At 47.9% G+C, this 57,671-nt stretch carries 56 protein-coding genes, 1 pseudogene and 2 other annotated features (1 of these 59 running past the window's edge); of the genes and pseudogenes, 52 read left to right on the top strand and 5 right to left on the bottom strand.

All coding sequences use genetic code 11. From position 1 onward, the window contains the following. From A4U59_RS11380 to pheA, 27 genes are all read left to right on the top strand, one after another. Window positions 1-181, top strand: the 3' end of a protein-coding gene (locus tag A4U59_RS11380; protein WP_070120825.1) for a VanW family protein. The gene continues 1,166 nt to the left of window position 1, outside the view; the window shows 181 of its 1,347 coding nt (coding positions 1,167-1,347); its start codon lies beyond the left edge, outside the window; its stop codon occupies window positions 179-181. A 14-nt stretch (window positions 182-195) separates the two neighbouring features. Beyond that, window positions 196-1,857, top strand: a complete 1,662-nt coding sequence (locus tag A4U59_RS11375) for a GspE/PulE family protein (protein ID WP_070120824.1) — start codon at window positions 196-198, stop codon at window positions 1,855-1,857. A 9-nt stretch (window positions 1,858-1,866) separates the two neighbouring features. Then, the gene (locus A4U59_RS11370; protein ID WP_070120823.1) at window positions 1,867-2,904 is read left to right on the top strand and encodes a type IV pilus twitching motility protein PilT; all 1,038 of its coding nucleotides are present in this window, start codon (window positions 1,867-1,869) and stop codon (window positions 2,902-2,904) included. Between the two features lies 1 nt (window position 2,905). Further along, complete coding sequence (locus A4U59_RS11365; protein ID WP_070120822.1) at window positions 2,906-4,114, top strand: type II secretion system F family protein; 1,209 nt, start codon at window positions 2,906-2,908, stop codon at window positions 4,112-4,114. 48 nt (window positions 4,115-4,162) lie between these two features. Beyond that, window positions 4,163-4,549: a type II secretion system protein gene (locus tag A4U59_RS11360; protein ID WP_070120821.1), complete on the top strand. Its 387-nt coding sequence runs from the start codon at window positions 4,163-4,165 to the stop codon at window positions 4,547-4,549. A gap of 14 nt (window positions 4,550-4,563) precedes the next feature. After that, complete coding sequence (locus A4U59_RS11355; protein WP_070120820.1) at window positions 4,564-5,316, top strand: prepilin peptidase; 753 nt, start codon at window positions 4,564-4,566, stop codon at window positions 5,314-5,316. A gap of 21 nt (window positions 5,317-5,337) precedes the next feature. Further along, on the top strand, window positions 5,338-6,336 hold the full coding sequence (gene pilM, locus A4U59_RS11350; protein ID WP_070120819.1) for a type IV pilus biogenesis protein PilM: 999 nt from the start codon (window positions 5,338-5,340) through the stop codon (window positions 6,334-6,336). Then, entirely contained in the window at window positions 6,336-6,923 is a 588-nt protein-coding gene (locus A4U59_RS11345; RefSeq protein ID WP_070120818.1) for a hypothetical protein, read from the top strand. Before pilM ends, A4U59_RS11345 begins: the two co-directional genes overlap by 1 nt. Continuing rightward, window positions 6,920-7,861: a LysM peptidoglycan-binding domain-containing protein gene (locus A4U59_RS22225; RefSeq protein ID WP_070120817.1), complete on the top strand. Its 942-nt coding sequence runs from the start codon at window positions 6,920-6,922 to the stop codon at window positions 7,859-7,861. Before A4U59_RS11345 ends, A4U59_RS22225 begins: the two co-directional genes overlap by 4 nt. 116 nt (window positions 7,862-7,977) lie before the next feature. Beyond that, the gene (locus A4U59_RS11335) at window positions 7,978-8,952 is read left to right on the top strand and encodes a hypothetical protein (RefSeq protein WP_070120816.1); all 975 of its coding nucleotides are present in this window, start codon (window positions 7,978-7,980) and stop codon (window positions 8,950-8,952) included. Between the two features lie 233 nt (window positions 8,953-9,185). Then, window positions 9,186-9,755, top strand: coding sequence for a Maf family protein (locus tag A4U59_RS11330; RefSeq protein WP_070120815.1), 570 nt, complete (start codon window positions 9,186-9,188; stop codon window positions 9,753-9,755). A gap of 81 nt (window positions 9,756-9,836) precedes the next feature. After that, on the top strand, window positions 9,837-10,508 hold the full coding sequence (radC, locus tag A4U59_RS11325) for a RadC family protein (RefSeq protein ID WP_070120853.1): 672 nt from the start codon (window positions 9,837-9,839) through the stop codon (window positions 10,506-10,508). Window positions 10,509-10,582: 74 nt separating this feature from the next. After that, complete coding sequence (locus A4U59_RS11320) at window positions 10,583-11,626, top strand: rod shape-determining protein (protein WP_070120814.1); 1,044 nt, start codon at window positions 10,583-10,585, stop codon at window positions 11,624-11,626. 12 nt (window positions 11,627-11,638) lie between these two features. Beyond that, window positions 11,639-12,520, top strand: a complete 882-nt coding sequence (gene mreC / locus A4U59_RS11315) for a rod shape-determining protein MreC (RefSeq protein ID WP_070120813.1) — start codon at window positions 11,639-11,641, stop codon at window positions 12,518-12,520. After that, window positions 12,517-13,038, top strand: a complete 522-nt coding sequence (gene mreD / locus A4U59_RS11310; protein WP_070120812.1) for a rod shape-determining protein MreD — start codon at window positions 12,517-12,519, stop codon at window positions 13,036-13,038. Before mreC ends, mreD begins: the two co-directional genes overlap by 4 nt. Before the next feature lie 70 nt (window positions 13,039-13,108). Next, a complete protein-coding gene (gene minC / locus A4U59_RS11305) occupies window positions 13,109-13,783 on the top strand; it encodes a septum site-determining protein MinC (protein WP_070120811.1) in 675 nt (224 codons plus the stop codon). Between the two features lie 15 nt (window positions 13,784-13,798). Beyond that, complete coding sequence (minD, locus tag A4U59_RS11300; RefSeq protein WP_070120810.1) at window positions 13,799-14,596, top strand: septum site-determining protein MinD; 798 nt, start codon at window positions 13,799-13,801, stop codon at window positions 14,594-14,596. An 819-nt stretch (window positions 14,597-15,415) separates the two neighbouring features. Continuing rightward, entirely contained in the window at window positions 15,416-16,228 is an 813-nt protein-coding gene (locus A4U59_RS11290; RefSeq protein WP_070120808.1) for a M23 family metallopeptidase, read from the top strand. Continuing rightward, a complete protein-coding gene (locus A4U59_RS11285) occupies window positions 16,221-17,069 on the top strand; it encodes a M50 family metallopeptidase (RefSeq protein WP_070120807.1) in 849 nt (282 codons plus the stop codon). Before A4U59_RS11290 ends, A4U59_RS11285 begins: the two co-directional genes overlap by 8 nt. Before the next feature lie 34 nt (window positions 17,070-17,103). Continuing rightward, window positions 17,104-18,579, top strand: a complete 1,476-nt coding sequence (locus A4U59_RS11280; protein WP_070120806.1) for an Rne/Rng family ribonuclease — start codon at window positions 17,104-17,106, stop codon at window positions 18,577-18,579. A 62-nt stretch (window positions 18,580-18,641) separates the two neighbouring features. After that, window positions 18,642-18,710, top strand: a sequence feature (ribosomal protein L21 leader region). A 12-nt stretch (window positions 18,711-18,722) separates the two neighbouring features. Continuing rightward, on the top strand, window positions 18,723-19,031 hold the full coding sequence (gene rplU, locus A4U59_RS11275) for a 50S ribosomal protein L21 (RefSeq protein WP_070120805.1): 309 nt from the start codon (window positions 18,723-18,725) through the stop codon (window positions 19,029-19,031). An 11-nt stretch (window positions 19,032-19,042) separates the two neighbouring features. After that, complete coding sequence (locus A4U59_RS11270; protein WP_070120804.1) at window positions 19,043-19,378, top strand: ribosomal-processing cysteine protease Prp; 336 nt, start codon at window positions 19,043-19,045, stop codon at window positions 19,376-19,378. 5 nt (window positions 19,379-19,383) lie between these two features. Beyond that, on the top strand, window positions 19,384-19,674 hold the full coding sequence (rpmA, locus tag A4U59_RS11265; protein ID WP_070120803.1) for a 50S ribosomal protein L27: 291 nt from the start codon (window positions 19,384-19,386) through the stop codon (window positions 19,672-19,674). A gap of 201 nt (window positions 19,675-19,875) precedes the next feature. Continuing rightward, window positions 19,876-20,418: a Spo0B C-terminal domain-containing protein gene (locus tag A4U59_RS11260; protein ID WP_070120802.1), complete on the top strand. Its 543-nt coding sequence runs from the start codon at window positions 19,876-19,878 to the stop codon at window positions 20,416-20,418. Between the two features lie 56 nt (window positions 20,419-20,474). Continuing rightward, entirely contained in the window at window positions 20,475-21,761 is a 1,287-nt protein-coding gene (gene obgE, locus A4U59_RS11255) for a GTPase ObgE (RefSeq protein ID WP_070120801.1), read from the top strand. A 361-nt stretch (window positions 21,762-22,122) separates the two neighbouring features. Then, on the top strand, window positions 22,123-22,572 hold the full coding sequence (locus A4U59_RS11245) for an ACT domain-containing protein (RefSeq protein ID WP_070120799.1): 450 nt from the start codon (window positions 22,123-22,125) through the stop codon (window positions 22,570-22,572). After that, a complete protein-coding gene (gene pheA, locus A4U59_RS11240) occupies window positions 22,572-23,456 on the top strand; it encodes a prephenate dehydratase (protein ID WP_245680541.1) in 885 nt (294 codons plus the stop codon). The genes A4U59_RS11245 and pheA overlap by 1 nt, the downstream gene beginning before the upstream one ends. 33 nt (window positions 23,457-23,489) lie before the next feature. On the opposite strand, the gene A4U59_RS11235 is transcribed toward pheA, so the two are convergent. Both A4U59_RS11235 and A4U59_RS11230 read right to left on the bottom strand, forming a co-directional pair. After that, window positions 23,490-24,029 (bottom strand): transcription repressor NadR, encoded by a 540-nt coding sequence (locus tag A4U59_RS11235; RefSeq protein WP_070120798.1) that lies wholly within the window; start codon window positions 24,027-24,029, stop codon window positions 23,490-23,492. 20 nt (window positions 24,030-24,049) lie between these two features. Next, window positions 24,050-25,216, bottom strand: coding sequence for an IscS subfamily cysteine desulfurase (locus A4U59_RS11230; RefSeq protein WP_245680540.1), 1,167 nt, complete (start codon window positions 25,214-25,216; stop codon window positions 24,050-24,052). Window positions 25,217-25,520: 304 nt separating this feature from the next. On the opposite strand from A4U59_RS11230, the gene nadB reads away from it, so the two are divergent. The 14 genes from nadB to yajC all read left to right on the top strand — a co-directional run bounded on the left by nadB (window position 25,521) and on the right by yajC (window position 38,827). After that, entirely contained in the window at window positions 25,521-27,086 is a 1,566-nt protein-coding gene (nadB, locus tag A4U59_RS11225; RefSeq protein ID WP_070120796.1) for an L-aspartate oxidase, read from the top strand. Beyond that, window positions 27,083-27,913 (top strand): carboxylating nicotinate-nucleotide diphosphorylase, encoded by an 831-nt coding sequence (nadC, locus tag A4U59_RS11220; protein ID WP_070120795.1) that lies wholly within the window; start codon window positions 27,083-27,085, stop codon window positions 27,911-27,913. Before nadB ends, nadC begins: the two co-directional genes overlap by 4 nt. 34 nt (window positions 27,914-27,947) lie before the next feature. Continuing rightward, window positions 27,948-29,057, top strand: coding sequence for a quinolinate synthase NadA (gene nadA, locus A4U59_RS11215; protein ID WP_070120794.1), 1,110 nt, complete (start codon window positions 27,948-27,950; stop codon window positions 29,055-29,057). A gap of 97 nt (window positions 29,058-29,154) precedes the next feature. Further along, the gene (safA, locus tag A4U59_RS22220) at window positions 29,155-30,315 is read left to right on the top strand and encodes a SafA/ExsA family spore coat assembly protein (RefSeq protein ID WP_070120793.1); all 1,161 of its coding nucleotides are present in this window, start codon (window positions 29,155-29,157) and stop codon (window positions 30,313-30,315) included. Further along, window positions 30,293-31,285, top strand: coding sequence for a phosphotransferase (locus tag A4U59_RS11205; RefSeq protein ID WP_157888171.1), 993 nt, complete (start codon window positions 30,293-30,295; stop codon window positions 31,283-31,285). Before safA ends, A4U59_RS11205 begins: the two co-directional genes overlap by 23 nt. 91 nt (window positions 31,286-31,376) lie before the next feature. Continuing rightward, a complete protein-coding gene (locus tag A4U59_RS11200) occupies window positions 31,377-32,021 on the top strand; it encodes a YhcN/YlaJ family sporulation lipoprotein (protein WP_070120791.1) in 645 nt (214 codons plus the stop codon). Window positions 32,022-32,486: 465 nt separating this feature from the next. Then, window positions 32,487-33,230: a YebC/PmpR family DNA-binding transcriptional regulator gene (locus A4U59_RS11195; protein WP_070120790.1), complete on the top strand. Its 744-nt coding sequence runs from the start codon at window positions 32,487-32,489 to the stop codon at window positions 33,228-33,230. Window positions 33,231-33,359: 129 nt separating this feature from the next. Then, window positions 33,360-33,932 (top strand): intercompartmental signaling factor BofC, encoded by a 573-nt coding sequence (locus tag A4U59_RS11190; protein ID WP_070120789.1) that lies wholly within the window; start codon window positions 33,360-33,362, stop codon window positions 33,930-33,932. A gap of 460 nt (window positions 33,933-34,392) precedes the next feature. Then, window positions 34,393-35,004, top strand: a complete 612-nt coding sequence (gene ruvA, locus A4U59_RS11185; RefSeq protein ID WP_070120788.1) for a Holliday junction branch migration protein RuvA — start codon at window positions 34,393-34,395, stop codon at window positions 35,002-35,004. 53 nt (window positions 35,005-35,057) lie between these two features. Then, window positions 35,058-36,017: a Holliday junction branch migration DNA helicase RuvB gene (ruvB, locus tag A4U59_RS11180; RefSeq protein WP_070120851.1), complete on the top strand. Its 960-nt coding sequence runs from the start codon at window positions 35,058-35,060 to the stop codon at window positions 36,015-36,017. After that, window positions 36,017-36,229 (top strand): DUF2905 domain-containing protein, encoded by a 213-nt coding sequence (locus tag A4U59_RS11175; protein WP_070120787.1) that lies wholly within the window; start codon window positions 36,017-36,019, stop codon window positions 36,227-36,229. Before ruvB ends, A4U59_RS11175 begins: the two co-directional genes overlap by 1 nt. Before the next feature lie 95 nt (window positions 36,230-36,324). Beyond that, window positions 36,325-37,353 carry a tRNA preQ1(34) S-adenosylmethionine ribosyltransferase-isomerase QueA gene (queA, locus tag A4U59_RS11170; RefSeq protein ID WP_070120786.1) on the top strand — a complete coding sequence of 343 codons (1,029 nt, stop codon included), beginning with the start codon at window positions 36,325-36,327 and terminating at the stop codon, window positions 37,351-37,353. Window positions 37,354-37,383: 30 nt separating this feature from the next. After that, window positions 37,384-38,523, top strand: coding sequence for a tRNA guanosine(34) transglycosylase Tgt (tgt, locus tag A4U59_RS11165; RefSeq protein WP_070120785.1), 1,140 nt, complete (start codon window positions 37,384-37,386; stop codon window positions 38,521-38,523). A 43-nt stretch (window positions 38,524-38,566) separates the two neighbouring features. Further along, entirely contained in the window at window positions 38,567-38,827 is a 261-nt protein-coding gene (gene yajC, locus A4U59_RS11160) for a preprotein translocase subunit YajC (RefSeq protein ID WP_070120784.1), read from the top strand. 75 nt (window positions 38,828-38,902) lie between these two features. Here the strand turns inward: yajC and A4U59_RS11155 are convergent, their stop codons facing one another. Continuing rightward, window positions 38,903-39,283, bottom strand: coding sequence for a TIGR04086 family membrane protein (locus tag A4U59_RS11155; RefSeq protein WP_070120783.1), 381 nt, complete (start codon window positions 39,281-39,283; stop codon window positions 38,903-38,905). A gap of 120 nt (window positions 39,284-39,403) precedes the next feature. Here A4U59_RS11155 and A4U59_RS11150 point away from each other — a divergent pair, with 120 nt between their 5' ends. Together A4U59_RS11150 and A4U59_RS11145 are read left to right on the top strand one after the other, a co-directional pair. Further along, window positions 39,404-40,696: an ArsB/NhaD family transporter gene (locus A4U59_RS11150; protein ID WP_070120782.1), complete on the top strand. Its 1,293-nt coding sequence runs from the start codon at window positions 39,404-39,406 to the stop codon at window positions 40,694-40,696. Window positions 40,697-40,765: 69 nt separating this feature from the next. After that, window positions 40,766-41,443 carry a DUF421 domain-containing protein gene (locus A4U59_RS11145; RefSeq protein WP_070120781.1) on the top strand — a complete coding sequence of 226 codons (678 nt, stop codon included), beginning with the start codon at window positions 40,766-40,768 and terminating at the stop codon, window positions 41,441-41,443. Between the two features lie 753 nt (window positions 41,444-42,196). Here A4U59_RS11145 and spoVB read toward each other — a convergent pair. Beyond that, entirely contained in the window at window positions 42,197-43,765 is a 1,569-nt protein-coding gene (spoVB, locus tag A4U59_RS11140; RefSeq protein ID WP_070120780.1) for a stage V sporulation protein B, read from the bottom strand. A 125-nt stretch (window positions 43,766-43,890) separates the two neighbouring features. Between spoVB and A4U59_RS11135 the strand changes: the two genes are divergently transcribed. The 8 genes and pseudogenes from A4U59_RS11135 (at window position 43,891) to dtd (ending at window position 54,158) form a co-directional block, all read left to right on the top strand. Further along, window positions 43,891-44,379, top strand: coding sequence for a COG2426 family protein (locus A4U59_RS11135; RefSeq protein WP_245680539.1), 489 nt, complete (start codon window positions 43,891-43,893; stop codon window positions 44,377-44,379). 371 nt (window positions 44,380-44,750) lie between these two features. Then, entirely contained in the window at window positions 44,751-45,044 is a 294-nt protein-coding gene (locus A4U59_RS11130; RefSeq protein ID WP_070120779.1) for a post-transcriptional regulator, read from the top strand. 298 nt (window positions 45,045-45,342) lie between these two features. Further along, window positions 45,343-47,554, top strand: a pseudogene (secDF, locus tag A4U59_RS11125) (protein translocase subunit SecDF). A gap of 242 nt (window positions 47,555-47,796) precedes the next feature. Next, window positions 47,797-48,147 carry a LapA family protein gene (locus tag A4U59_RS11120; protein WP_425388897.1) on the top strand — a complete coding sequence of 117 codons (351 nt, stop codon included), beginning with the start codon at window positions 47,797-47,799 and terminating at the stop codon, window positions 48,145-48,147. Between the two features lie 63 nt (window positions 48,148-48,210). Beyond that, window positions 48,211-50,574 carry a single-stranded-DNA-specific exonuclease RecJ gene (recJ, locus tag A4U59_RS11115; protein WP_070120778.1) on the top strand — a complete coding sequence of 788 codons (2,364 nt, stop codon included), beginning with the start codon at window positions 48,211-48,213 and terminating at the stop codon, window positions 50,572-50,574. Beyond that, window positions 50,574-51,086, top strand: coding sequence for an adenine phosphoribosyltransferase (locus tag A4U59_RS11110; RefSeq protein ID WP_070120777.1), 513 nt, complete (start codon window positions 50,574-50,576; stop codon window positions 51,084-51,086). The genes recJ and A4U59_RS11110 overlap by 1 nt, the downstream gene beginning before the upstream one ends. Before the next feature lie 319 nt (window positions 51,087-51,405). Next, the gene (locus tag A4U59_RS11100) at window positions 51,406-53,598 is read left to right on the top strand and encodes a RelA/SpoT family protein (RefSeq protein WP_070120775.1); all 2,193 of its coding nucleotides are present in this window, start codon (window positions 51,406-51,408) and stop codon (window positions 53,596-53,598) included. Between the two features lie 119 nt (window positions 53,599-53,717). Beyond that, the gene (gene dtd, locus A4U59_RS11095; RefSeq protein WP_070120774.1) at window positions 53,718-54,158 is read left to right on the top strand and encodes a D-aminoacyl-tRNA deacylase; all 441 of its coding nucleotides are present in this window, start codon (window positions 53,718-53,720) and stop codon (window positions 54,156-54,158) included. A 948-nt stretch (window positions 54,159-55,106) separates the two neighbouring features. Here dtd and A4U59_RS11090 read toward each other — a convergent pair. Then, a complete protein-coding gene (locus tag A4U59_RS11090; protein WP_169823950.1) occupies window positions 55,107-56,858 on the bottom strand; it encodes an N-acetylmuramoyl-L-alanine amidase family protein in 1,752 nt (583 codons plus the stop codon). 173 nt (window positions 56,859-57,031) lie between these two features. Here A4U59_RS11090 and A4U59_RS11085 point away from each other — a divergent pair, with 173 nt between their 5' ends. Next, complete coding sequence (locus A4U59_RS11085) at window positions 57,032-57,208, top strand: RNA polymerase subunit sigma-70 (RefSeq protein ID WP_070120772.1); 177 nt, start codon at window positions 57,032-57,034, stop codon at window positions 57,206-57,208. 82 nt (window positions 57,209-57,290) lie between these two features. Further along, window positions 57,291-57,521 (top strand) — a binding site (T-box leader). Window positions 57,522-57,671: the final 150 nt, after the last annotated feature.

Here is a 57,671-nt window from a genome sequence, read left to right as displayed (position 1 = left end):
CAGCGCACCTCCAGAAACGGAAGAAACAGCTTCAGATTTGGAACCAGGAGGCATCAGCGATGATCCAGAGCCGGGGAATGAAACAGAAGCCGAAAACGGCCAGACCGGTCCGGCTGACTGGCCAGACAGAAACGGCGGTTCGATCTGGGACCAGCCTGGAGAAGTGATCAAAGGGAATTGAACGGGAGGGTCAGTATGAGCACAACAAGGAAACGCCTCGGGGACCTGCTCGTGGAAGCAGGCTTGATAACAGACGGACAGCTGTCCAATGCTCTGGCTGAAAAAAGCAAAGGCCAGAAACTGGGAGATGCGCTTCTGCAGCTCGGATACATAACGGAACAGCAATTGATCGAAGTACTCGAATTCCAGCTTGGAATCCCGCATGTCAGCCTGTACCGCTATCCTTTCGACACTCAGCTGATCAGCTTGATTCCGAAAGACTTCGCCAGCCGCAATCTTGTCATTCCCTTAAAGAAGGAAGGCGACAGGGTGTTTGTCGCCATGGCCGATCCGATGGACTTTTATGCAATTGATGATTTGCGCCTGTCCACCGGCTTCCAGATTGAGACGGCGATAGCCACCAAAGATGATATTTTGAAGGCCATCAACAAATATTATGGAATCGATGAGTCGATGGAAGAGCTGATGAAAGAAATGCCGGCCGGCGGGCTTGGAGAAGATGAGCGGATCACCGATGAAGATTCGCCGGTTGTGAGGCTTGTCAACCAGATTCTTAAAAGTGCGGTCCAGCAGCGAGCGAGCGACATCCACTTTGATCCGCACGAATCGAAGCTCGATGTCCGATTCCGCGTGGACGGCGTGTTAAGGGTAGAGAGATCGCTTCCAAAACATATGCAAAACGTCATGACGGCCCGCATCAAAATCATGGCGGATCTCGATATTACAGAAAGCCGTTTGCCGCAGGACGGCCGCCTTAAGACAAACCTTGATTTTCATCCGGTTGACATAAGGATCGCGACGCTTCCGACCATCTACGGTGAAAAAGTCGTCATGCGCATCCTCGATTTGAGCAGCGCGCTGAATGACTTGAACAAGATTGGCTTCAATAAGGTCAATTTAAAACGGTTCTACAAGCTGATCGAACAGCCGACAGGCATTGTGCTGATTACCGGCCCGACAGGATCCGGAAAGTCTTCTACGCTTTATGGGGCCCTCAATCATTTGAATCGTGAGGAAGTCAACATCATCACCATCGAAGACCCGGTAGAATACCAGATTGAAGGAATTAACCAGATCCAGGTCAATGCAGGAATCGGGATGACGTTTGCTCGGGGCTTGCGCTCGATTTTGCGGCAGGATCCGAATATTATCATGGTCGGTGAGATCCGGGATAAAGAGACGGCTGAAATTGCGGTGCGGGCCTCCCTTACCGGGCATCTTGTTTTAAGTACATTGCACACAAATGATGCAGTGACATCAATCACCCGCCTTACCGACATGGGGGTGGAACCCTTTCTTGTTGCAGCTTCACTTTCAGGCGTAGTCGCCCAGCGCCTTGTCAGGAAGGTATGCCGCGACTGCGGCGAAGTGCAGGAACCGACGAAAAGGGAGCTTGAAATTTTCTCGAAACGCGGAATTACAATCGAAAGGATCATGCGGGGAAGAGGCTGCGGAACGTGCAATATGACCGGCTATAAAGGCAGGGTCGCCATACATGAGCTCATGACAGTCGATGATGAGATGAGGCGGATGATCATGGATGGGGAATCAATGGGGAACATCCGTGACTATGCCACAAACCAGAAAATGATTTATTTGATTGATGACGGGCTCCTCAAAGTGAAAGAAGGCGTGACGACGACCGAAGAAGTGCTGCGCGTCACAAACAGCGAGTAGGTGAAGAGAATGAAACAGCGTTTGAACAATTTGCTTCGGGCAGCATACGAATTGCAAGCATCCGACTTGCACCTGACGATAGGTGTACCGCCGATCATGCGGATAAACGGCGTGCTGAAAAAATACGGCAAGGAATCGCTGCAGCCTGAAGATACTGAAGCGATGGCGCGGGCTGCCATTCCGGAACACCAGTGGGACGATTTCCAACAGGCGCGGGAATTTGACTTTTCCTACAGTATTGCGGGCGTTTCCCGGTTTCGGATAAATGCGTATTATCAGCGGTCCTGCATCAGCATGGCGGTAAGAATTGTGCCGACAGCCATTCCGGCGATTGAGGAACTCCACATGCCGCCGGTCCTGAAAGAGATGGTGTCAAAGCCGCAGGGGCTTCTTCTGGTAACAGGGCCGACAGGAAGCGGCAAATCGACGACACTGGCGGCGATGATCGATCATTTGAACCAGACAGCGAACAAGCACATCATCACGCTTGAAGACCCGATCGAATATTTGCACCGCCATGGGAGCTGCATTATCGACCAGCGGGAAATAGGCTTTGACACAAACAAGTTTGCAAACGGGCTTCGTGCTGCCCTGAGACAGGATCCTGACGTCATTCTCGTCGGTGAAATGAGGGACCTGGAGACGATTTCAACTGCCATTACGGCGGCGGAAACAGGTCATCTTGTCCTTGGCACATTACATACATCAGGAGCACCGGCAACGATTGACAGGATCATCGATGTATTCCCGCCGAATCAGCAGGCGCAAATAAGGGTTCAGCTTGCTTCCGTGCTTGTCGGCATCATCAGCCAGCGCCTGTTCGCGATAAGTGACGGTTCAGGGAGGCGGGCAGCGACTGAAATTTTGACGAATACACCAGCTGTAGCGAACTTGATCCGCAACGAAAAAATCCATCAAATCCAAAATGTCATGCAGACGAGCAGAACTGCGGGGATGCATACATTCGGCTCATCAGTCAAAGAACTGATGGACAGCGGCATGATCACCAGGGAAGCAGCTTTGCCTTTCGTAGAGGAGCTGGATTGACATGGGCTATTTCCGGTTCGAGGGGCGCGAGAAATCAGGAAAAAAAAGAAAAGGCAAAATCGAGGCAGATACCCGGCGTGAAGCTGTTTTGAAACTCCGGGAAAAAAATATCGCCGTCCTTGAAATCAGCCAGGTGCCGGAAACGATCTGGAATAAGGAAATAACGGTCGGGAGGCAGGTGAAACTCCGCGACTTTGTCATCTTCCTGCGCCAGTTTTCAACACTTCTGAAAGCTGGAGTTACGGTGGTGAATGCGACCAGGATCCTTTCCGAGCAGACAGAGAGCAAGACGCTTAAAAAAGCGCTCATACATATAGAGGATGAGCTTCGGGAAGGCAATCCGCTTTCTGCAGCCTGCAGCAAGCACCCTAAAGTCTTTCCGCCCCTGTTCTTTAACATGATGCGGGCTGGAGAAGCAGGCGGCAACATGGATGAAACGCTGGAACAGCTGGCTGATCACTTTGAAAAAATGCACCGTATCCGTCAGAAAGTCATTTCAGCGCTTACCTATCCGGCTGTCGTCGGAACTCTGGCCGTTGCCGTGGTCGTTTTCCTGCTCATTGCAATCGTCCCCGTTTTTGTGGATATGTTTGCTGGATTTGGCGCCGAGCTGCCGGCGATTACACAGGTGGTTCTGAATGCCAGTATGTTCATGCAGCGATTCTGGTGGCTTTTCGTTCTGTTATTTGTGCTCGCATATGCGGCAATCCATTTCATCAGGCGTGATAAAGAAATGAAGTATTACCTTGATTATGCCGTCCTTAAGATGCCGATTTTCGGCAAGATGCTGCAAAAGGCAGCCCTGGCCCGTATGGCAAGGACACTCAGCTCGCTCTTTGCCAGCTCGGTGCCGATCCTGCAGGCGCTGTCGATTGTGGAACGCGTAGTCGGGAATGAAGTGATCGCCCGCGTTCTCAATCGCGGACGTGAATCACTGGAATCCGGCCAATCGCTTGCTGCTCCGATGAAAGAGCACTGGGTATTCCCGCCGCTTGTCACGCAAATGATCGCAATCGGTGAAGAAACCGGATCACTGGATGCAATGCTCGCCAAAGTGGCTGACTTTTATGAAGCGGAAGTCGAAACGGCAACCGACCGGCTTAAAGCTGTTATAGAACCGTTGATGATTGTCATCCTCGCTGCCCTGGTTGGTATCATCGTGCTTGCCATCATCGTGCCGATGTTCGATATTTTCAATCAGATTGGGTAGTGGCGCTTTTATATAAATTACTACAAAACGAAGAGGGAGTGTTGCGAGATGTTGAAAAAATTGAGGAAGAATGAGAAAGGTTTTACACTCGTTGAACTGCTGGCTGTCATTGTGATTTTGGGGATTATTTCGGCGATTGCGGTTCCTAGTGTCGGGAAGATCATTGATAAGACGGAGAATGATGCAACAGTAGCAGACGCAATTCAAATTATAAATGCAGCTAAGTTGGCACACGCCTCAGATCCAACTGTAAACGAATGGGACTTTAATAAATTAGAAGATTACTTAGATAAAGCGAAAGATGACACTTTCACAGTAAAATACTCTGGTGGAGTATTTTCAATTTCTGATCATGAAGCTGTTTCTTTAATAAAAACACAATCAAATTCTGACGCTACTGAAACTGAGTTAATTGAAGCTGAGCCTGTAAAGTAAAATAGCTTAAAATAATGAATTTACTATTTTACACCTACATTTTTTTGATTGGCCTCATCCTCGGCTCCTTCTACAACGTTGTCGGCCTCCGCATCCCGGCAGGCCGTTCCATCATCAAGCCGAGGTCGGCATGCGGTGAATGCGGCACAACCCTGACAGCGGCAGACCTCATCCCGGTGGTGTCTTATCTTCGCCAGCATGGGAAATGCCGGCACTGCGGCACCCGGGTTTCACCGCTGTATCCGGCAACGGAGCTGCTTACCGCGGCACTGTTTGCCGCTGCACCGCTTTTTGTCGGCTGGACAGGTGAACTGTTTGTTGCACTGCCGCTTATTTCACTGGTTATCATCGTATTTGTTTCGGATTTCACATATATGATTATTCCTAATAAGGTTTTGCTGTTTTTTGGAGGCCTGTTCATTCTTTTGCGGATGTTCTTTCCGCTTGAGCCCTGGTATGCCCCCTTTACAGGCGGGGCAGCCGGATTCGCACTTTTATATGCGGTTGCCGTCCTTTCAAAAGGGGGCATGGGCGGCGGTGATGTAAAGCTTTTCGGGGTGCTCGGCCTTGTGCTGGGTGTGAAGGGAGTTATGCTCGCATTCTTTTTCTCTACTTTTTATGGCGCGCTGTTTGGCATCCTCGGCCTGCTGGCGGGCAAGCTTGAACGGAAAAAGCCGATTCCGTTTGGCCCATTTATTGGATTGGGAACGTTGACCGCCTATTTTTTCGGCGAAAGGCTGTTAACCTGGTACTTTAACTTTTATTGACGATTAATCGGGGGGATCTCCATGCTTTTTTCTGGATTACTTGCGAAAAACAAGCCGGTCAACCTGATCATCAAGGACTATACAATCCGGCTGCTTGAGCTCAAACAAAAAGATCCGCTGACCATCAAGTCGCACAAGGAAAGGACGCTTCCTCACGGCGTCATTCTTAACGGCGTGATTCAGGATGCTGAAACTCTTGGCCTTATTTTGGATGAGTGTGCGGCTGACTGGGGAATAAAAGGAAGGCCTGTCCGATTTCTTGTGCCTGATCCTTATATTGTCATCCGGCAAATTAAAATACCGGGTTCGCTTGCCGATGATGAAATTAAAGGCCACCTTTTCATGGAACTCGGTGCCAGCATTCACCTGCCATTTGAAGATCCAGTCTTTGATTTCATCCTGACCGGTAAAGAGGGGGATGAGAAAATCATTCTATTGTTTGCTGCACCGGAACCGGTCGTAAGGCAGTATGCCGAATTACTGGAAGAAGCCAGGCTTCGTCCTGTTGCTGCTGATATTTCACCGTTATCGATCTACCGGCTTTTCCATGCAGCCGGACAGACAAAACCGGACGACCATCTGCTGCTTGTACAGGCTGACTTGGATATGATGAATGTGAGTGTATTCCATAAGGACAGGCCGGTTTTTATGAGGCATCTGAAAATGGATATGGACGGGACGGAATGGGAGTTCACCAATAATCGCCAGGGCTTGCAGGAAATCAAGTGGGGCGGAGCACCTGAGGAATTGTTCGGCCAGCTGGAGGATGCGGCAACTGAAGTTGAACGGATCATCAACTTTTACAGGTACAGTCTTAACCAGGGCAGGGAAGGGGTTACCGCTATTTTGCTGAATGGTGATCACCCGGAACTGTCTTTTATCGAAATGAGGCTTGCTGAACGGTTTGAATTGCCGGTATTCCGTATCAATCAGCACAATGTTCAAGCCGAAGGTGCTGATGACATCCTTCCCTCATCGTTCTACACAGCTGCAGGCCTTGCGCTGAAAGAGGTGCTGTGATGCTTGCCGACATTAATCTGCTTCCAAAAAAAGAGAGGAAATCATATGCTTTTTTGGCGGCATCAGCCGTTGTTGCCCTTGTTTTTACAGGAGTGCTTTCCATAATGCTCTGGCAAATTCAGTCGGTAAAAGCGGAAAAAGAGGCGGTCAGAGAGCGTGTCGAAGATGTAAGGAACCTGAGGCTGGAAGCTGAGAAACATGCCGCCAGCGGCGGATCGGCAAGTTCGGCGGCAATGCTCCAGGAAGCCGTCGGCTGGGCTGAATCAAGCCGCCTGCCAACCGTTTTCTTTCTTGAGCATATTACCAGCCTCCTTCCAGAGCGGGGTTATCTGATGAAATTCGATTATAAGGAAGAAACCCATTCGGTAACATTGATTGCCCAGTTTGATACGAACAGGGAATCGGCTTATTTCCTTAATCGATTAAAGGGATCCAGCTATGTGATGAGCGCTGAATTGCTGACGCTTGCATCACTCAAACTGGAAGAAGAACCTGATTCCGGACTGCCGCGTTACCTCGGCGAATATAAACTTCTTCTGAATACACTTGAGATTCAGCAGGCGGCACTGGAGGGGGAACAGCCATGATCAATAAGCTTGATAGAAAAGAATGGATGATCATCGGCGGAGCTGCATTCATGGTCTTCATGCTCCTTATGGCCTTATATTTCTTTTATATCCGTCCGCATGGGGGAGAACTTACCCGGCTTGAAAACGAACTTGAAACGGAGCAGAAACTGCTGGCAGCTCTCGAGGAAACTAGAGTGAAAACCGGCGGCGGTGAGAGCGCAGCGGTGGATCTTCAGCAAAAAATACCCGTGAAGCTTTTTCAGGAGCAGGTCATTCTCGACATTGAACGTGCGGAAACTGTTTCGGGAAGCCTCCTGTTAAAAGCTGATTTTGCCGGTCCTGAAGAAGGTGCCGAAAAAAAGGCTTCCGCGGCAGGGGTCACGGAAGAGCATCCGAAACCGGAAGGCTTGATTCCTATGGATACAGTACTTGAGGTAGAGGCTGAAGATTACTATGCTCTAGAAGATTTTTTGAAAACTTTTGAAAAACAAAAACGGCATTATCAGATTGTTTCCTTTTCGTTTACCGGCAACCCGGAGAGAACAGCTTTAAGTGAAAGACAGAATCCACTCGCTTTTTCAGTGAAACTGCGGAACTATTACTATCCTTCTTTAGCCGGAAAGTTTGAATTCGGCCCGGCATTTCATGCACCGCAGCCGGCTTATAAAGAAAACCCCCTCGTTTCAGGGGCGTTTTTCAATGAAACATCCGGTTCAGAGGAAGGGGATCGGGACACAGCTTCCGTGGAAGATTCAGTACAATCCGAATCATCCGGGGACGATACGGCGGCCCGGTCTACGATCATGACTCACACCGTTTTAAGCGGTGAAACACTATATTCCATCTCAATGAAGTATTTTAACAGCAGAAGCGGGGAAACGGTCATCCGCAATTATAACAACCTCAATGGTGATAACGTGCATGCCGGGCAAAAACTCAAAATTCCTGTTTACTGATTAAACTTCTTTCGAAATTTGGCGGAAGGTTTTTAGGACAAGGCGACAAATGTCTTGTTCTTTTTTTGTGTGAATTTGTTACGGTGAAGGTCAGTAATAGGATTGGAGTGAGCAGCATGGACAAGCAGGACCGCCGTGAAATCACAATCATTTACAATGGGAAAATCCATAAGATGAGGCTTGACGATGAACAGGAAGAATTGGCCGCATCCCGCGAGCCTTCCAGTTCTCCGCGAATCCCGAGGGCAACGAAAAAAACTTCCGCCCGGCGCCCGTCTAGATCACCGATACCACGCCGTAAGCCGGCTAAACTCATTCACCTTCCGCACAGGAAAGCGGGTAGCAGCCGCTCCAAAGGAAATGGATTGAATCGATGGCTTCTGCCGCTGGCTGGGGCCATCGTGATTGGAACACTTCTCGGAATAATGATTCTTTCATTGCTCGTCCGCAATGATTTGCCCGTTGAACTGAAAGCGGCCGGGGAAGGCGGCGAAGAAGTGCAGGATGCAGGTGCCGGGGGCGATGTGATTCCGGCCTACAGCGCACAGGTCATCCAGGGAGGGGCTTTCTCGACAGAGGATACCGCAGCTGAATTCGAAAAAAACCTACATGAAAAAGGGTATCCAGCGGTTGTGATGCCGGCCGGCGACAAAGCATTCCTTTTTATCGGAATCGCGGAAGGAGAAGATATCCAGGAGATCGCTGAAACGTATAAACAGACTGGCCAGGATGTGTATACGAAAGCTTTTTCGGTGGACGAGCAGCCCGTTTCCGAAAAAAAACTGAAACAATACTACGAAACAGGTTTATCCGTCCATGAAAAACTGGTGTCCTTAACCGGATCTGCACTTGCCGGAAATACAAAACCAGGCGCGGGGAATGACAGCCTTGAAAAAGCGTATGAAGAATGGGCAAACCTTGAGCAAATTGACAAAACTGCAAAAGCTTTCGGCGTGAAGCTGAATGCGGCTTATGCTTCATATAATAAATGGGCATCGGCCGGCAAGGATCGCAACCTCTGGGATGCCCAGCAGGCATTGCTGGACGGGCTCGTAATATATAAGGGATGGACAGCTGAACAGCGTTTATGATAAAAGGACCGGAAAAATTCTCGGTTCTTTTTCTGTTTTTTAGGGAAAGGGACTGGGAAAAGGGAAAAACATCTTTTAAAATGGGACTGGGACATCAGACAGAAAATCACTGTCTTTGTCGAAATGTATAGAGCTGTGCATTTTACATATTAATATTTGTCGAAAGTGGCTTGCTTTGCTATGCTATAGTCACTGAAATAATGAAGATTTTGGATAAAAGGGTGGATAACAGGATGAAGCGATTGATTCTGGCATCCGGTTCTCCAAGGAGGAAAGAACTGCTTGAAAACGCAGGGATTTCCTTTGAGGTTGTGCCGAGCACAATTGAAGAGAGAATGGATGAAACAAAAGAAGTGCATGACATCGTCATGTCGCTTGCACTGCAAAAAGCTGCAGATGTTGCAAAAAGCTATCCTGAAGGGTTTGTACTCGGGGCGGATACAGTGGTGGCGCTTGATGGGGAAATATTGGGCAAGCCGGAAGACGATATGGCGGCGCGCGAAATGTTAAAGACTCTGTCCGGCCGTGTACACACTGTATATACAGGCGTGGCCCTGGTAACTCCGCAAGCAGAGAAAACATTTTATTCATCAACCGATGTCCGTTTTTGGAATCTTACCGAAGAAGAAATAGAATCTTATCTGGCAAGCGGCGAGCCGTATGATAAAGCTGGTGCCTATGGCATACAGGGTCTCGGCGCGCTGTTTGTGAAAGAAATCAGCGGCGATTATTTCAGTGTTGTCGGGCTTCCTGTTTCAAGGACAGTCCGGGAACTGTCCGCACTCGGCTTTTTTAAAAATTGACGAGGGGCTTTTTCACCCTTGTTCTTTCTCCTTTGCCGCCCCTTGAAAGGAGAATGTTGATTGGCGACAAATCCTGCCCTTATGATAAGGGATTATCCTGATACGGAGCGCCCGCGGGAACGGATGCTCTCAGAAGGAGCTTCCGGCCTGTCGAACACGGAGTTGCTGGCCATCCTGCTTCGTTCGGGGACTAAAGATACGTCGGTCATGGAACTTGCCGGGAGCCTTATCCGGCATTTCGAAGGACTCCGCATGCTGAAAAATGCTTCTGTGGAAGAACTGACGGGAATCAACGGAATCGGTGAAGCGAAAGCGGTCCAAATTCTTGCAGCAGTGGAAATCGGCCGCAGGATTGGCCGCCTCCAGTACAATGACCGATATGCAGTAAGGTCCCCTGAAGATGGTGCCAGGTTTGTGATGGATGATATGCGTTTTTTGACGCAGGAACATTTTGTCTGTTTGTATTTGAACACAAAGAACCAGGTGCTGCACCGGCAGACTGTATTCATAGGAAGTTTGAATGCGTCCATTGTTCATCCGCGAGAGGTTTTCAAAGAGGCCTTCCGGAGATCGGCTGCTTCGATCATCTGCATCCATAACCACCCGAGCGGGGATCCGGCGCCGAGCCGCGAAGACATTGAAGTTACGAAACGCCTTGTCGAATGCGGCAGAATCATTGGCATTGAAGTACTTGATCATTTGATTATCGGAGATCAAAAATTCATTAGTTTGAAAGAAAAAGGATACGTATGATACTATCCTTTTGATTTCGTTTATCGTATAATTAAAATTATGAGTTTTTACACATAAGAAAGGGAGATACGTGAATGCTGGGTTTTGGTGGATTTTCTCGAGATATGGGAATAGACTTAGGGACTGCTAACACGCTTGTGTATGTTAAAGGAAAAGGTGTCGTTGTTCGGGAGCCCTCAGTCGTGGCATTGCGTACAGATACAGGTTCCATAGAAGCTGTTGGTAACGATGCGAAAAATATGATCGGCAGGACTCCGGGGAACATCGTGGCCGTACGCCCGATGAAAGACGGTGTCATTGCTGACTTTGAAACTACTGCAACGATGATGAAATATTTTATAAAGCAGGCACAGAAAAACCGGTCCGGTTTTGCCCGCAAACCGAATGTGATGGTCTGTGTGCCATCAGGAATCACCGCAGTTGAAAAACGGGCGGTTGAGGATGCGACAAAACAAGCCGGGGCTAAAGAGGCGTATACGATTGAAGAACCGTTTGCAGCGGCAATCGGAGCGAATTTGCCTGTATGGGAACCGACCGGAAGCATGGTTGTCGATATCGGCGGCGGTACGACAGAAGTGGCCATCATCTCACTTGGAGGCATTGTCACGAGCCAGTCCATCCGAGTGGCCGGCGATGAAATGGATGAAGCGATCATCCAGTATATCAAGAAGACGTACAATTTGATGATCGGTGAGCGCACAGCTGAAGCGCTCAAACTCGAAATCGGTTCAGCCGGAGAGCCGGAAGGCGTGGAAGACATGGATATCCGCGGCCGCGACCTCCTCACCGGGCTGCCGAAAACGATTACCGTCACCGCGAAGGAAATTTCAGGTGCACTGAAAGATACGGTTGAACAGATAATTGAAGCTGTTAAAAACACATTGGAAAAAACACCGCCAGAACTGGCAGCGGATATTATGGACCGCGGCATTGTTCTGACAGGCGGGGGTGCACTGCTCCGCAATTTGGACAAGGTAATCAGCGATGAAACGAAAATGCCGGTGCTTGTTGCCGAAGATCCACTCGATTGTGTTGCTATCGGAACAGGAAAAGCCCTTGAAAATCTTCATCTATTCAAATCAAAGACAGGTATCACTTCCAGGTCGAGAAAGAAATAAGAGGGTGTAGTCATGCCACAATTCTTTTTCAATAAACGGCTTATCGTCCTGCTAGTAAGCATCATCTTTCTCGTGGCATTGATCGGTTTTTCCTTGAATAACCGCCAGCAGCTGTCCTGGCCGGAACAGTTAGTCAAAGATACGACCGGATGGTTTCAGTCGGTCTTTCACCAACCCGCTCAATTTGTAGCGGGTTTCTTTGAAAACGTAGATGAAATGAAGAATTTGTACAGCGAAAATGCGAGGCTCAAGGCCCGCCTTGACGAATATGTAGAGCTTTCAATCGAAGCTAACGAGCTTAGGGATGAAAACGGTCGGCTCCGGAACATCCTTGATAAAAAAGATGACTTATCGGATATGAATCCGATCCAGGCCACTGTCATTGCCCGCAGTCCGGATCGCTGGAATGAAATGATTACTGTCAATAAAGGAGCACAGCACGGTGTGAAACAGGATATGGCTGTCATCACACCGGACGGCATGCTTGGAAGGGTCAAATTCACTGCCCAGTTTACGTCGAGTGTCAAGCTGTTGAGCGGTATGGACCGGACAAACCGCATATCTGCGGTAGTCAGCGGCAAAGAAAAAGTGTTCGGCCTTATCGAAGGATATGACCCGGACAAGCAGGCATTGCTGTTTAAGCGTATCCCGTTTGATGTGGAAGTGAAAAAAGGGGAAATGGTTGTGACCTCCGGCCTTGGCGGTGTCTTTCCTGAAGGGCTCGTCATCGGGGAAATCATTGAGGTGCAGTCGGATGAATACGGATTGACCCAGACAGCGCTGATCAAGCCTGCCGCAGACTTTTATGATATTGACCATGTGGTGATCGTGGAACGGCAGGCTGTTTCTCCGGAACCTGAATTGGATCAGCAAAAGGAGGATGATGAGGGATGACCAGAGCCATCCTTCCTTTTGTTGTCCTGTTCATTTTGATCGCTGAAAGCATTTTTGCAGACAATATGCCGCCTGAGCTGTTCGGGCTGCTTTATTTGCCCGTACCCCACTTTTTATTTATTACCATCCTGTTCATCGCCATTTTTTATGATCCTGTATATGGAATTTATTACGGCATGTTCACAGGCTTGCTTTATGATCTGGTATACACTGATATTATTGGCATTTATATGTTCACGTTCGCTTTTTTTGCCTATATCACTGTCCAGCTGATGAAGTTTCTTCATGCCAGCTTTTTTGTCGTGCTGCTTGTCGGTCTCGGCATGGTGGCTGCACTGGAATTTACGGTTTATGGGATGTACAGTTTGATCGGCATTACCCATATGCTGTTTGAGACTTTCCTGAATAACAGGCTTTATCCGACGCTCATTTTGAATGCGCTATTCGTCCTGGCCGTCTTTTTTCCGTTCAGGAAATGGTTTATCGACCTGCGGAAAGCCAATCTGCAGGAAAGCTGAACCGGTCTTCCGGAAAAAAGGAGTTCCGGACGATTTGTCGAATTATTATTCTCTGAGGTGAACAGTTCATATGGGACACAATCAGCAATACGTGGCGATCAAAGGCACGAAAAAAGGCTTGACCCTGTACATCGATGACAAGTGTTCGTTTGATGAGCTCCTTAAGGAGCTTGACCATAAACTCTCTTCTAACCATCATCAAGATGAAGAACGCCCCCTGGTTATTGTCCGTCTGGAAGTGGGCAATCGCTATTTGACAAAGGAGCAGGAAGAGCAGATCCGTGAATTGATCCGCACCAAAAAGAATCTAGTCGTAGAAGAAATAAACTCCAGTGTCATGACCAAAAAAGAGGCGCGCGAATGGAAAGAAAGCCAGGAAGTGCTGTCCGCGGCCAAAATTGTCCGTTCAGGACAGGTTCTGGAGGTGAAAGGCGACCTGCTTTTAATCGGCGATGTCAATCCCGGCGGTACCGTCAAGGCTGCAGGCAACATTTTCGTGCTGGGGGCATTGAAAGGAATCGCTCATGCCGGCTGCAACGGAAACGAAGATGCCGTCGTCGCTGCTTCCATCATGAAACCATCACAGCTTAGAATCGCAGATGTGATTTCAAGGTCACCCGATTCGAAAAACGAAGAAGATCAACTCGATATGGAATGTGCCTATATAGATGAAAACCATCAAATCCTGATTGAGCGGCTTCAGTATTTGACCCATATCAGGCCGCAGTTAAACAGGTTGAAATAGAAAGGGGAATGCAGCGTGGGAGATGCAATCGTCATCACATCTGGCAAAGGCGGGGTAGGTAAGACAACCACTACAGCGAATATCGGAACCGCTCTGGCCCTTACAGGAAAAAAAGTGTGCCTTGTTGACACGGATATCGGTCTACGGAATCTGGATGTCGTTATGGGGCTTGAAAACCGGATTATTTATGATCTTGTCGATGCTGCTGAAGGCCGGTGCCGGCTGCAGCAGGCCTTGATCAAAGATAAGCGGTTTGAACATTTATATTTGCTGCCGGCTGCCCAGACCAAAGATAAGTCGGCGGTGACACCTGGACAGATGGTAGAAATCATTAACGAGCTTAAGCAAGACTTCGATTATATTCTGATTGACTGTCCGGCCGGTATCGAGCAGGGCTTCAAAAATGCCGTCGCAGGTGCGGACAAGGCGATTGTCGTCACCACACCGGAAGTGTCATCCGTAAGAGACGCTGATCGTATCATCGGCCTTCTGGAACAGGAAGATCAAATCGAGTCGCCGCGCCTTGTTGTCAACAGGATCCGCAATCATATGATGAAAAGCGGCGATATGCTTGATGTCGATGAAATCGTTTCTGTCCTGGCTATCGACCTGCTTGGAATCGTCGCTGATGATGACAATGTCATCAAGGCTTCCAATAGCGGTGAACCGATCGCGCTTGATCCTTCAACGAAAGCGTCAATCGCCTACCGCAACATTGCTCGCCGGATACTCGGTGAATCAGTCCCGCTCCTCTCATTGGAAGAGGAAAAAGGAATGTTCGCAAAGATGAAGAAATTTTTCGGAATCCGTTAATTCAGCCTGAGGGGAATCTTTTCAAACGGACGCCCTGAAACTGCCTCTTCAAATGAGACTGAATTCAATAACCGTGCTAACTGTTATTGACAGGATGATATATCGGAGGATTTATCTGTTGACAAGGGTTTACGGAGGCTCCGTACAGCCTCACCGCTTGTTGCATTCCGGGCTGCGGGGCTTTGGCTCGTCCGTGTTTCCGAAGGATGTTGTTAAACATCAATCCCTGAATTCTCACCGCATGCAGGGAAAGCGGAGTATCACCGGATCCCCTTGTACCATTTATTTTTGTCTTCAGCAATCCCCTCCGACGGGAGCGGCAGGAAAGGTATAACCCCGCCGGAGGCTCGCCTCCAGACAGCGGCAAAGAATACACCATAAGTGCGACCGAAGGCAAACAAGAACGGATACCGCACTATGCTCCTGGTGAAAGCAAGCATCTGCATCGGAAGCCGACTCCACTTTCAAATTAAAATATTCATGAAACGCTCTGTCTCTGGCAGGGTTTTTTTGCTGTTAAGGAAAATATAAAATTGTTGCGTTGTGGATAAAAAGCGAGAAGGGAGTCATCCAGCTCCAGGCGCCAGCGGCTATCGTCATAAGCGGTGATCCCCTTCGGAAGGAAAGATCACCTTCCTGCGGGTACCCCCGCTTATGCGTACGCCGCTAAGCGGGCGCCTTGCGCTTTTGTTCTTTTGTGCTGAAATCCGGTTTCCTCCTGACTCCCTGCAAGTCACCATATCAACACCGAACGCTAACTCATAAACCACACGGACAAGTCATAGGATGATAGTAAAAAGCCGAAGGATGGTTGTGAATATGAAAAATCGAGTGACAGAAGCGCGCAAACGAATTGAAAAGCGCCGGCAGGCCAGTAAGGGCAGGGTTGTGAAACAAGAGGGCAGACCGGGCCGCTACGTGAAGCTGCCGGGAGTGGAGGAGAGGCATGGACTGGCGCCGCTCAGTTCCCAGGAATTTCAGAAAACAGGCAGCAAAGGGCATCCTCTTTTCAACAGGGAGTGGCTTATATTCAGGATTCTGACCGCCTCCGCCTTGTTTTTATCTGCCGGAATATTATTCAAGGATACGACTCCGGCTCTTGATGAAGCCCGTTCGGCTGTGACGAGCACGTTCGAGCAGGAGTTTCAGTTCGCTGCCGTTTCTACCTGGTATAAAGACACATTCGGCACACCGGTCGCTCTTCTTCCGGAAAAGGAGGCGGAACGTGAAGGGACTCCTGCCGGCGATAAACTGGAGAGTTCTTATGATTATGCGGTGCCGGTAATCGGTGGAAAAGTGACGGAAAGCTTTGAGAAAAACGGTGAAGGGATTCATCTTGAAACAGGCGGAAATTCGGCTGTTGAAGCTGTAAAAGAGGGAATTGTCATTTTTGCAGGCCAAAAAGAAGAGTTCGGAAATACGGTCATCATCCAGCATGCCGACGGCACGAAAACATGGGAAACGTGGTATGGAAATCTGGAAGATATAGATGTACGGCTATACGACTTCATTGAAACAAAAACAAGAATCGGAACAGTGAAACAGGGGGACAGCGGTGCGGGATCATTTTATTTTGCGATTAAGCAAGACGGTGACTTCATCGACCCTTTAAAGGTGTTCCCGTTTGAATGACCTATTCGGCAAAATCCATATTCATCCGCTTTTTTGGCTGGTACTCGGACTCGGAATCGCTTCCGGCCGTTTTACAGAAGTCGTTTTATTGTTCGCGGTCGTCTTCTGGCATGAAATTGGCCACGCTGCTGCGGCTGCATATTACAAGTGGCGGATCACCTCTGTCATGCTGCTGCCGTTCGGAGGGGTGGCGAAGGTGGAAGAATACGGAAACAGGCCGGCTGCAGAGGAGGCTGCTGTTATCCTTGCCGGTCCAATCCAGCACCTATTTATTGCGGTCCTCGCCATTAGCTTAAGCATGAATGGTTTGCTTGCTCCTGACTTGTTCCGCCGCTTGATGGAATATAATTTGACTATCCTTCTGTTCAATCTCCTCCCGGTCTGGCCGCTGGACGGAGGAAAACTGCTGTTTCTCCTGCTCTCCGTGCGTCTTCCCTTTAAAAAAGCCCATGCTGTTATGCTGCTTGTTTCCCTGGGGTTGCTGATCATATGCTCGGCTGCTGTTTTTTTTGTGATCCCTTACCAGCTTAATTTGTGGCTTGTATTTTCATTCATCCTTTTTTCTCTCCGGCAGGAGTGGAAGCAGCGGGGGTACCTCCTGATCAGGTTCCTGCTTGAACGGTATTCAAGGCCTTCCATTACTGCCGGAAAACCGGTCGTCGATTATTCTGTCCGCGGAGATGAACAAGTGACCGGCCTGTTTCCGCTTTTTTACCGAACCAAAAAGCATTCTTTCCACCAGGAAGGCGTGCCGGAAAAGAATGCCGAAGAACAGCTTGTCCTTCAGGCATATTTCAAAGAGAAGCGGACCTCCTGTACAATCGGGGAGCTTTTCGATTAGAATAAAGGACAGCACATAATCGGGAAGTGGGACGATGAGACATCTAATTTTGAATATGGCGGGCACGGAAAAACGGATGGCTGTTCTTGAAGGCAGCCGGTTGGCAGAAGTTGTGATCCGCCATCCAGGGAAAACCAGCATACTCGGCAATATATATAAAGGAAGGGTCATTGATGTTCTGCCCGGAATGCAGGCCTGTTTTGTCGACATTGGAATCGGAAAAAACGGATATTTGCATCGTGATCAGCTGCTTTCTTTTAAACATAACAAGAAGGCAGAAGGCGAAAAGGACAGCCTTTCCATTTCGCAGCTTGTGAAACAGGGCGAAGAGCTCATTGTCCAGGTGGTAAAAGAACCGACCGGTGACAAAGGGCCGAAGCTGACCAATATTGTGGAAGTGCCGGGCCGTGGACTTGTATATTTGCCGGACGGGAACTATGTTGCCGTTTCAAAACGGGCTGCTGATTCCGAACGGGAAAAAATGAAATCAACAGCCCGCCTGCTGACTGAAAACCGTGAAGGATTGATTGTGCGGACGGCGGGCCTCAGCTGGGAACTAGGCGAGATGAAAGAGGAACTCCGCTATCTCAGAAGGCGATGGCGGGAAATGACCAGCACATACTCCGGCCGTTCAGCCCCCATATTGATCTATGAAGAAAATGACTTCATCGAACAGATCATGACGGATGCCGGCCTTGAAAATATCAGGCTTATCACTGCCGATGACAGCTTGGTCTGCAATAAGTTGAAAGAAAGACTGTCAGGTTATTCCGCTGCTGCAGCTGAAGTCGAGTTCTATAGAGGGGAAAGAGGCATATTTTCGGCATTCGGGCTTGAGCAGCAGATTGAAAAAGCGCTCCAGCAAAAAGTCTGGCTGAAAAGCGGCGGTTATCTCGTCGTTGAAACGACTGAGGCAATGACGGTCATTGATGTGAACACCGGGAAATTCACAGGCCGGCGCGTCCTTTCCGAAACGGTGTACAAAACGAATATGGAGGCGGCAACCGAAATTGCAAAGCAAGTACGGCTAAGAAATTTATCAGGTATTTTGCTGATTGATTTCATTGACATGAAAAAAGACACAGACCGCAAAGCTGTACTGAAAGAGTTGCAGCAGGCTTTTTCATCTGACAAACAGCGGACCGACATAAAAGGATTTACGAGACTCGGCCTTGTGGAAATGACGAGGAAAAAAACAAGGCAAAGCCTGTTGGAACAGATGACAGACCCCTGCCCGTCATGCAGCGGAACCGGCCGGGTCCGGTCAAGCTGGGAAGTGCTGTACATGCTTGAAAGGGAACTGCTTGATTACAGCCGTGACGATGCGGAAGCCGCCTGGGTGGAGGCGTCGGCTGATGTTGCCGGACTGCTTCGTACCGATAAAGAAAGATTCGATAATATAGCAAATAAAAAGCTGTTTATCACCATCTCGGATGCTGTCCGGCCGTTTGCGGTCATCCGCCGTCTTGGAATGATTGCGGAGATAAAAGAAAGCATTGCGAAACGCTGAGAATCCGTTGACAAATGAATGAATGATGTGATACGATTTATTTTGTTATTAATTTGTAGCGCACCCGGCTACAACCGCTCAGACCAGGTATTCAAGCATAGTCACCTGTGATGGCGAGTCTTAGTAAATGAGGAGGTGCAGAAATGTACGCAATTATTGAAACAGGCGGAAAACAAGTTCGTGTTGAAGAAGGCCAGGAAGTTTACGTTGAGAAATTGGACGTGAATGAAGGCGAAACAGTGACGTTCGACCGCGTACTGATGGTTGGAGGCGACGACGTTAAAGTCGGCAGCCCGGTTGTTGACGGTGCTACTGTTACAGCGAAAGTTGAAAAGCACGGCCGTGCGAAGAAGCTCACTGTATTCAAGTACAAGCCGAAGAAGAACTATCGCCGCAAGCAGGGCCATCGCCAGCCGTACACTAAAGTTGTCATTGACAAAATCAACGGTTAAGGCTTCGGCTTATGATAAAAGTTGAAGTCAGCCGGAACGATAACGGCACGATCTCGTCTTTTGAGATGAGCGGGCATGCCGAAAGCGGCCCGTATGGACATGATCTCGTTTGTGCAGGTGCATCTGCGGTTTCGTTCGGTGCCCTGAATGCTGTCATGTCCCTTCTGGATGTGGATCTGGAAGTGAGCCAGGGGGAAGACGGCGGCTTTCTCCGCTGTGTTGTCCCAGAGACAGACAAAGACACAGATGAGAAGGTACAGCTGCTCCTTGAGGGCATGCTCGTATCGCTGCAGACGATTGAAAATGATTATGGGAAATATATTACAATTAAAGATCGCAGGAGGTGAATACCATGCTTAAACTGAATCTTCAGTTCTTCGCTTCCAAAAAAGGTGTAGGTTCAACAAAGAACGGACGTGACTCCATCTCCAAGCGCCTTGGCGCCAAGCGTGCAGACGGACAGTTCGTATCCGGAGGTTCCATCCTTTACCGCCAGCGCGGTACAAAGGTGTATCCTGGTGAAAACGTAGGACGCGGCGGAGATGACACTCTATTCGCTAAAGTTGACGGCGTCGTTAAATTTGAGCGTATGGGCCGCAACCGCAAGCGTGTAAGTGTATACCCGGAAGCAAATGAAGCGTAAGCCAAAAAAACTCTAACCGAATCGGTTAGAGTTTTCTTTTAGGCTCGTGCAGCAGCCCGGGCAGCCGGCTTATACATACATGAAGTACTCCCCGAAAAGGTGCCGGCATGATGGACAGCATTAAGCACAATATGAAAAATATCTTTCAGGCCTTTTAACTATGGCCTGCTGAGGAAAATGATAATTGTGGGAGTGCAGAGTATGAAAAACAATTGGAAAACAGTCGATGTGCTCCGTTATGCACGCCATGACTGGCTGAATAAAATCCAGCTGATCAAAGGGAATCTGGCTTTGGATCGGATTGACCGGGTAAACGAAATTGTGGAAGAAATTATCATCGGGGCGCAAAACGAGTCGAAGTTGACGAATTTACAGATTCCTTCTACTGCAGAATGGGTATTGACGTATAACTGGACCTCTTCACCGCTTTTTCTTGAATTTGAAGTATCAGCTGACGAAGCGAATATATCCGCCTGTGATGCCACCCTTGTCCAATGGCTCCGGGAATTCACAACAGAGCTGCAAAAGCTGGTGGATAAAGGATATGAACAGCATTTGATGCTGACGTTCCAGCTTATGGGCGGTGATCCGAGGATGGCAATCGATTTCACCGGCGGTCTGATTGATGCTGGCCCGCTCCGTGAGTGGTGCCATGAACATACGGAAACACCCTGCTTTGATTTCCGTGAAGCTAGTTTCACAAGTGAAGAAGTGACAGGGATTTTGGAATTCAGGCAGGATTGAGATAACAGGCTTTGAACAAACTAAATCAGAATGGGTTTTAAAGCGAGGTGAAAACAATGTTTGTCGATCAGGTTAAAGTATATGTGAAAGGCGGCGATGGCGGCAACGGCATGGTTGCTTTCCGGCGGGAAAAATATGTGCCGAAAGGCGGCCCGGCGGGCGGCGATGGCGGTAATGGTGCAGACGTCGTTTTTGAAGTGGATGAAGGATTGAGGACGTTGATGGATTTCCGCTATCAGCGCCATTTCAAGGCCAAACGCGGGGAAAATGGCATGTCAAAGAAACAGCATGGCAAAAATGCTGCCCCGATGGTAATCAGTGTGCCTCCGGGCACGATTGTGACTGATGATGATACTGGTGACACGATTGCTGATCTTGTCAAACATGGACAGCAGGCTGTCATTGCAAAAGGCGGACGCGGCGGAAGGGGAAATACCCGATTTGCGACGCCGGCAAATCCGGCGCCTGAGATTGCCGAAAACGGCGAACCGGGCCAGGAACGCAACATCCGGATGGAATTAAAGCTGCTTGCGGATGCAGGCCTTGTCGGATATCCGAGTGTGGGGAAATCCACTCTGCTGTCTGTTTTGACATCTGCCAAGCCGAAGATCGCCGAGTACCATTTCACCACCCTTAAACCGAATCTCGGTGTGGTTGAAACAGAAGATAACCGGAGCTTTGTCATCGCTGACTTGCCGGGCCTTATTGAAGGCGCCCATGAAGGTGTTGGGCTCGGCCACCAGTTTCTCCGCCACATTGAACGGACTCGGGTCATTATTCATGTCATTGATATGTCGGGAACCGAAGACCGGGATCCTTACGAAGATTTCCTTACCATAAACGACGAGTTGAAAGAATATAATTTGAGGCTTACGGAACGGCCGCAGATCGTAGCAGCCAACAAGATGGATCTTCCGTCTTCAAAGGAGAATCTTGAAGTATTCAAGGCTAAAGCCGGTGAAGATATCCCGGTTTATCCAATATCGGCTGTGACACGCGAAGGCTTGCGGGACATGTTGTTCAAAGTGGCCGACCTTCTTGAAACGACACCAGAGTTCCCGCTGATCGAGCCGGAGGCGGAAGAAGAGGAACGGGTGCTGTACAAGTTTGAAAAAGAAGAACAGCCATTTTCCGTGACCCGTGAAAGTGACGGCACGTTCGTCGTTTCAGGGGAGAAAATCGAAAAGCTGTTCAAAATGACAAACTTCAATCATGAGGAATCCATCCGCCGTTTTTCAAGGCAAATGCGGAGCATGGGAATTGATGATGAACTCCGGCGCCGCGGTGCCGAGGACGGAGATACAGTTCGCATCCTGGAATATGAATTTGAATTTGTCGATTAAAGAAAAGAGGCAGGCTGGCGGATAAGCCCGGCCTGCCTTTTGATATTTTCGTGCAGAAGGGAAATATCGGATGCCTGTGGAAAAAAGCGGTAAGTGCAGGCTGGGGAATACGAGCAAAGAGACATGGCAGCTTAGTCCGTGGAAAGGGAGAGGATTCCCCGGTCAACCTGAAACTTGTCCGATAATTTGGGCAGCCATTAAAAAAACAAGCCGGAAAAGTAAAAATGACTTTGGAAAGCGGACCATTTCCATTAGAATGATAATATGGCTTTTCACACACGGCATGTTATGAATGCTGTGTACATTGCGAGCGGTCCAAACCGGCCGAAACTATCAAATAGCGAAGGGTGCGGGAAGTAATATGTCCCATTCAGATCAACAATTTTATCTTGTAAGTGAAGATATTTTGCCGGAAGCGATGAAAAAGACGCTTGAGGCCAAAGCACTTTTGGAACGGGGAAAGGCTGAAAATGTAAGTGAAGCGGTCAATATGGTTGACCTCAGCCGCAGCGCTTTTTATAAATACAGGGACCGGGTATTTCCATTTCATACAATGGTGAAAGAGCAAATCATTTCATTGTTTTTCCACCTTGAAGACCGGTCCGGTACACTTTCCCACTTGCTTGGGATCGTAGCGGGCGCGGGTGGAAATGTTCTGACGATTCATCAGACGATTCCGCTGCAGGGGCGTGCCAATGTGACGCTTTCCCTTGACACATCAGGTTTAAAAATTGAAATTGATGAGCTGATCAATCGGCTCAGAAAAATGGAGTTTGTTGAACAGGTCGATATTCTGGGGACAGGTGCTTGATGACAGACAGAAAGGCAGATGGAGAAGAGATGGGAAACAGAGTAGGTTTTTTAGGGCCAAAAGGCACATTTACAGAATATGCAACAGTGCAGTTGATGCGGGATCGGGAGCATGTGCCATTTCCGACAATACCGGAATGCCTTGATGCAGTAGCGGAAGGAAGCGTCGATTATGCGGTTGTTCCGCTTGAAAATGCGATAGAAGGATCGGTCAACTTGACGATCGATTATTTGATTCATGAACAGCCGCTTCCGATAGTAGGAGAAGTAATTGTGCCGATCACCCAGCATTTGATGGTTCATCCGCAAAACGAAGGGAAATGGGATAAAATCTCTGACGTCTATTCCCATTCACATGCGATTGCCCAGTGCCATCAGTTTTTTCACCGCAATATGCCTGTTGTGAATCTGCATTATATGAATTCAACTGGACTGGCGGCCGCTTTTGTGAAAGAACATCCGGACAGGTGCATTGCGGCTGTCGGAAACGAGTTTGCCGCAAAGGAATACGGCCTTGAAGTGGTCAAACGCAATATCCACGATTTCAACAATAATCATACACGCTTTATGGTCGTTGCCAGGAAAGATACCGAGATTGCATCAACTGCGGTCAAGCCGTCGTATAAAACGACGCTCATGGTCACCCTCGGCGATGATTATTCAGGAGCGCTGCATCAGGTGCTCTCGGCATTTTCATGGCGTAAATTAAATTTGTCCAAAATTGAATCCCGTCCGACAAAGACGGGACTTGGAAATTATTTTTTTATCATAGATGTGGAAATGAAGCTGGACGGCGTCCTTATCCCTGGTGTGAAGGCCGAGCTCGAAGCGCTTGGCTGCCGGGTCACCATTCTCGGGAGTTATCCGTCCTATTTTTTTCGATGATATCATGAAGCTTGCCTGTCGGAGGACCTCCAATCAGGACCGGAGCAGGTAGCCGGCCCGGTCAAGTTCGCGGCAGGCTTCATCAAGCTGTTTATTCGTGTCGGCTTCTATCGTATGCAAGTGCGTTCCATCTGTAAGCTCAGATAAGAGAGCTGCGTTCGTATTTTCCATTTTTTCCAGAAACAGCTCGACTTCCTGCCGGGTCGAAACCATGACCGAGGCAGTTAAATCTCCGTAGACAGGATGTTCGATTGTTACGTCCTTTACGGTCACCCCGTGGTCGGCAAGGATAAAAAGTTCGTTGCGTGTCTCTTCGGGATCATGCTTGCATGCGATAACACGCCGCCTTTTTTCTCCCTCTTGTTTCATATTCATATATAGATATCCCTGAGAGGTTGCGATAATCGGTTCTTTTTTGGCTTTTAAAAGGGAAATGTCCTGTACGACTACCTGGCGGCTCACGTTTGTGCGTCGGGCCAGTTCAGTGCCTGTGAGCGGCCGCTCAGCTTCCTTCAGCCATTTCAAAATCATCTCTCTTCGTTCTTCACCGAGGATTTTTTTTTCTTCCCTCATTTCGTTCACTCCTTTATTCTTTATCGTCTTGGGACAGGCAGCATTTCCTTTATGGCATGTTTGAATACATCCACTGTTTTATCAATCTCATCCCCGGTTGTCATGCTGCCGAGTGATATCCTGCAAAAAGAACGGGCTTCATCAGCTGTCCTTCCGATTGCTGTAAGCACATGGGATGGCTGCTGCTTACTGGAACTGCATGCAGAGCCTGTCGCAAATGCGATGCCATTGCGGCTGCAGGCCTGCATCAGCATCTGTCCTTCCATTCCTTCAACACGGAGTCCGATAATATGCGGGGCTGTTTCCTGCGGATGTCCTTCAATCATGATCTTCCGATTCCCATCCATTATACCTGATAAGAATTTCTTTCTCAGCTTCCGGTTTTTGTTCAGGCGGATTTCCTGTGTACTGACTGTTTCTGAAGCAGCAGCAGTAAATGCCGCAACTGCCGGAAGATCGACAGTTCCAGGGCGGAACCCATTTTCATGAGCTGAATTGGGATAAAAAGGGTCAAATCCGATAGCAGGGTTGATATAAACGGCACCCGTTCCTTTTGGCCCGTTTATTTTATGGGCGGATGTCGTAAAGCTGTCCAGTCCGGCTGACAGCGGGTCAAAATCCACCTTTCCAAAAGACTGGACACAATCGCTGTGAAAAAGTGCTCCCGTACCTTTAAGCACACTCCCCAACTCTGAGATAGGCTGAATTGTACCGATTTCAGAATTGACATGCTGGATGGAGACGAGTTTCGTTTCGGGCCTTAAAGCAGCCTGCAATGCTGCCGGGCTGATTCTTCCGTATTTGTCAGGCTTTAGGCGGGTGACAGAAAAACCATCTTTTTCGAGCATGGAAAATGTGTTGAGGACCGATGGATGTTCAATTTCAGTTGTAATCAGATGCCGTCCGGATCCGCCGCTATCAAATCTGGCCAGCGAAGTGATGGCAAGAAAATTACCTTCGGTGCCACCGCTTGTGAAATACAGCCCCTGTGCAGGGACATTGTGCAGTACAGCAAGTTCTTTCCGTAAAATATCAAGCATTTCTTCCGCAAGCTGTCCTTCCTCATGAAGGCTTTTCGTATTGGCGTAAAACCTTCCTGCGGCAGCAGCATATGCTGCTAAAGCCTTTTCAGACATGGGTGTTGACGCTGCATGGTCAAGGTAAATCATAGCATTTCTCCTTTTCATAAGAAGACTCTGATTGTTTTGCATCTATTGGATAGCACTCACTGGTTCATAAACAGGCGGATTGGTGCTGATATGCGGGACAGCGAAAGCTATGATGAAGCAAACGCCCGCCCTTTGGTAAAGAAGACACCGTGAATACGACTGTAGGGAAGCAAGAACAGATGCCGCTGGTGAAAGGGGGGAACTGCGGCGAAAATCAAATCCCCCTTTGTTAAATTGCAAAAAGAAAAAACCCTTGTACTCAATTAAAGGATATGTAATGATAAGTGTCAAGACATATGTAAAAACACATGGGGGATGGGACATGGATAGATTCAGTGATGTTGTCATAATCGGCAGTGGCCTTGCAGCCCTTGCCGCTGCAGACCATCTTTCTGCGCACTTGAATGTGAGGATAATCACAAAAGGAGCTCGCCACCAAAGTAATTCAATGAAGGCGCAGGGCGGGGTAGCGGCAGCCATTGCCGGTGAAGATGACCCGCAGGCCCACTTTGACGACACAATGGCTGCCGGTTCGGGGTTTAATGATAGTGAAGCAGTAAAGCATCTGACAGCAAAAGGTGTTGAATTATTGACTGAATATATTAAAGAAGGATTACCTGTGGACCGTTCATCCAATGGGGAGATTGAGCTCGGGATGGAAGGGGCCCACACCAGAAGGCGCATTATACACGCCGGGGGTGACGCGACAGGCAAACATTTTACGAAATGGTTCCAGCAGCGTATCAGCGGGAGAGCAGCTGTGGAGGAGAACATGACAGCGGTTGACCTGATTATTGAAGGCGGCCGATGCATCGGTGTTACAGCCATGGGTAAAAACGGCAGGGAAAGCAGGTATTATGGCCAATCGGTATTGATTGCTTCCGGCGGCTATGGAGCTCTTTACGCACACTCTTCAAATGATCTTTCCATTACTGGCGATGGCGCTGCTATGGCCTATCGGGCAGGCGCAGCTCTTTCGGACATGGAGTTTGTCCAATTTCATCCGACAATGCTGTTTGCAGGCGGTAAAGTCAAGGGGCTAATCTCCGAAGCGGTCAGAGGAGAAGGGGGAAGGCTGGTAACCGAATCCGGCAGGCGGCTGATGAAAGGAATCCATCCATTATTGGACCTTGCTCCCCGTGACATTGTGGCAAGGGAAATCTTCAAGGCGGAACGGATGAGGGAACGGGTCTTCCTTGATATCTCGCAGATTAAGGAATTTGGAAAGCGGTTTCCGTCTATTACCGGTCTCTGTGAATCCAATGGCGTGGCAATTGGTGCCAATACACGTATTCCTGTAGTTCCGGGAGCCCATTTCACGATGGGCGGCATTGAGGCGAAAACAGACGGCCGGACAAATATCCCTGGACTATATGCGGTAGGCGAAGCGGCCTGTACAGGTGTGCATGGCGCCAATAGGCTAGCGAGTAATTCCCTGTTGGAAGCCATCACTTTTGCATCCGGGTTTGCTGAAACCGTACTTGCCGAGACGGCAGTTAAAAAAAGTTCCATACAGTTCGCCGGTCCCCTGCAGCGGGAGCCGGTCAACAAAATCCTATTGCCAGACAAAGAAGAAATCCGCGCGGTAATGTCCAAATATGCGGGGATTCACCGAAACGAAATTGGATTAAGGACTGCAAAGCGTTGGTTTGAAGAGATTATTCCCGATTATAGGAGTGTCAGCCTGAGCGGATTGTCGCTGTCTGAAATTGAAGTGGTGAATATGCTGACAACCAGCTGGCTTGTCGTAACTGCGGCTTTAAAAAGAAATGAGAGCAGAGGCTGCCATTTCCGCGAAGATTTTCCCGCTCCGGATGACAAAGTATGGAAAACCCGGCATGTAATTTTTCAATTGGAAAAGAAAGGCGAAGTGGTGGAGTCGAGATGAATAAAATAAAACTTGAGAAATTATTTAAAACTTTTTTTATGGAAGATATCGGAGAAGGAGATTTAACAAACCTCAGTGTATTCGATGGAAGTGAACAGGCTAGCGGGATTTTCCTTATAAAAGAGGAAGGTACAATCGCCGGGCTGGAGCTCATTTATGAAGGATACCGGCTGCTTGATCCTTCAGTCACGGTGACCTACATGAAGAAAGACGGGGATCTGGTTAAACCTGGGGAAGCTGCAGCTGAAGTCCGGGGAAACACTGCCGCCCTTTTGAGCGGAGAACGGGTGATCCTTAATCTTTTACAGCGTATGAGCGGGGTGGCAACCACAACAAGAGCTGCTGTAGAAAGCCTCGGGAACAATTCAATAAAAGTGACCGATACCCGCAAAACAACGCCCGGCCTAAGGATGCTGGAAAAATATGCTGTAAGGTGCGGCGGCGGCATCAATCACAGACTCGGGCTTTATGATGCCGTAATGCTTAAAGATAATCATATTGCTGCTGCCGGCGGAATATCGGAAGCGGTGGACCGAGTCCGGAAAAAGATTGGGCATACCGTCAAAATAGAGGTCGAGACGGAGTCCGCCGATCAGGTTAAGGAAGCGGTGCAAGCGGGTGCAGATATCATCATGTTTGACAATTGCTCGCCACAGGAAGCGGCAGAATGGAGAAATTTGGTGCCGCGCCATATAGTCACAGAAGTCTCAGGCGGGATAACGCTTGATAATATAGCTGATTACCGAAATACCGGCATAGATGCGATTTCACTTGGAATGCTTACACATTCTTTTAAAGCACTGGATATCAGTTTCGATATTTCCTAAATGAATTTGAGCAGAAGGGATGGGAGAGAGAAAAATGGATATTTTGGAACTTATGGATAAAAACGGAAAAGCGAAAATCCCTAACGATTACTATAATATGGAAAGAACAGAGCTGGAAGAAAAAATTCGGAATGCGAAATTCGAACTTGGGGATAAGCTTTTCATACCCGGTCATCATTATCAAAAGGATGAGGTTATCCAGTTTGCGGATGCAAGGGGTGATTCGCTCGAACTGGCAAGGCTTGCAGAAAATAATGACCGGGCAGAGTTTATCGTATTTTGCGGGGTTCATTTTATGGCCGAAACCGCCGATATTCTTACAGGTGCCAGCCAGCAGGTGATCCTGCCGGATATGAGGGCAGGATGCTCGATGGCGGATATGGCAGATATTCACCAGACAGAACGGGCATGGGAGATGCTTAGCAGAAAATTTGGAGATACGATTTTGCCGCTGACCTATGTGAATTCCACTGCTGCCATCAAGGCATTTGTCGGAAAACATGGCGGTGCGACGGTAACTTCCTCCAATGCAGAGAAAATGGTCAAGTGGGCTTTTGACCAAAAGGAACGAATCCTTTTTTTACCTGACCAGCATCTTGGCCGTAACACTGCATACTCGCTTGGCATCCCACTTGAACAAATGGCTGTATGGGATCCTGTTACAGGAACACTTGAAACAGAGGGAAATCCAGATGAAGTAAAAGTCATCCTCTGGAAAGGCCATTGCTCGGTCCATGAAACGTTCACCACAGAGAACGTGCAAAAGATTAGGGTACAGGAACGGGACCGCAGAATTATTGTTCACCCCGAATGTACGTTTGAAGTTGTACAGGCAGCAGATGAAAATGGTTCAACCAAAAAAATCATCGAGACAGTGACTGCTGCAGTTCCGGGCTCTAAATGGGCGATTGGAACGGAAATGAACCTCGTAAACCGGTTAATAAAGGAAAATCCCGATAAAGATATAATCAGCCTGAATCCATATATGTGCGCCTGTCTGACGATGAACAGGATAGATTTGCAGCATCTGGCATGGTCACTTGACAATATCCTGGAAAATAAAATCACAAATAAAATTTCTGTCGCTCAGCAAACCGCCGAAGACGCCAGGCTGGCGCTTGAGCGGATGCTTAAGCTGGCATAATGAAATCCCTCCGTGCATAAGTTGTTGTGAATGATAGTGGCAATTTGCCCAGTGAGTCATATACTGTAGTGACTTTGCACAGGAGGGAGATTCGCTCGTGAAAATTCATATCGTCCAAAAGGGAGACACCCTTTGGAAAATCGCAAACAAGTATGGAGTTGACTTCGGTGAACTTAAGCAAGTGAATTCACAGCTGAGTAATCCGGATATGATTATGCCGGGAATGAAAATTAAAATTCCTACCGGCGGGGTGCCAGTCAAGAAAAAGCAAATGCAGGCTGCGCCGAAAATGGAGGTTAAACCTGCCAAAAAAATGGAGATGAAACCTCCGAAAGCCGTATCACCTTATGCCCAGCCGGAAAAAATCCTGCCGATGGAGGATCATGAGTCTTCGGATACGTATATCAACATGATTCAGATGCCGATCAACTATGCACCGCAGCAGCCGCCTCAGCATCATTATTCCTATACATTCCAGATGCCCCAGTATCATCAGCCGATGAAACCAGAGTCGATGGAAAGCCCGGAAAAGATGGTTTCGCCTGCTGAAGAAGAGGCACCGCCAATGTCGAAAATGCCGCAAATGCCGATGCATCAAATGCCGATGGATCAAATGCCGCAACAAATGCCAATGCAACAAATGCCGCAACAAATGCCGCAACAAATGCCACAACAAATGCCAATGATGCAGCAGCCTGCCATGCAGGTTCCGCCTAATTGTGTTCCATGCTCACCTGTTCTTCCGGGTTCCGGTTTGCCGGGCGGCGGAGATGGATATGGCATGGCTGCACCTTATGGCAGCCAGCAGATGCCGGGGACATGGCACGGGATGAATCCGGATATGGATAATGATATGAATATGGGTATGAATCCGGATATGGATATGGATGAAAGTCCTGAAATGCCGCAAATGCCAGGTTACGGCATGCAGCCGGGCTACGGAGCGGGACCAGGCTACGGAGCGGGACCGGGCTACGGAGCGGGACCAGGCTACGGAGCGGGACCGGGCTACGGAGCGGGACCAGGTTACGGAGCGGGACCGGGCTACGGAGCGGGACCAGGCTATGGAGCAGGACCGGGCTACGGAGCGGGACCAGGTTACGGAGCGGGACCAGGTTACGGAGCGGGACCAGGTTACGGAGCAGGACCGGGCTATGGTATGGCCTTCCCTGGGACATATGGACAGCGCGAGTCCGAACAGATAGATCCCGCTTACCCGGGAGCAAGGTTCCCGTTTGACGAAGAGAGCTATGACTGAGTTCAGGGACAAAAGAGGCGATATCAATCGAGATCGCCTCTTTTTTCTGTTAGAAACCGAAGGTGATTTGATTGCCAGAAGCTATAATTTTTTGAAGAAGAACGTTGCGGTGGTTAAATCTGATTTACAGAACCTGCTCCTTAAAGGATACTCATCTGAAAAGAAAGCAATCCAGCAAATCATTCTTCTGCAGCAGCTCAAACGAAAAGGGTTTGAAAAAATCCCGTCTTTTTTAGCGTTTCCTGCCGGACAGTGGACAATTCCAGGGGAAGGGTACTACTGGACGATCAGTGAGTATATCGAAGAAAGCAGCGAAAAATTTTCTTATGGCACTTCAGCTGGACGCCAGGAAGGCCTGCGTCTTCTTATGTCCTTCCACGAAAAGGCTGCTGATCTTCCGCAGGAGCTCGTGACTGCTTTTCCGCAGTTTTCCCTGTATGAAAAATGGGCGCTTCGTTTTCAAGAATTTCAGCAATCAGCACCGCTAACAGCCAGGTGGGTCGGAAGAGAAGCTGTTGATGAATTGCTCTCATGGGGAGAACTTTTTTTCCGGGAAACAGAGCCCCGGCAGTTAGATGAATTGGAAAGGGAAGCGAGAAAAGAGGGCCGGTTCATCCACGGTGACACGGTACATCACAACTTCCTTCAATCAAGCGGCGGGCAACTTTACTTGATCGATTTTGATCTTGCCGCCCCGGCGCCTCAGGCTTATGATTACCTCCAGTATTTAAATCGGACACTGCCGCATTGCGGCTGGAGAATTGGTGAATACGAAAAGGCCCTTGGCCGTCTGATCCATGAGGAATGGTTTTCGCTTGCTCTAATTTTCCCCGCTGATCTTTACCGGGAGTGGAACCGGTTTTTCCGGTACCGGAGCAAAAGGAACGATGCGAGGAACCTGCGTGATTTTACGCTCCGTGAACTGTCGAACAGGAAGGCGTTTGTCCTCAACACTGCAAGTGAAATTTAAACATGGCGCGGTTAATGTCCAGCCTTCCGGAAACTAACAGTGTAAATCTGCCCCCTTGATGCCATCCTATAGGAGAAAGGGGGTTTTTCCATTGAATAAAAAAACATTAATCCTTTCATCTGTTCTATCTCTCGGCAGTCTGGCGGCATGTAATATGGACGACAATGTGCGTAACGAACGTTTTGAATACCCTGACCAGATCAGTTTTTTCCATGAAGGAAATGACGGCAGGGGACAGACAGGTTATGGCGGGAACTACATCAACCGCGGTCCCGACGGCATGATCACAGATATAATTGACCGTGATGGAAACGCGGACGGTGAAGAACAGCCCATTAAACGTTATGCGGATTACAATTACAGCGGTCATGTCGATTCACTTGAACAGAAACCGCGTTCATCTTATTTCAACCAATACGAAGGAGCCCTCGCTGAAAAGATAACGCGCAGGGCGATGCGCATTGATGGAGTCGGTGATGCCAGGACGGTTGTTTATAAAGATCGTATACTTGTGGCGGTGCATACAGACGCAGCAGATAAAAACCGTATAAAAGCGGAGGCGGTGAACGTGGCCAGGAAGTTTGCTGAGGGCAGAAAAGTCGATGCTGTGACCGATGACGCGACCTTCGCCCGCGTGCGGAATATCGATAACGATTTACGGAATGGACTTCCGACAGGTGAGATTAAAGAAGATATCCGTGATATGTTTGACGGCGAGGATGCGGTTATTGATTAGCGAAAAAACCAGGCGTGAACTTCCGCCTGGTTTTTCTGTGGTGAGAAAGGGCCGTATAACGTAACGTGTTCTTTCTATAGTGGACTTGTCAGTCAGCAAATGGGAAGGTATATTGTTCGCTGTTACATAACAATGAATCACAAAGAAGCGGTCAGAGTATTAAAAGGCATAAGTGCGACATCCGTATTTGCTGCATTTCGGCCGCAATCACGGTGTCTTTCTCAGCCAACTTGATGAGCGTATCCTTAAAGAACACGACCATATGCGGTTCCGCCATAAAATGAAGCGGACGAGTTTTTGACCAGAAAAAAAACGGTATGCTAGGCTATATTGTAGTGGGAATTGGGAAGATACCTGAATTTTGAGTTATTATATGGCCTCAAGAATAATGGAATAGCCTGTATCAGCATCATGTTCTTTTCATAAACCAACAGGTAATAATTTTTACAGGGGGAGGAGCGGCCAATGGCAGGACATTCGAAATGGAAAAACATACAGAGACGGAAAAATGCACAGGACGCAAAACGCGGCAAAATATTCATGAAGCTCGCAAAGGAAATATTTGTTGCCGCCAAGAATGGAGATGGTGATCCGGAAACCAATCCGGCACTCCGACTTGCTGTTGATAAAGCGAAAGCGAATAACATGCCAAATGACAATATTGAGAGAGCAATTAAAAAAGCGACCGGGGGCCTTGACGGTGTGAACTACGAAGAATTCACATATGAAGGTTACGGGCCCGGAGGAGCAGCGGTTATGGTGAACGTTCTGACAGACAATAAAAACCGGACAGCAGCAGCGGTACGCCACGCTTTTTCAAAAAATGGGGGGAACCTCGGTGAAAATGGTTGTGTGTCCTACATGTTTGACCCTAAAGGTTACCTTGTTATTGAAAGGGATGGTCTTACTATCGGGGAAGATGACATGATGCTGCAAGTGATTGATGCCGGGGCCGAAGAAATTGAAACGACGGATGAAACGTTTGAAGTTTACACAGACTTCGAAAGTTTCGATAGGGTCAAAACAGTATTAAAAGAGAAAGGGTTTGAATTTTCGACCGCTGAAACGACGATGGTTCCCCAAACGTATACGCATGTTGCGGGTGGTGATGAGGAAAAGCTGTTAAAGCTGATCGATATGCTGGAAGAAGAGGAAGATGTACAGGATATCTATCACAATTTTGATATGAATGATGAAACACACCTCTGATGGATAAAGACTTCCATTTTTGTTCATACTATAATTGAGCAAAATGGAAGTCTTTTTACGATCAAGGCTGTATCCGGCTGAAGAGGTTTGTTTTGCCGGACCGAAAACCTGCCTGAAGAGGTGAGCCATATGAGGGCAAAAATGAATGGGTACTCAATCTTCCTGATCACACTTGCAGCAGTCATTCTGGTGCTGACTTTTGCAGAAAACGGGCCAGAGGGCGAAGTGAAAAGCCAGGATCCCGTTAAGGTATCCGGCACAGAAAATAGTGAAGCGTACGAAGTTTCCGGACCGCTGACTGTTACAGTCAAACTGCAGCGCATGTACCTTGATGGAGAAATCAGCGAAGAAGTTAAAAAGGAAACGATCCTTTCCATGGAAGATTTTTGGGCACAATACGAAGAATGGCAGCTCGTCGACCAGGATGAAAGCATGGTCGTTTTCCGGCAAAACATTGACGATATATCCCCGCTGCTGAAGGCAAACGGGTACTTCGGCCTCGCCGACAACGGCATTCTGACAATTTATGAAGGGCATCCGAAATCACAGAAGGCTATTCAAACCTTTTATCAAATTGATGTAGGGAAACTGGAGAGCAGACAGCAGCAAAAACTTTTGGAAGGCATACCGGTCCAGACTAAGGAAGAGTATGTCCATGTGATCGAGACGTTCAAACCTTATAAAATTTCACCTGAAAGCTAATCTCCGTGATTAGCTTTTTTCCCGTCCAGGAAAGTATAATTTGTCATCACAGCGGACAGGTTTATGCAGATTCGCCTCTGTCGCCGCCTGAAAGGCTCGCCGGCCGGCGAGTTTTTTTAATAAGGTAAGAAAGCATAAGTTTTTCAGGTAAGGTTAGTGTCCAGCTCCAGGCGCCAGCGGCTATCGCCATAAGCGGTGATCCCCTCCGGAAGGGAAAATCGCCTTCCTGCGGGTACCCCCGCTTATGCGTACGCCGCTAAGCGGGCGCCATGCGCTTTTCTTGTGTAAATGCCGTAAGGACACCCGGGTGTTCAGTGTATCACTTCAGTTCTTCCAACAGATGCTTCAAGTTTCCGCATTCTATGTTAAAATAAGTTAAGGAAATGCATGTTCGCATATGATGCAGAAAAACAATGGGTCACAGCGGACCGATTAATGTAAATGGGAGAGGAACACTACAGTGATTGAATTTGTTCATGGAAGAGTGGATTACATATCCCCTGAATATATCATTATCGACACAGGAGGGATCGGGTATCAGGTTTTTTGCCCGAATCCCTTTGTTTATCAAAAAAATGAAAACGAGCAAATTAAAATTTTCACCTATCATTATGTGAGGGAGGATGCCTCCACACTGTTTGGCTTCAAGACGAGAGATGAACGCTGGCTTTTTGAAAAATTGCTTAATGTGTCAGGGATCGGGCCAAAAGGAGGTCTTGCCATTCTTGCAACAGGCGAGGTTCAGCATGTCGTCCAAGCGATAGAGGATGAGAATGAAAAATATTTGACCAAATTCCCCGGTGTCGGTAAAAAGACTGCGAGACAGATTATTCTCGATCTGAAGGGCAAGCTCGGAGACTTGATGCCTGATTTGTTCCAGCCGGGAGAAGAAACAGCTGCCAACCAGAAGGAACTTCATCCGGAGCTCGATGAAGCAATGGCTGCCCTGGAAGCCCTCGGATATGCGGGAAGGGAAATCAAAAAAGTGATCCCGAAGCTTGAAAACGAGCGTCTTACAACGGAAGAATATATTAAAAAGGCACTTCAGCTCATGCTGAACAGCGGGAGGTGAACAGGGTGGAGGAACAGGATAGAGTCGTCTCCGGAGAATTGCATAATGAAGAAATGTCACTGGAGCAATCCCTCCGACCGCAATTGCTGGCACAGTATATCGGCCAGGAAAAAGTGAAAAATAACCTATCTGTGTTCATTGAAGCGGCAAAACTCAGGGAGGAAGCGCTTGACCACGTCCTATTGTATGGACCGCCGGGACTTGGTAAAACGACGCTTGCGGCGATCATCGCCAATGAAATGGGCGTCAATTTGCGCACCACAAGCGGGCCAGCGATAGAACGGCCCGGAGACCTTGCGGCTATTTTGACTGCATTGGAAGCGGGAGATGTGCTCTTTATCGATGAAATCCACAGGCTGCCCCGGTCAGTGGAAGAAGTGCTGTATCCGGCACTCGAGGATTTTTGCCTGGATATCGTCATCGGGAAAGGCCCCGGTGCCCGTTCAGTAAGGCTCGATCTGCCCCCTTTCACCCTTGTCGGTGCAACAACGAGGGCGGGGCTCCTGTCAGCTCCGCTCCGCGATCGCTTTGGCGTACTGAGCCGGCTCGAGTATTACCGTGCTGAAGATCTCACCGCAATTGTGAAGCGGACTGCAGATATTTTTGAGGTACATGTCGATCCCGAGTCAGCCGAAGAAATAGCACGCCGTTCAAGAGGAACACCACGGATTGCAAATCGCCTGCTGAGAAGGGTGCGTGATTTCGCCCAGGTGCGCGGGGATGGCAGAATTACAGCTCTCCTTGCCAATGATGCCCTTGAATTGCTCCAGGTTGACCGGTTAGGATTGGACCATATTGACCATAAATTATTAAAGGGGATCATCGAGAAATACCGGGGCGGACCGGTCGGTCTTGATACCATTTCGGCAACTGTCGGAGAGGAATCCCATACGATAGAGGATGTATACGAACCATATTTGATGCAAATCGGGTTTTTGCAGCGGACGCCGCGGGGAAGAATTGTAACAGCGAACGTATATGAGCACTTCGGAATGGAGGTTCCAGAGAACTGATGGATACCGGAAAAGTGATTATCACTCTCGGCGTGCTGCTTGTTGTTGTCGGATTGTTATGGCAGCTGATCGGGCAGTTCATCGGTAAACTGCCGGGAGATATCGTCATTAAAAAGGGCAATACAACTTTTTTCTTTCCGATTGTGACATCTATTGTCGTCAGCATTGTCCTTTCCTTGCTTTTCATGGTTTTTGGACGTTTTTTCAGATGACATGCGATATCACTTCCATGTTTGCGGTAAGTCAGTTACAATTTACGGTTGTGGCGGCAAAGCCGTCTTATCTTTGTTTAGAATAGGTGGAGCTTATGGATGTGAAATTATTTGATTTTGACTTGCCGGAGGAATTGATTGCTCAGACCCCGCTTGCAGACCGGACATCTTCACGCTTGATGGTGCTTGATCGCAAGACAGGTGAAGTGAAGCATGAAATCTTCCGGCGGATTATTGATTATCTGGAAGAAGGCGATTGCCTTGTCCTGAATGATACTAAAGTGCTGCCGGCCCGTCTTTACGGTGCTAAGGAAGATACGGGGGCGAAAGCCGAAGTCCTGCTCCTGAAGCAGGTCGAAGGTGACCGCTGGGAGACACTGGTCAAGCAAGCCAAAAAGGTGAAGGAAGGAACCGTCCTCTCATTTGGCGACGGGCGCCTGAAGGCGCGCTGTACGGGAATAGGCGAACAGGGGGCAAGGGAGTTTGATTTCATGTATGACGGAATCTTTTATGAAGTCCTCGATTCACTCGGGGAAATGCCGCTGCCCCCTTACATAAAAGAACAGCTTGATGACCAGGACAGATACCAGACTGTATTTGCCAGGGAAAGGGGCTCGGCAGCTGCACCGACGGCAGGCCTCCATTTCACCGAGGAACTGCTTGAAGAAATACGGGAAAAAGGGGTGAAGATCGCATTCATCACCCTGCATGTCGGCCTTGGTACATTCAGGCCGGTCACCGCTGAAAAAGTTGAAGAACATGAGATGCATGGGGAATACTACATTATGACAGAAGGGACAGCCCGTCTGCTCAACGAAATAAGGCAGGAAGGCGGACGCATCATTTCAGTCGGAACCACTTCAACCCGTACGCTTGAAACGATTGCCGGAAAAAACGACGGGCGATTCGAGGAATCATCCGGATGGACGGATATATTCATTTTTCCCGGCTATGAATTTAAAGCAATTGACGGCATGGTGACCAATTTCCATTTGCCGAAATCGACTTTGATTATGCTTGTAAGCGCGCTTGCAGGCAGGGAACATGTATTGAACGCATACAATACCGCTGTAAAAGAACGCTATCGTTTTTTCAGCTTTGGTGATGCGATGCTCATTATATAGAGCAGACCAGAAAGGAGCAATGATCATTTAATGGCTGCAATAACGTATGAATTGATCAAAACGTGCAAACAGACAGGCGCCCGCCTGGGGCGTGTCCATACGCCGCACGGATCATTTGACACCCCTGTCTTCATGCCTGTAGGCACGCTGGCAACTGTTAAAACGATGAGCCCGGAAGAGCTCAAAGAGATGGATGCGGGCATCATTCTCAGCAACACATATCATTTATGGCTGCGTCCTGGACATGAAATCATCCGCGAAGCGGGTGGCCTCCATAAATTCATGAATTGGGACAGGGCGATATTGACTGATTCAGGCGGATTCCAGGTGTTTTCATTAAGCGATTTGCGAAGAATTGAAGAAGAGGGCGTCCATTTCCGCAATCATATCAGCGGTGAAAAAATGTTCCTTTCGCCGGAAAAGGCAATGGAAATCCAAAATGCCCTCGGGTCTGATATCATGATGGCATTTGATGAATGCCCGCCTTATCCTGCGGAATACGATTATGTGAAAAATTCTGTATCCAGAACAAGCCGGTGGGCCGAAAGGTGCCTTGAGGCCCACACCCGTCCCGAAGACCAGGGACTGTTCGGAATCATCCAGGGGGGCGAGTATGAAGATTTACGCAAGCAAAGTGCACAGGACCTCATTTCACTCGATTTCCCGGGGTATGCGGTAGGCGGACTGTCTGTAGGAGAACCGAAGGATGTCATGAACAGGGTGCTCGAATTCACGACACCGCTTCTTCCGGAACAGAAACCGCGCTATCTGATGGGCGTCGGCTCACCGGATTCCCTGATTGACGGTGCGTTGCGCGGTGTCGATATGTTTGACTGCGTGCTTCCGACACGCATTGCGAGAAACGGGACATGCATGACGAGCGAAGGGCGGCTTGTCGTCAGAAATGCCAAATATGCAAGAGACTTCCGTCCTCTTGATGAACATTGTGACTGCTATACTTGCCGGAATTATTCCCGTGCGTATATCAGGCACCTTGTCAAAGCGAATGAAACATTTGGATTCCGATTAACTTCTTACCATAACTTATATTTTTTGATAAAATTAATGGAACAGGTCAGACAAGCGATCAGAGAAGACAGGCTCGGAGACTTCCGGGAGGAATTTTTCGAGCAGTACGGTTACAACAAACCGGATAGTAAGAACTTCTGATTGAATCCACTTGCTTGTCCTATTTTGGAAAGGGGTGAAAGCGATGAATACATTGGTGCAATTATTGCCGCTTATTTTAATGTTTGTGCTGTTTTATTTTTTACTGATCAGGCCTCAGCAAAAGAAGCAGAAGCAGGTCCAGCAAATGCAGTCAAACCTGCAAAAAGGGGACAGGATCGTGACGATCGGCGGCCTTCACGGCACAATCGATTCGATTGATGAAGATAAGGTTGTCATCCGCTGCGGTGACGGATCAAGGCTTACATATGACCGATCTGCAATCAGAGATGTCATAAGTGAATAGAAATAGAAACAGCGCGGACTCCTGGGGGCCCGCGCTGTTTTCATGTGTGGCGGAAGTTATCTGCCGCTTTGCCCTCTAGCTGTTTTTCACAGCGACGTTGACGCCAGCCGCTCCACCCAGTGCCGCTGTCAGCAAAAAGCCTGCGTGATAGACAAGCTGCTGCATGCTCATTCCGTTCCCAAATCCAAGAAACTGAATCAAAAAGACGATGAACAGGTAAGCGAGGCCGGTGATGAAACCGACAAGCATTCCTTTTTGCCTGCCTTTGCCCCCCGCTATGAAACCGCCAATGAACAGTGCTGCAAATGACAGGAAAAGAATAATCCACGACATCGTGCTTTCCGTGACTGAAGTGAAGCGTAGAAAAGTTGCAGACAGTGCACTGGCAGCAGCCGCTATGCCCATCATTACCGCCAGACCGTACAAAATCGCACTCGAAAGCTGTTTTAACGGCATATAATCACTCCCCCATTGTTGTCCCATTTATACAAGCTTATTCAGGACCGTTTGAAATAGAATAAATATTTCACCAGTGTCCATGCATAGGATGGAGTAAGGGACAAGGAGGGGAAAGGTTTGGCTACACTTACCGCATTGCTGATTTTCGTCATCAGCTACATATTTATCATCAGTGAGAAATTCAATAGGGCACTGGTAGCAGGATCGGGCGGCTTAGCGATGCTGCTATTCGGTGTATATGATCTTGATCACGTCTTTAAAGAATATATAGACTGGCATACAATTGCGCTCTTGTTTTCCATGATGATTCTTGTCTCGGTCACAAGCAAAACAGGTGTCTTTGAATTCATTGCTGTCCTTGTGGCCCAATCCATAAAGGGAAAACCGATTCAGCTCCTGTTCATGATAGCAGGGATGACGGCTGTCGGGTCAGCGTTTCTTGATAATGTGACGACCGTGCTCCTGTTCGTGCCGGTGCTGCTGACTTTGACAAATATCCTCCAGGTTCCGGCTGTTCCTTATTTGACAGTGGTTATTTTGTCCTCGAATATCGGAGGCACCGCCACCTTGATCGGTGATCCGCCAAATATCATGATCGGCCAGGCGGTGGACCATCTCACGTTTAATGATTTCCTCGTCAATCTTGCTCCTGTCGCTATTGTCATTCTGGTAATCGTCGTATGCTGCATGGCCCTCATTTACCGGAAAAACCTTTATATTTCAGAACAAAACAGGCAAAAACTATTGGCGATGAATGCTTCCGATTTCTTGCAGAGATCGCCTTTGCTGTACAAGTCCATTGCGGTACTATCCTGCACAATAATGGGCTTTGTTCTCCATCCGATCATCCATGCTGACCTGACAAGTGTGGCGATGGGGGGAGCGCTTCTGCTCCTTCTTCTCACCCACCGGGAATACGATACTGAAGAAGCATTTAAAAATGTGGAATGGGTCACACTGTTCTTTTTCATTGGCCTTTTTATGCTGGTCGGCGGTCTTGAGCAGGTCGGTATAATCGACGAAATTGCACGAAACATTTTGTATTACACAGAAGGCGATCTGCCAAAAACATCCCTGTTCATTTTGTGGACATCAGGAATTTTATCCGGGTTTGTTGATAACATTCCATTTGTAGCTGCCATGATTCCAGTCATAACCGAATTTCAGGAATACGGAATGACCAATCTTGATCCGTTATGGTGGTCGCTTGCGCTCGGTTCCTGCCTGGGCGGAAACGGCACTTTGATCGGTGCGTCGGCCAATGTGGTCGTTGCCGGCCTTGCATCAAAAGCCAGGCATGAAATCAAATTCATCGATTTCATGAAGGTAGGGATACCCGTTGTGCTTGTGTCGATGCTCATATCAACGATTTATATTTACTTTAGATACTTGATCTATTACCAAATGTGACAACAACTCGAACATAATTTTTTCCTGAAAAGCCCAAACTAGGAATAGAATGACCTGGGAGGGCTTGAAATGGATCTGACGATGATCGGTTTGCGGACATTATTGTTATACGCGGTTATTGTGCTCATTTTCAGATTGATGGGCAAGCGCGAAATCGGGGAGCTTAGCATCATTGATCTTGTAGTTTTCATTATGCTGGCAGAAATTGCAGTACTTTCTATAGAAGATCCGAAAGTCCCGCTAATCAACACCTTCATTCCAATGGCTGTATTGCTGATGCTTCAGTTTTCAACTTCGTATCTATCGCTGAAAAGCAAGACACTTCGCGATATTCTTGATGGGCGTCCAACCGTACTCATCGAAAACGGTAAAATCCGGGAAAAGGAAATGAAAAAGCAGCGCTATAACTTCAATGACCTTCTCGTCCAGCTCAGGGAACAACAGGTGAAAGACATTGCAGATGTGGAATTTGCCATTTTAGAGCCGTCCGGCAAATTATCGGTCTTTGAAAAAGAACAGTCCAGCAGCGATGATCAAAGCAAAAAGACAGTTGTCGATTTCCCGGTTCCCCTGATTGTTGACGGGAAAGTGAGCGGCAACAACCTCAAAAGAGCAAAACGGGACTTGATTTGGCTGCGGGAAACCATCCGGCAGGAGGGGTTTGATAATATCGAGGATGTATCTTATTGTTCAATTGATGAACAAGGGAATATTTATATCGATGAGAAGGATGAGAAAAAGACGTAGCCTTTTCTTTCCTCATAATGGAACCAGTTATCGGGGGAAAATTAAAAATACAAATTGTTTTTGGGAAAAATCACATATAATTTTAACTGTTCTTTGTACTGTTATGGAACTTTCATTAGTGTAAATGTGATTTTAATTAAAATAGGTGTAATCGGGCAGGACTGGTTTGTTTAAAAATATTCCTGCGCCAATTAATGAACGGCAATGGAAGACCCAGCAGAAGCGCCAGCGATGAGGAGCTTCCTGGACGCCCCGCGGCAAAGAAGACACCGTGAGTGCGGCCGGAGGGAAGCAGGAACGGATGTCGCACTTGTGCCCGTGGTGAAAGCGAATGCCTGCAGCGGAAAGGAACGGATAAGCTCGAGAATAGGAACTATTATATTCAGTAATTATTTATTCCGTTAAAGGGTGCCTTAATTGAATAAGCCAATAAAACCAAAACGTCCAGATTTTCCACCTGGACATTTTGGTGTGTAATAATTTCTAATTCAATTCACTTGCTGATGAGCCAGTGAATTTTTGTTTTTGTTAAGGAATTTATAAAATTCAAGTATTGTAGATAAAGAGCCAGAAGGGAATCGTCCAGCTCCAGGCGCCAGCGGCTATCGTCTAAGCGGTGATCCCCACCCGTACCCCCCGCTTATGTGTACGCCGCTAAGCGTGCGCCTTGCACATTTGTTCTTGCAGGCGCGTTTTTTAGTATCCCGGCGCTGTAACACAAGTGTTTCTTTGCTGCCGGCAGCTACAAGTGCCCTACTCTTTGAACAGCCGGGCAAGTCCTCTGCCGATCACTGGTATCGGTGCGACTTCATCCCGTTTGATGAGTTGAAAATAAATGAGCATCATCAAATAGACAAGACAGGTAACGGTAACCCCGATAACGGTGGAGGCATTTTTGGAAAACAGCTGAAAGAAGTGATCGATGTAAAAAAAACCGGCACCTCCTGAGATAATGATGGTTACGAATACTTTCAAATAGTTTTTTAAATAAACCGTATATCCGATTGCCTTGATAATGGTAGCGAAGTGAAGCAGTGTGACGAGCAAAGTGCCGATGACAATCGCCAGAGCGGCACCCATAATCCCGAGTTCGGGCCGTGTTGCAAGTGCAAAAATCGCGGCCAGTTTTACAACATTTCCGATCAGGCTGTTCACCATCGCTGCTCTGGCCAGGTCGAGCGCCTGCAGTGCCGCCTGCAGCGGCCCCTGAAAATAGTAGAAGATGAAAAATGGGGCCATCACTTTGATAAACACTACTGCAGATGAAGAACCGTACATCATTTCAAGGAGCGGACCGGCAAACACATAAAGGACAACGATGGCCAAACCGCCAGACACCATTGAAAGCCGCAATGCCTGCTGCAGACGGTGTTCAATCAAATGAGGCTGGTTTTTGGCCGCCGCTTCACTGATTGCCGGCACAAGCGAAACAGCAAGTGAATGAGTGATGAAAGACGGCAGGAACATGAGCGGTAATGCATAGCCGGTCAGTTCCCCGTATTGCCGAGTGGCTACTGCGGTAGTAACTCCCGCTATCGCAAGGCTTTGAGAAACAATGATTGGCTCGAAAAAGAAAGAGAGCGAACCAATAAGCCTGCTTCCAGTTGTCGGCATGGCAATGCCCATCAAATCAACAAATGTAGGTTTGCTTGACTTGATTTCTTTAAAAAAGTTTCGCCTTACTTTCATTCTCTTTTTCAATTTGAACATTGTCAGCATATAAAGCAGGGAAGCCAGTTCGCCGAATACTACCGACACCATTGCTCCGGCAGCGGCATATTCAACTCCGTAAGGAAGAAACATCTTTGCCAGCACGGCGACAAGTGTGATCCGCACAACCTGTTCAATCACCATTGAATATGCGCCTGGCTTCATGTTTTGCCGTCCCTGGAAATAACCTCTCAACACAGCGGACAAAGCTACTATCGGTACGATAGGCGATATGGCGAGCAGCGGCAACAACGTCCTTGAATCTGTCAAAAGTGTTTTAGACAGGAGCGGGGCCAGCAATATCATTCCAGTTGTAAAAATGACACTTAACGTACCGGTAATTGCGAGAGATACGACAAGTATCCTTTTGATTTTTTTGTCATCGCCTTGAGCTTCGGCTTCGGCCACTAGCTTTGATATCGCAACGGGCAAGCCGAACTGGGTAAGCGTGATGGTCAAAATCAAGGTGGGAATCGCCATCATATACAGGCCGACCCCTTCTTCACCCATAATCCGGGCTACGACAATCCGGTTGACAAATCCCAGCAGCCGTGTGATCAAGCCTGCGGCCATTAAAATAATTGTCCCCTGCAAAAACGTTTGTTTTGTCATTTGTTCCCCTGCCTTCTTCTCAAAACATCAGTTATCCTATACAATTATCTATATGCTTGGGGAAGGGCCGAGCATGACAGGCTATCAAAGACTGAAGGTAAACTTCATACAGGAGTGTTGGATTCTTGAAAGAAAAAATTACAGATTATCTTGTTGAGCATTTGAGTTTTTTGCCTCCCGAGCTGGTTGTAGTCGTCATTTCTGCGATGCCGATTCTGGAGCTGCGCGGCGGGCTGCCCGTCGCATACGGGTTGTTCGAATTTTCTCTGGTAAAGTCGTTCACGCTAGCCATCATCGGCAATCTGCTGCCGATCATTCCGCTGCTGCTGTTGTTTCAGCCGCTCAGCGACTGGCTGATGCGGTTTGACTGGTATAAAAAAATGTATGACTGGCTGTACCACCGCACAATGAAAAAAAGCACGAACGTCGAAAAATACGGTGCAATCGGTCTTATCCTTTTCACAGCGGTCCCGCTGCCGACAACCGGAGCATATAGCGCCTGTGTCGCGGCGTCCCTTTTCGCAATCCGCTTCAGGTATGCATTGATCTCCATTGTTGCTGGCGTCCTTATTGCGGGTATCGGTATTGCACTTGGTTCTTACATCATTTTTTAATGACAGGCTAGGATAAAGCTAATTATTGTTTTTACCATAAGTTGTTTATAACGGGCCGTATCGCCTTCGATCGCCAGGGATTATCTGCAAGGGAAGAGGAGCAGGGAAAGACCCTGCAAGTGTATAACCCCGAGCACGTGAATTGTTGAGCCTTTGCGAAGAAATGCCTCGTACAGCGGCAACCGGGAGGGCGGCACGTCCAGGGGAGTGCGGAAAGAGACTTGACTACCAGTCTAGGGAAGACTAGTCTGATTAAAAACTGGCCGAATAACGCCAGGGTAGAATGACACTGACATTCATATTAAGATAGACTCGCAGACAAATTTCAGGATATCTTAATGAAATTTTTTGAAAATCAGGAGGCGGACATTATGGATTCTCAGCCCATTTCATTTTGGAGGAAACAGTTGGAACCTGTCCTGCAAAGCAAAGCGGAAGAATTCGAATTATACGGATACGATGAAGTGACAGTTTCTGAAATCTGGGAGTGCATGCTGAAAAAGAAATGGCGGAAACAAAACATCGCTGATAAAATGGTGCATGAGCTTGTAGCAGATGTATATAGCTTGAAAATCGGAGAATTTATGAGCTTCATGACCGTTGAAGCCTATAAAGGGCCGGAATTGGCGGCTGGAACAGAAGGATTAAGTTTAAAAGGACTCTGAATGTTCGGATTGAATGGTTATGACACAAATTGACACATTGAGTGAACTATTTCATAATAACGTTATTGGTTATTGAATTCATGTTCCTGCTGGGAAAGTGGTGCCGGGGGCAATTTGCTTCGGTTCGCTTTTTCATGCATATGAAGTGTATGTCCCTTGAAGAACGGCAAATAGGGAGCACCGGGTTTGTCATTTCGGTTTGTTTGGGTGACAAACCGGTCATGCAATGGTGTGACCTGCGCCTCCAATTAATACATACCGGCTGCAGGGACCAAACAGCAAGGAGGAAGAGGGAAGCATGGTGAAAAAAGGCCGCATTGCAGCGTTTTTTATTATTGTCGCGATTATCGCTGCAACTATAAGCATGACGATCCAGGCCGTCACGTCGAATATCAAGCTTGGGCTCGACTTGCAGGGCGGATTTGAAATCCTTTATGAAGTGAAGCCCGCAGACGGAGATGGGGAGGTTGACAGAGAGACACTTGTCAGCACGGTAAGTTCCCTTAATAAACGGATTGACGTGCTTGGGGTGAACGAGCCGAGTATCCAGATTGAAGGGGAGGACCGCATCCGGATTCAGCTTGCCGGAGTCGAGGATCAGAATAAAGCCCGCGAAATTCTGGGAACGACCGCCCAACTGTCATTCAGGGATGTAAACGACAATCTGCTGATGGATGGCACCGATTTGAAGGAAGGCGGGGCGAGCGCATCTTTTGATCAGAATAATAGGCCCAGTGTCGCCCTTACGTTGAAATCTGCCGATAAGTTCAGGCAGGTCACACAGCAAGTCCTGAATATGGGGCCTCCGGATAATGTGATGGTGATCTGGCTTGATTATGAAGAGGGCGATTCCTATAAGGAAGAAGCCAAAAAAGAAAATCCGAAATTTTTGTCGGCAGCCAGCGTCAAAGAAGTATTCAATACAACAACCGTCCAAATAACCGGAAACTTCACGGTTGAAGAAACAAAAGAACTCGCCGAACTTCTTGATTCAGGTTCGCTGCCTGTCCAGCTGGATGAAATTTATTCCACATCCGTCGGTGCGAAATTCGGTGAACAGGCTATGGAGAAAACGATTTTTGCCGGCCTTATCGGTGTCGCGTTGATTTTCCTGTATATAATCTACTCCTACCGTTTCCCTGGCCTTATCGCTGTCGTAACCCTAAGTGCATATATTTATTTAATCCTTGTCATTTTTGACTGGATGAATGCCGTCCTGACTTTGCCGGGTATTGCAGCTCTCATTCTCGGTGTCGGTATGGCGGTTGATGCGAACATTATTACGTATGAACGCATCCGCGAAGAAATAAAATCAGGCAAATCGATTATGTCCGCCTTCCGGGCAGGAAACAGGCGGTCGATGTCCACCATTCTTGATGCAAACATTACAACAATACTTGCAGCGGCAGTTCTGTTCATGTATGGGACAAGCTCTGTCAAAGGTTTTGCAACTATGCTTATTATAAGCATACTGACAAGCTTCATTACCGCCGTTTATGGATCCCGGTTATTACTAGGTCTGTGGGTGAACAGCCGTTTCCTAAACCGTAAACCGCGCTGGTTTGGTGTAAAGGAGAGTGAAATCAGTGAGCTCTAAGTATAATATCGACTTTGTAAAACAGCGCAAGAAATTTTTTATTGCTTCCTCACTGATGGTGCTTACAGGTATTATTTTATTGCTTACCATGGGGTTGAATCTTGGCATCGATTTTGAAAGCGGCACCCGGGTAGAGATCCTGTCGGATAAGCAGCTGACAGAAGACCAGGTGCGCAACGAGTTTGAAAAGGTTGGGATTGATCACGAACTGAAGGAAGTCAACATTTCCGGAAACAACAGCGAAATAGGGGTTGCCCGGTTCATTGGTGTCCTGTCGAAAGAAGAGATCGGAGAAGTGAAAACATACTTTAATGATCTCTACGGGGCGGAGCCGAATATCAGCACCGTTTCTCCGACTGTCGGAAAAGAGCTTGCCAGAAATGCGTTCATCGCTGTGATGATTGCTTCTGTTGGGATTATTTTATATGTGACAATCCGATTCGAAATCTTTTTTGCGCTTGCAGCAATTGTGGCACTGCTCCATGATGCGTTTTTTATCATCATGCTGTTCAGCCTGCTGCAAATGGAAGTCGACCTCACCTTCATTGCAGCTGTATTGACCATTGTCGGTTACTCGATCAATGATACGATTGTCACTTTTGATCGAATCAGGGAGAACATTAAATACCGCAAAAAAATCAAGTCGTATGACGACCTTGCCGAAGTCGTCAATCTGAGTCTTCAGCAAACATTAAGACGATCCATTAATACTACGCTGTCAACGATATTCGCTGCGGCGGCGCTTTTGATTTTCGGCGGGGAAGCCATCCGGAACTTCTCCTTTGCGCTGTTGATTGGACTGGCAGCAGGTACGTATTCTTCTCTTTTTATTGCTTCACAGCTATGGCTTGTCTGGAAAGGGAAACAGCTGGAACGCCAAAAGTTCACATCTGAGCCTAATCCGGAATCCTAAAAAGTGCAAAATGCCGCAGCATATGCTGCGGCATTTTTACTGTGCAGGAGATTGCCAGCAAGAAGTGTTTCGATGCAGCGTCCAATTATAAAATATAGTTAAGGGCAGCTGTGCCTCTGTCCTATTTGAGAGCTTGCCAGCCGGCGAACTTTTTTTCGTATTGCAGGAAGGCCAAACAGAGTTTGTCTCCATAAAGAAGGGTAGTATAATTTAAGATGAATATATAAGGAAGGACGTGATAGATGATGAAAGGGCAATGGGCATTAATAATGAGCCTTGTATTTGCACTGATCGTAGCATTGTTCGCAGTGATTAATGTTGAGCCTGTGACAGTCGACTATTTATTCGGAACAGCCGATTGGCCGCTCATTCTAGTTATTCTCGGCTCGGCGCTATTAGGCGGACTTGCGGTCGGTTCAATTGGCATTGTAAGGGTATATCGCCTGCAGCGTAAGGCAAAATCATATGAATCAGAAAATAATAGGTTAAAAGAAAAAATTGCAGGTTCTAAGAGTGGTCCCCTGAGTTCCGAGGAAACGCATGAAGAAGATGGAAAGGGAGAAAGCATTTCAGCATCTGCCCCAAAAAGTTGATTAAAAACCGCATTGCCACCCCATTAATCCTTTAGTATAATGAACGGGTTAAGGGGTGGTTTAATGTTGAAACCGAGGACCCGCTGGGAGATCCGGAATGAAGCTTACGGGGCAAAAGCGGAAGAGTTTGCGGATGAGTTGCGTATTTCTCCGCTAACCGCTTCACTTTTGATAAGCCGAGATATAAATGAAGTCGAACATGCCAGGCGCTTTTTGAATCCGCTGGGCCAGGATTTCCATGACCCTTTTTTAATGGATGGCATGGAAACAGCCATTGATCGGATCAATAAGGCAATCAGCGCCGGGGAAAAAATTCTCATATTCGGTGATTACGATGCTGATGGGGTCAGCAGCACTGTCATCATGCTCGATGCACTACGATCGTCTGGTGCAGTTGCCGATTTTTATATTCCGAACCGTTTCACGGAAGGATACGGGCCGAATGAACCTGCTTTCAGGCAGGCGAGGGATAAGGGATATTCACTGATCATTACTGTAGATACGGGAATTTCAGCCCTCAACGAAGCGAAGGCGGCTAAAGAACTTGGGCTTGATTTGATCATTACTGATCATCACGAACCGCAGCCTGAGCTGCCGGAGGCGCTTGCAATCATCCATCCAAAGCTCCCGGGTGGATCTTATCCTTTTCACCAGCTTGCAGGGGCAGGGGTTGCTTTAAAAGTAGCCCATGCGCTCCTTGGCAGCCTTCCTGAGCATCTGGTGGAGATTTCGGCAATCGGCACAATCGCGGATCTGGTGCCTTTGAAGGATGAGAACCGCCTGATAGCTGTCAAAGGACTCCAGTTGATGAACAATACCCGCAACCACGGCCTTAAGGCTCTTTTGAAGGTGAGCGGGGTTGACGGAAAAATAGATGAAGAAACGGTCGGTTTTGCTGTCGGTCCGCGTATCAATGCGGCAGGACGGCTTGGACAGGCTGATCCGGCCGTCCACTTGCTGTCAGCAAAGACAGCGGAACAAGCTGAAGAACTTGCGGCTGAAATAGATGAACTCAACAAAGAACGCCAGCAGCTTGTCAGCACAATGACTGAAGAGGCCATCGCTGAAGTCGAGGGGCTGTACCCGCCTGATACGAATGATGTCCTTGTCATTGCAAGGCCGAATTGGAACGCTGGTGTTATCGGCATCGTTGCTTCTCGGCTTGTCGACAGGTATTACCGGCCTGCCATTGTCCTGTCAATCGATGAGGAAACAGGGCTCGCCAAAGGTTCGGCCCGTTCGATTGACGGCTTTGATATGTTCCAAAATCTTTCGAAGTGCCGGGACATCCTGCCCCATTTCGGGGGCCATCCTATGGCAGCTGGAATGACGCTGAACGCAAACGACATTGATAAATTGAGAGACAGGCTCAATGAGCAGGCTTCCGCACTGCTGTCTGATAAAGACATGATCCCGAAAACGGAAATAGATGTCGCCTGCTCTGTTGAGGATATCAGTCTTGATTTGATTGAACAGATCAAAAAGCTTGCACCATTTGGAATGGGAAACCCTAAACCTCGGGTGCTCATTGAAGAATCCGGGGTGAAAGAACTCCGGCGCATCGGCAGCAGCCAGAACCATCTCAAACTGCTTATCGGTCCTGAAGAAGGTAAGGGACTCGATGTGATCGGCTTCGGTTTCGGGGATAAATTTGATGAAATATCGCCTTCCGCTCAGCTGTCCGCAGTTGGTGAGCTTTCAATCAATGAATGGAACGGCCGCCGCAAACCTCAGCTCATGCTCCGTGATCTTGGGATTGAATCCTGGCAGCTGTTTGACTGGCGCGGTGCCGGTAACGTCAAAAAACGGCTCTCAGCACTTGAGCGTGATCGTGCAGCAATAGTTGCGTTCAAGCCGGAAACATTTTCGGCGCTGGGACTTGAAGAAACGGGCTTCACGTTATATAAAGGCTGGGATGATAACGTGATAAACAAGGAAAGCCTTGCCGATAAACATCTTGTACTGCTTGATCTGCCGCCGGGTTACAGCAATCTCGAGAAACTTCTGGCAGGGGGAATGCCTGAACGGATTTATGCTGTATTTCTCCAGCAGGATGACCATTTTTTCAGCACCTTACCGAAAAGGGAGCATTTCAAATGGTTTTACGCATTTTTACTTAAGCAAAAAACGTTCGATCTCAATAAATATGGGGCGGAACTTTCCCGCCGCAAAGGATGGTCGAGGGAAACGATAAACTTCATGTCAAAAGTGTTTTTTGAACTGGAATTTGTTACAATAGAGAATGGACTAATCACGATAACTGATAAGCCGCAGAAACGCGATATTACCAGTTCAGAAACATATAAAACGAAACAGGCCCGCCTGGAAGTCGAACAGGATCTGTATTACTCTTCCTACCAGCAATTAAGGCAGTGGTTTGAACAAGTCAATAAACGGTTGTTACAAGTTGAGGAGGCCATAAAGTAATGGATTACAAGAAATATATCACAGTGGTGCCGGATTATCCGAAGAAAGGGATCAAGTTCAAGGATATTACGACCCTGATGGATAAGGGCGAAGTTTATAAAGCTGCAACAGATGAAATTGTCGAGTATGCAAAGGAAAAAAATGTCGATGTCATTGTCGGTCCGGAAGCGCGCGGATTCATCATCGGCTGCCCGGTTTCCTATGCCCTGGGTATCGGTTTTGCGCCTGTAAGGAAAGAAGGCAAACTGCCGCGCGAAGTGATCAAAGTGGATTACGGCCTTGAATACGGCAAAGATGTACTTACGATGCATAAAGATGCAATCAAACCGGGACAGCGCGTTTTGATCACGGATGACCTGCTTGCAACCGGGGGCACGATTGAAGCCTCAATCAATCTCGTAGAGCAGCTTGGCGGAGAAGTGGCAGGAATCGCCTTCCTGATTGAATTGACCTATTTGAATGGCAGGGACAAGCTTAAAGGCTATGATATCTTAACCCTCGTACAATATTAAGAACCTGTATTTATAAGGAAGTGCTCAGTATCATACGGAGTGCTTCCTTCATTTTATAAATGAATGGACAAAGGGAAATATTGTTTCGACATAATTCTGCTTCTTTCTTTACAACCGCGGATCTTTTCGTGATAATGAGTTAAATAAAGACCTGTTTTGCCGGCTTTAAGCTCCGCACTGCCGGCCGCGGTTTTCAGAAGGGCACAAAACAATCTATTTGCAGAGGCTGAAACGGTGCCGACACTGTCCAGTTGCGGACGCAAACGCACGCCTTCTGCATTCTTGCTATCAAAGTATAACTAATACCAGGGTGATATCATTGACAACTGATCAGATTCTTACCGCTCAACAAGTGGTCGAACGTGCAAAAGAATATTTGCCTGACGAAGATATTGATTTTGTGGAAAGAGCCTATAAATTCGCTGAAAAGGCCCACACTGAACAATATCGGAAATCGGGCGAGCCGTACATTATCCATCCGATTCAGGTTGCAGGCATCCTGGTAGATTTACACCTTGATCCTGAAACCATCGCAGCCGGGTTTCTTCATGATGTCGTTGAAGATACAGATTACACGCTTGATGATATAAAAGAAGCGTTCAATGAAGAAGTGGCCATGCTTGTTGATGGTGTGACGAAGCTTGGTAAAATTAAATATAAATCAAAAGAGGCGCAGCAGGCCGAAAATCACCGGAAAATGTTTGTGGCGATGGCACAGGATATCCGCGTTATTTTAATCAAGCTTGCCGACCGCCTCCACAACATGAGGACGTTGAAGCATCTGCCGCCTGAGAAACAGCGGAGGATCGCGAATGAGACGATTGAAATCTTTTCACCGCTTGCCCACCGTCTCGGTATTTCGACAATCAAATGGGAACTCGAAGATACGGCGCTTCGGTATTTGAATCCACAGCAATATTACCGTATCGTCAATTTGATGAAACAGAAGCGCGCCGAGCGCGAAGAATATATCGAGGAAGTCATGCATGATATCCGCAACCGTCTTGACGACGTGAACATCCAGGCCGAAATGTCGGGGCGGCCTAAACATATTTACAGCATTTACCGCAAGATGGTAAAGCAAAATAAGCAATTCAATGAGATTTATGACCTTCTTGCGGTAAGGGTGATCGTGAAAAGCATAAAAGATTGCTATGCGGTGCTCGGCATCATCCATACATGCTGGAAGCCGATGCCTGGAAGGTTCAAAGATTATATCGCAATGCCGAAACCTAATATGTATCAATCCCTTCATACGACGGTGATCGGGCCAAAAGGCGATCCGCTGGAAGTGCAGATCCGCACCCCTGATATGCATCAAGTTGCTGAATACGGCATCGCGGCGCACTGGGCATATAAAGAAGGACAGGAGACAAAAGGAAACACGCCTCCAATTGATAAAAAGCTGAGCTGGTTCCGCGAAATTCTTGAATGGCAAAATGAAACGGATGCAGAAGAATTCATGGAATCGCTCAAGATTGACCTGTTCTCGGACATGGTGTTCGTTTTCACGCCAAAAGGAGACGTTATCGAGCTGCCGGCCGGGTCCGTGCCGATTGATTTTGCATACCGGATCCATACCGAGATCGGCAACAAAACGATCGGCGCGAAAGTGAACGGGAAAATGGTCACGCTCGATTATCGCCTGAAAACCGGTGATATTGTTGAAATCATGACGTCGAAACACTCGTATGGACCGAGCAAGGACTGGCTCAAGCTTACCCAGACTTCCCAGGCGAAGAATAAAATCCGCCAGTATTTCAAGCGGCAGCGGCGTGAGGAAAATGTCGCCAAAGGCCGGGAAATGGTCGAAAAAGAGTTAAAAAGCCAGGACTTCAATCTGAAGGAAGTGCTCAAGCCGGAAAACCTCCAGGCGGTTGCCGAGAAGTTCAATTTCGCCAATGAGGAAGACATGTACGCAGCTGTCGGCTATAACGGGATAACAGCATCACAGATTGTGACCAGGCTTACTGATAAAATCCGCAAGAAGAGGGCAGAAAGTGAAGAGTCGATTGAAGCAGCACTGTCCGAAGTGCGGAAACCGGCGACAAAAAGCAAAAAAGATGCCGGTGTCCGGGTTAAAGGCGTCGATAATATGCTTGTCAGATTATCCAAATGCTGCAGTCCGGTACCGGGTGATGATATTGTCGGCTATATTACAAAAGGCAGAGGGGTCTCAGTACACCGGTCGGATTGTCCGAATGTATTGGCGGATGATGCGAAAGACCGCATCCTTCCGGTGGACTGGGAAGCAAGTGCGCAAGACAGCCTCCACTACAATGTTGATATCGAAATCAGCGGCTATGACCGTCGCGGCCTCCTGAATGAAGTATTGCAGGCTGTCAATGAAACAAAAACGAACATTACAGCTGTTACAGGCAAGTCTGACCGGAATAAAATGGCGACAATCAATATTTCCATATCGATACACAACGTAAACCATCTTCATAAAGTTGTGGAACGGATCAAGCAAATATCCGATGTATATTCGGTCCGGCGCATTATGCAATAAGCTGCTCAAAGAGCGGCTTATTGCATTTTGGGCTGTATTTTCTAGCTGATAAAAGGATTTTGATAACCAGATGGAAGCCTATACTGAAACAAAGCTTAGAAAAGGAGTGCAGGATAATAATGAAGGCAGTTGTACAGCGGGCTAAACATGCAAAAGTGGAAATAGGCGGGCGAATCACCGGTCAAATCGGGCATGGCCTTATGCTGCTCGTCGGTATCACACACGATGATACTGAGCGAGACGCAGAGTACGTGGCGGATAAAGTAGCCAATTTGAGGATATTCGAGGATGCTGACGGCAAAATGAATGATTCGCTGCTGGATGTGGGCGGCAGTGTCCTTTCCATTTCCCAGTTCACTTTATACGGTGACTGCAGGAAAGGCAGACGCCCGAATTTCATGGAGGCGGCAAGACCGGAAAAAGCCAATCCGCTCTATGAATACTTCAATGACGAGCTGCGTAAAAAAGGCATCAACGTGGAAACCGGTGAATTCGGAGCAATGATGGATGTGACATTCACAAATGATGGCCCGGTAACATTGATTGTCGAAAGCAAATAAAATGAGCACGACATGAAAATGAGCCGGCACCAAGAGAAAACGTTAATTCACATAAAAAATCACCCGCTGATCAAACAGTGAATCCAATTAGAAACCAAAAGGAAAATAGCACCTGAAAAACGTCCAGGCGAGTAACCTGGACGTTTAACTTTTAATGAGGCTTACTGCGTTGATGCGCCGGTTAGCTGAATAATATGTTTGAAATAGGCCGTTCAAAACAGTGCATTTTCACCGCGGTCCGGAGCGGACGTTGAGCGCCGGCAGTCAGTTACTTACCAATAATGGATTTACTCCCCGTAATCCTTGGCATCATATTCGGATCCGGATTTTAGGGATGCTTGAAACCAGGGAGTTCTGGCGTGAAAGACAGCCTGTACGGCGCGAAATGGTCGCGCTGGCGCGAAAGCCGGGCTATATAGCGTGAAAGGGGGGATATTTGGCGTGAAATGCTCTGCGTTTGGCGTGTAAAACAAGGGATACCGCGTGAAAATCCCCGCTCCGCTTACGGCTGCGGTGTGATAGGGCGCGGTTATGGCCTGAAATAAGGTTATCCGGCGTGAAACAGGTGAGTATTTTAAAAAATGGGTGACTTTTTTAATAAAATGAAGAGAATCCTCAGTAATTCCGTCCTTTAACAGTGCTGCTACGAAACTTCAAATGAATTTATTTTCCGGTTTTGGCCTTCAACCCGCGGGATTATGGATCTTCCCTGCAAACTTCAGCGCCTGACCTGCTTGGCTCCGGACCGTTTCTGAAAAGCCATTCCATTTCACTGTTTCTCACTGATCCCTTTTTGGGCCGTTACATACAGCCCCTTATTTCTTCACCAGATCTATTCCGTCTGTTAAATAAATCAATAAGCAAAAAAATCGGACGAAATCAAATAGATTTCGTCCGCAAAAAATGGTATTCACTTTCAAATCCGTCAACAATAGGTGCAAGCTTTTTTTATTTGCTGAAGAACCGGGCAAGCCCGTTATAGAGTCCTGTTGCTGCTCTGTCCTGGAATGTGCTGCCCATTACGGACAACTCTTCGCTCGGATTGCTTAAAAATCCGAGTTCAGCCAGCATCGCCGGCTGGCGGTTTGTCCGCAGCACCTGGAAGTTCCCGTATTTGACGCCGCGGCTTCTGAAGCCTGTTTGTTTCGTTAATTCATCTTGAACGGCAGCAGATAACGGATAATCCTTTGTTTTGTTGAAATAGTAGGAACTGATTCCATGAGCGCTGCTGTAAACAGAACTGTCATAATGCAGGCTGACAAAGGCATCCGCATTATGATAATGGGAAACACTGACCCTGTAACCGAGGGAGACATATCCATCACCGGTCCTGGTCAGAATGACATTGGCTCCGGCAGCCTTCAGTTTCTGGGCGAGGATCTGGGCTGTCTGCAGGGTAAGGCGCTTCTCAATGGCGCCGTTTCTTCCTGCGGTACCCGGGTCGCGGCCGCCGTGCCCCGGGTCAAGGACAATCGTTTTACTTTTCAGGTATTGCCCGCTGCCTTTTCGGGCAACGTCTGGCAGGTCACCTGAAGCCGAGACGATCCATCCGGCAACGTATGCATGGGCGCCGTTTGCCAGCTTGATTTTATACCAATCGCCTTGTTTGTTCACGATGGGGAACGTGTCACCCTGATTAGCGCGTGCGGCCACTGCATGTGAGGTGCCTGGCCCTTTACGGATATTAGTTCCATTATGAAGGATGGTTACTGCCGGGCCGTTTACAACCTGGCTGTTCTCTTCTTTCACTTCTTTTAAGTACCAGCCCGCTGCCCATCCCTGTTTGTTCTCGCCGTACTGGATGAATGCCCACTTGTTTGTTTCTTTTAAGACAGTGACTTTATCGCCCTGCCTGACAGAACCGATTATATTTCCGCGCGTTGAATATGTATCCCTAATATTTAACGCAGATGCAGTGACGACGGCTGTTTTTCCAGAAATAGCTGCTGGTTCGCTGCTCTGATCCGGAACATTCCCTGATTGTTCCTTTTTCGCATATGTCCCGGCGATCCATCCCTGCAGATCACCAAATTTTATTTTGTACCAGCCGTTTTTCACATCATGAACGGCTACCGCATTGCCGGATTTCAATTTTCCGACGATTGAGTGGGAAGTCGAGGGCCCGCTTCTTACATTAAGGATGTCAGCTGTGACCACCGCTTTATTAATAGCTTTATCTGAAGCATTCTCTTGTGGAGCTTCCTGGTTTTTTACATCGGCAAGATATGAACCGTAAACCCAGCCTTCTTTTCCGGAATAATCGATCATCACCCAGCTGCCGCTTCTTTTGATCACATTGTAGGCGGGACCGCGGGATATTGAACCGATAACTTGAAAGTTGAGGCCCGGACCTGTCCTTACCCGAAGACCGTCAACTTTTGAGGATACGATGGCCTTATTTGACACATTGTTGGAAGGGCTGGATGTTTCAGCCGGAGATTGCTTTCGGTTTACAAGCCATCCTGCGACCCAGCCGCGCTTGCCGTTGATGGAAAGCTCAAGCCAATCGCCGTTTCCGGAAGTAACCTGATAGGATTCCCCTTTGTGGATTTTCATAATGATCGCATGGTTTAAGCCCGGACCTTTCCTTACATTCAGCGTGTTGACGTTGACAGATGCTGTTCCGCCCGCTGCTTCGGAAGGTGCCGGACCTGTAGGCAATAATGCCAGAATGACGATAGCTGCTATTATCCATTTCATTATTTTCAAAAAAGCATGCCCCCTCTCTAGTCATTATTTCGGTTGATTTCACCATTCTTTTTACAGTAATTCGGTAATCCCTGACAAATTCCTTTAAAAACTGGTATTAAAAAACAGGGAAATCAGGAAGACTGAAACGTAATACAACATTTCAACTGGAAAGGGAGCCGATCATGAGATATAATCGGAAAAATGAAACGGCGAACAACGGAAACAGCCAGCTTTTCGGAGTGGATTTTCATGACTTCATGCAAAAGCAGGAAACATCCTCAAGCATGGAACTCGCTCAGGAATTCGGTCTTTCCCTGAAAGATATCAGGGCATTGAAAGAAAAGATGATGCGTTCCTGATTCAAGGGTCTTGACAACCTGGTTTAACATCCGTATGATTATAAACAATTCTTCATTTGAAAAGTTCGGTACATTTAAATACCCAGAACCAATGACGGGGAACAGTAACCGTGAGTACACATGGACAGAGAGGCGATGCCATCGGCTGGAAGCATCGCTCTATGATGACACGGTGAACGAACACCTTCGAGGTTCCGCTCTGAAAAGTTCGCTTAGTAGGAGATGGACGTGGCAGGCGTTAACTGTATGAGGTGAAAACACTGAACGAGTGTTTTAAGTAGGGTGGAACCGCGGGCTGACTCCCGTCCCTTCATGAAAAATGAAGGGACGGGAGTTTTTTTACTGTTAAGGAAATTATAAAAATGTTGCGTTGTGGATAAAAAGCGAGAAGGGAGTCATCCAGCTCCAGGCGCCAGCGGCTATCGTCATAAGCGGTGACCCCTTCGGAAGGAAAGATCACCCT

Source organism: Bacillus marinisedimentorum, from assembly GCF_001644195.2.
GTDB lineage: Bacteria > Bacillota > Bacilli > Bacillales > Bacillaceae_O > Bacillus_BL > Bacillus_BL marinisedimentorum.
This window is presented reverse-complemented; position numbering and strand designations above follow the sequence as displayed.

Bases quoted from the DNA above. Each gene is read 5' to 3' on its own strand.
- A4U59_RS11365 (WP_070120822.1), top strand. From the start codon at position 2,906: ATGGGCTATTTCCGGTTCGAGGGGCGCGAGAAATCAGGAAAAAAAAGA.
- tgt (WP_070120785.1), top strand. From the start codon at position 37,384: ATGGCTGCAATAACGTATGAATTGATCAAAACGTGCAAACAGACAGGC.
- A4U59_RS11345 (WP_070120818.1), top strand. From the start codon at position 6,336: ATGCTTGCCGACATTAATCTGCTTCCAAAAAAAGAGAGGAAATCATAT.
- A4U59_RS11270 (WP_070120804.1), top strand. From the start codon at position 19,043: ATGATAAAAGTTGAAGTCAGCCGGAACGATAACGGCACGATCTCGTCT.
- A4U59_RS11260 (WP_070120802.1), top strand. From the start codon at position 19,876: ATGAAAAACAATTGGAAAACAGTCGATGTGCTCCGTTATGCACGCCAT.
- A4U59_RS11175 (WP_070120787.1), top strand. From the start codon at position 36,017: ATGGATACCGGAAAAGTGATTATCACTCTCGGCGTGCTGCTTGTTGTT.
- A4U59_RS11335 (WP_070120816.1), top strand. From the start codon at position 7,978: ATGGACAAGCAGGACCGCCGTGAAATCACAATCATTTACAATGGGAAA.
- pilM (WP_070120819.1), top strand. From the start codon at position 5,338: ATGCTTTTTTCTGGATTACTTGCGAAAAACAAGCCGGTCAACCTGATC.
- dtd (WP_070120774.1), top strand. From the start codon at position 53,718: ATGAAGGCAGTTGTACAGCGGGCTAAACATGCAAAAGTGGAAATAGGC.
- mreD (WP_070120812.1), top strand. From the start codon at position 12,517: ATGACCAGAGCCATCCTTCCTTTTGTTGTCCTGTTCATTTTGATCGCT.
- A4U59_RS11130 (WP_070120779.1), top strand. From the start codon at position 44,751: ATGGATTCTCAGCCCATTTCATTTTGGAGGAAACAGTTGGAACCTGTC.
- A4U59_RS11280 (WP_070120806.1), top strand. From the start codon at position 17,104: ATGAGACATCTAATTTTGAATATGGCGGGCACGGAAAAACGGATGGCT.
- recJ (WP_070120778.1), top strand. From the start codon at position 48,211: ATGTTGAAACCGAGGACCCGCTGGGAGATCCGGAATGAAGCTTACGGG.
- radC (WP_070120853.1), top strand. From the start codon at position 9,837: ATGATAAGGGATTATCCTGATACGGAGCGCCCGCGGGAACGGATGCTC.
- A4U59_RS11375 (WP_070120824.1), top strand. From the start codon at position 196: ATGAGCACAACAAGGAAACGCCTCGGGGACCTGCTCGTGGAAGCAGGC.
- obgE (WP_070120801.1), top strand. From the start codon at position 20,475: ATGTTTGTCGATCAGGTTAAAGTATATGTGAAAGGCGGCGATGGCGGC.
- A4U59_RS11195 (WP_070120790.1), top strand. From the start codon at position 32,487: ATGGCAGGACATTCGAAATGGAAAAACATACAGAGACGGAAAAATGCA.
- A4U59_RS11190 (WP_070120789.1), top strand. From the start codon at position 33,360: ATGAGGGCAAAAATGAATGGGTACTCAATCTTCCTGATCACACTTGCA.
- queA (WP_070120786.1), top strand. From the start codon at position 36,325: ATGGATGTGAAATTATTTGATTTTGACTTGCCGGAGGAATTGATTGCT.
- A4U59_RS11155 (WP_070120783.1), bottom strand. From the start codon at position 39,283: ATGCCGTTAAAACAGCTTTCGAGTGCGATTTTGTACGGTCTGGCGGTA.
- minC (WP_070120811.1), top strand. From the start codon at position 13,109: ATGGGACACAATCAGCAATACGTGGCGATCAAAGGCACGAAAAAAGGC.
- A4U59_RS11120 (WP_425388897.1), top strand. From the start codon at position 47,797: ATGATGAAAGGGCAATGGGCATTAATAATGAGCCTTGTATTTGCACTG.
- nadC (WP_070120795.1), top strand. From the start codon at position 27,083: ATGAATAAAATAAAACTTGAGAAATTATTTAAAACTTTTTTTATGGAA.
- pheA (WP_245680541.1), top strand. From the start codon at position 22,572: ATGACAGACAGAAAGGCAGATGGAGAAGAGATGGGAAACAGAGTAGGT.
- rpmA (WP_070120803.1), top strand. From the start codon at position 19,384: ATGCTTAAACTGAATCTTCAGTTCTTCGCTTCCAAAAAAGGTGTAGGT.
- A4U59_RS11085 (WP_070120772.1), top strand. From the start codon at position 57,032: ATGAGATATAATCGGAAAAATGAAACGGCGAACAACGGAAACAGCCAG.
- spoVB (WP_070120780.1), bottom strand. From the start codon at position 43,765: ATGACAAAACAAACGTTTTTGCAGGGGACAATTATTTTAATGGCCGCA.
- A4U59_RS11245 (WP_070120799.1), top strand. From the start codon at position 22,123: ATGTCCCATTCAGATCAACAATTTTATCTTGTAAGTGAAGATATTTTG.
- A4U59_RS11370 (WP_070120823.1), top strand. From the start codon at position 1,867: ATGAAACAGCGTTTGAACAATTTGCTTCGGGCAGCATACGAATTGCAA.
- A4U59_RS11110 (WP_070120777.1), top strand. From the start codon at position 50,574: ATGGATTACAAGAAATATATCACAGTGGTGCCGGATTATCCGAAGAAA.
- A4U59_RS11330 (WP_070120815.1), top strand. From the start codon at position 9,186: ATGAAGCGATTGATTCTGGCATCCGGTTCTCCAAGGAGGAAAGAACTG.
- A4U59_RS11145 (WP_070120781.1), top strand. From the start codon at position 40,766: ATGGATCTGACGATGATCGGTTTGCGGACATTATTGTTATACGCGGTT.
- nadA (WP_070120794.1), top strand. From the start codon at position 27,948: ATGGATATTTTGGAACTTATGGATAAAAACGGAAAAGCGAAAATCCCT.
- A4U59_RS11355 (WP_070120820.1), top strand. From the start codon at position 4,564: ATGAATTTACTATTTTACACCTACATTTTTTTGATTGGCCTCATCCTC.
- ruvB (WP_070120851.1), top strand. From the start codon at position 35,058: ATGTCACTGGAGCAATCCCTCCGACCGCAATTGCTGGCACAGTATATC.
- mreC (WP_070120813.1), top strand. From the start codon at position 11,639: ATGCCACAATTCTTTTTCAATAAACGGCTTATCGTCCTGCTAGTAAGC.
- A4U59_RS11360 (WP_070120821.1), top strand. From the start codon at position 4,163: ATGTTGAAAAAATTGAGGAAGAATGAGAAAGGTTTTACACTCGTTGAA.
- A4U59_RS11320 (WP_070120814.1), top strand. From the start codon at position 10,583: ATGCTGGGTTTTGGTGGATTTTCTCGAGATATGGGAATAGACTTAGGG.
- A4U59_RS11230 (WP_245680540.1), bottom strand. From the start codon at position 25,216: ATGAAAAGGAGAAATGCTATGATTTACCTTGACCATGCAGCGTCAACA.
- A4U59_RS11290 (WP_070120808.1), top strand. From the start codon at position 15,416: ATGAAAAATCGAGTGACAGAAGCGCGCAAACGAATTGAAAAGCGCCGG.
- rplU (WP_070120805.1), top strand. From the start codon at position 18,723: ATGTACGCAATTATTGAAACAGGCGGAAAACAAGTTCGTGTTGAAGAA.
- A4U59_RS11090 (WP_169823950.1), bottom strand. From the start codon at position 56,858: ATGAAATGGATAATAGCAGCTATCGTCATTCTGGCATTATTGCCTACA.
- A4U59_RS11235 (WP_070120798.1), bottom strand. From the start codon at position 24,029: ATGAGGGAAGAAAAAAAAATCCTCGGTGAAGAACGAAGAGAGATGATT.
- A4U59_RS22225 (WP_070120817.1), top strand. From the start codon at position 6,920: ATGATCAATAAGCTTGATAGAAAAGAATGGATGATCATCGGCGGAGCT.
- nadB (WP_070120796.1), top strand. From the start codon at position 25,521: ATGGATAGATTCAGTGATGTTGTCATAATCGGCAGTGGCCTTGCAGCC.
- yajC (WP_070120784.1), top strand. From the start codon at position 38,567: ATGAATACATTGGTGCAATTATTGCCGCTTATTTTAATGTTTGTGCTG.